The organism is Donghicola sp. (assembly GCF_025210255.1).
Taxonomy (GTDB): Bacteria; Pseudomonadota; Alphaproteobacteria; order Rhodobacterales; family Rhodobacteraceae; genus Donghicola; species Donghicola eburneus.
This window is the reverse complement of record NZ_JAOARZ010000006.1, coordinates 1-52,747: the sequence shown is the minus strand read 5'-3', so window position 1 is coordinate 52,747 and position 52,747 is coordinate 1. Positions and strand designations below refer to the sequence as shown.

Below are 52,747 nucleotides of genomic sequence, written 5' to 3'. Positions count from 1 at the left end.
TGAAGGTCGTAGGTTCAAATCCTACTCCCGCAACCAACGCTTTCGACTGAGATGACACAACACTCCGCTGTTTACGGGTCGAAGCATCTAAATCACCAGAACACTGTGATAAAATCCCTGCTAGCGCGCCATGAAATTCAACGGCGTGGTTCTTAGGGTAGTCCGCGTCAGCACGAAGAACCAAAAGAGCCCGAGCAAGCGAGGGCCGAGAAGATCACCCGACCCCTGAGGCAGCCTAGGCTGCAGCTGCTTTTTGTGCATCAATCATCACGCCAGCGAGGACGCCATAGGTTTCGGCCCATGCCTCCTTTACTTCGGGTGTGAAATCGTCCCCGAGCCCTTTTCCAAGGGTGAAGAGCAGGGCCTCGCCAACGTAACCGTAGTGTTCGGGCGTGACATCGTAGCCGTTATGACGACGGCCAAGGTCCTGAACGGCGGGCAGGATCTCGTCCAGCTTGGTCAGTCCGTTAACGGCGATAGCCAGCATCTGCATCAGCTTCTTCTTCTGCTCCGACATGTCTTCGGGGAAGAGGGGGCGCACTTGGGGCGCGAGTTCGAAGAGCTTGTCGTAGAAGATATCGGCTGCGGGACCAGCGATGGGCGCCACTTTTTTAAAGCTGTCTTGCACGAGGGCGATTTTCTCGGGGGTCATGTCTCTCATTCCTTGTTTTTTTCGATAAAGGTTTGGGCCTCGGCCTCGCCGCCGCTCGCCCAAACCATAAAGGTCACGGCTGCAGCGATCTCTGCGTCGCTCAGGTCGCGATTGCCGCCACGGGCCGGCATTTCGGTGTAGGTTTTGCCCACAAAGCCTTGGGTGGCGTGGTCAATCAGAGTGGGCAGCCCCTGCGCGATGCGGGGCTGCCATGTCTTAGTTGCGGTGATCTTGGGCGCTCCGGTGGCTTTGTTGCCGCCGTGGCAGGCCATGCAGGTGCCCTCCCAGACACCTTTGCCCTGAGCCAGTGTTGGGGCCACTGGTTCGGGCAGCCGGTCGGCAGTGACGAAGCCGTCAAGCCCACGGGTGGACAAAACGTCAGAAAGTGTCACTTCTGCCGCTGCAGGTGCACCCGCAAGGAGCGCCGCGCAGATCACCGCACGCTGCATCAGATCACTCCACAGGGATGCGGATAACCACACCGCCCATCACGTCACCGCCTTCGAAGTCGGTTTTGGGCGAGTCCTTGTGATCGTTGTGGCAAGAGGTGCATGCCTCGGCCACAGCAACGTCGGCGTAGAACGCGGTGAAGTAGTTCTGACCACCCAGCTCTTCTTCGCCGTAGAAGTTCTCACCGGGGTTATCGACCAGATACTGCAAACCCTCTTTTTCGAGGTCGGTGGCAGGGGCGTTCTGTTTGTTGATCGGCCAGAGCGACAGCAGCGAGTACGAGAAGGCGTCGGTTTCTTCGGCCACCATTTCCGCGCCAAAGCGGAACATCTGTGCGGGCAGAACCAGCGCTTTTTCATCTTCGAAGTGTTCGGACGCGGTGATCACTTTCTCTTTGACCGCCAGACGGTTGACGATCATGCGGGTGTAGACGGTGCGGTCCGAAGACATCACCAGGTGTAGCAGATCCGCGACTTCTTGCTCTTCCATTTCCGCGTGGACGGCGGTGCCGCCACCGAACGCCATTGCGCCGCAGAGAAGGACTGCTTTGATTTTTGTTCCGTAGCTGGTCATATGTATCTCTCCTGTTGGATTATGATTGGCAGGGGGTGCGTAGGACCGTGCGTTCATTGGTTGGCGCCTTGGTCGGACGGTTCTACGCGGCTTGTCGCCCAATCGATGCTTTCGATGTGGCGGGATGGTTGGCCCTTGAAGTTGTTCGCGATCAGCGCAGGGTCGGCGAGCGCATCAATCGCAAAGCCCAGTCCATGACAGTCTAGACAGACAGAGCGGATCATCTTCTCGTTCGGGCGGAGGTTGTCGTTCTGGTTGTGGTTCGTGACGGCAAAGCCCTTTTTCTCGGACTGCGGCATATGGCAGGTCGCGCAGGTGACGCCGGTGCCCGCGGGGGCATTGCCGGTGGTCTCGGCCTGCCACAGGGCAAAGTGCGGGCTTTGCTCGTAGCTTTGGCTGTGATCGTCGTTGTGGCAGCTAAGGCAGGCCGTGACAGCGGTTTGCTGCGGCTCTTCCTTGTGCGGCGAATGGCATGAAGTGCAGGTCATCCCTTGACCATGAGCGTCATCCGACAAATCGACGAGGGCTTCGTCCGTGCTCATCATTGGCGGCGGGGCAGGGTCGTTCAGATAGGCGTTGAGCGCGGCCACCAACTCTTCGGGGGCGTCCTTCCAGCCAAGGGCTTTCAGCTGCTTGCCCGCGTCCCGAGGTTTCGAGATTTTCGAGTGCTGGCGCATCCCGTGCCGGCCCAAAGAGAAGCTCTTGGCGGCGGGCTTGTGACAGTCCGAACAAATGCCTTCGTCGGGGTGGTCGGTCCACGCTTGCTCTTCGGGGGCGTGACAGCTGGTGCAGGTCACATCCGCCGCAGCGTGCGCGGTGCCCGCCCAATCGTGGGCGATTTCGTCGTCCTGAACCGGCGCGTCGAGCGAGGCCAAATAGGTCTCAATCTCTTCCGTGCTGCTGGCGCGGGGCAGTTGGGGCAGGGCGGCAGCGGCAACGACAGGTTCGTCCATCAGCCAAGGCGCGTCTGCATGCTTCACGAGGAAATCCTCATACAGCGCGCGGTTGTCATGATAGTTGTGGCAGCCCGACGAGGCACAGGTGTCAAAGGTCAGGTTCGCGTGGCTCTCGCGGTCCTTGCGGATGTCCTGATCCCCTTCGGAGTGGCAGGCGACGCAGTAATCGCCCTGCAGCGTGACCATCATCGGCAGCGTAATTTCCGGCTGGTGCTCGGAATGGCAGGATGTACAGAACCGCCCGTCGATTTTCTCCCAGTAGCTCGCCATCCGCGGGTTGGTGAACTTCTTCTTCGGGTGGCTGTCGTCGGCTTCTTTCAACTCGTCCTTGTGGCAGGTCGTGCAAGTCTTGTTGATGTCTTTCTTGATCGTGGCCTGACTGTCGAAAGGGTCCGAGGTGTGGCAGGTTTCGCAGGCGATCTCGAGTTGGTGGTGGGCCCCAGCCGTTTGACCCGGCAGCAGGACCGTCCGGTCGCCGCCGATATAGAGCGCCGCGAAAACCGCGCCTGCGCCGACAAAGGTCAGCAGACTCCAGAGCATCCAAAGAAGGGCGTTGCGTGACATCTGTTGCCCTCCTTAGAACGCGTAACTTGTTAAAACATGGGCGAGGACCAGCAGCGGCAGCGGCCAGATCATCACGATATGGGCCCAAGTGGGCCAGCGGCGGGCGGGTTTGCGAGCGGTGCCGATGCGGCGCGCGCGCAACTCGTGATCGCCTCCCGTTGCCAGACCGGCTGCCGCGCCAAACACCAGCGTTGCAGCAAAGCTGACAAAGAGCATGAGGTTCAGGTTGTCCCCCGGTCGCAGGCCGGTGTGCACGATCAGCCCGATCGCGGCCAAGGCACCGATCCCCAGATGGATCAGCCGCCAACCGTCATAGGCCCCCAGCTTGTCCATAAACCGCAGACGCTTGCGTAGGCCGATCACCATCGCGGCCAAGGTGAACCCAAGCAGGATGAAGCCTGTCCACTGCCGCACGATATTGTCGCGCCACAACCAAACGCGTAGGCTCTCAGCGTCGAAACTGCTGGGGCAAGGAATGCGCGGTACAAGCGCGACGGTCAAAGCAGCTAGTGCGGCTAGTGCGGACAAAACCAGAATGGGGCGATACCAGCGAACGGGCTTGGGGGCTGCGCCGCTGTTCGCCATCTCGTCCAGCAGCGGAACACACGTGCCGCAGACTGTGCCTGCGCCGGTCGCCGCGCTCAGCGCTTCGGGGGTCTTGGCCCCGCCCGCCATCGCGTCTCTTAGCCGTCCGCAGGTCACACCGGTGCAGTTGCACACAGTGGCGGCATTCGGCATTTGCGAGATGTCGCCGTCCTCTTCAACCCAGAGCGACCCGCCGCGCAGGAAACGGCCCACCATCCACGGGAAAATCAACGCCTCGTTCTGAATGGCACTTTGAACGCGACTGGCCTGAGGCCAACTGCCCACGGCAATGGCCCCGACCAAACGTCCCCCGCGTAGGAAAATTCGGCGATATCCAGTGTCGTTTCGCCAAGTATGGCTGCGGACGTCCGGCGCGACTTCTAGTTGCTCGACCTGACCGAGAGAAAATACGTCTGCGCCGATGACTTTTAGCTTGGTGGTGGGTGTTGAGCCTTGATAGCGACCATGCTCCCCCAGAATGTCAGCAACTGCCGCATCAGCTTGTTCATAGCCCGGTCCGACCAGACCATGCACGACGCCGTTGTGTTCGGCACATTCACCAATCGCGTAGATGTCCGGATCCGAGGTCCGCATTGCATCATCAACGGTGATGCCACGGCTAAAGCTCAGCTCGGCGGTGCGCGCCAGATCAGTTCGGGCGCGGACGCCAGTGCAGATGATAACCGTATCACATGGCAGGACTGTTCCATCCGCAAGGCGCACCGACTCGACCCGATGCTCGCCTTCGATCGCTTTGACAGCAACGCTGGCTCGCAGCGTGACGCCAAGCTCTAGAATTTTCTCGGCCAACAGCGCGCCGCCCTCTTCATCAAGCTGACGGGGCATAAGCCGGTTTTCGTGCTCGACTACGGTGACTTGGGCCTGCCGCTGCTGCATACCGCGTGCGGCCTCTAGGCCCAAGAGACCACCACCAATCACCACGACGCGCCGGGCGCTGATACTCCGCGCCATCAGGGCCGACGCGTCCTCGGCCGAACGGAATGTGAATACACCGGGTAGATCGCGTCCCGGGACTCCGGGGATAAAAGCCCGCGAGCCCGTCGCGATAATCAGTTTTTCATACGGCCAGATTTGCCCGTCGGCGGTCGTCACAAAGCGTTGCGCACGGTCGATGGATTTCGCACGCATTCCGGTGAGGAGACGCAAATCCTGTTCGGGGTCATCAAATCCGGGAGTGACAATCTCACCGAACTGCACCGCGCCCGCAAGAAGAGGCGTCAGCTTGACGCGATTGTAAGGCTCGAACCGTTCTGTCGATAGAACCGTCACTGCGAGACCGCGTTTCGCCAAAAGCGTCGCGGCGCGCGCACCCACTGGGCCGCCTCCGATCACCACAATACGGGAGCGAGCGGACTCAATTAGAGGGTGTTCTTCGGTGAGGGCTGGCTGTGCTGGCATTTCACTCGCAAGGGTTTGGTCGTGGAAGGCCCACGCCGCTTCGTGCGCCCATAAGGCGCAGGGAAATCAACATAAATTCGGGACGAACGTTGTCTCGGAAGCGGCCAACCTCGTTGTCAGCACATTCTTGATGCTACATCAGGTTGAACAAACGAGAACCTTTTTCTGCACTGCAGCTGAATAAGAGGCATCGCACGGGGGCCTCCGGGCCGCCTTGGTGAATTTATATACATTCATTTTGGGTGAATGATTAAATCTGGTGCGGAGTGTGAATGGTGGCCGGCTGCTGAAGTGCGAGTACGGCCCGAATCCAGATGGCTCCGCGGATCACTCGCCGCCTGTCAGCGACAATATATCGATCGCTTTGGGGTTCCGAGCGATCACTTGCTCAAACGTGTAGTTGTCCAGCACTCGAAAGAAGGCTTGCTTCGCCTCTGACATGATGCAGATCAGCCCGCATTCCGGCGCAAGAATACAGGACGAGCAATCGACCAAAGCCTGGCTGCCCTCCGTATGGCGTACAATTTGCCCCACGGTCAGCTCCGATGGCGAAATGGCAAGCCTGATGCCGCCAGTGCGTCCTCGCACAGACTCAAAGAAGCCTGCGCCAACCAGGTCAGTGGTGAGCTTCATGATATTTCCTTGGGGCAGGCCGTAAACTTTGACGATCTCCGAAATCTGCACCAAGCGCGCTTGATTGATCGCAAGGTAGAGGCTGACCCTCAGGGCATAATCCGAATAGCGCGTAAGTTTCATCGACTTTACATCCTGAGCCGTCTGCTAACCGGTCTCTTCGGCTATGTTGTGAAAGCCAGAAGGGACTCTGTCGCTTGCTTGGCACAGAACAGATTTGGAAACAAAGGTGTATGCGTTCAGGTTAGTGGTACGCTGCGATATCCACTGAAGACGGCTAAACTTTTCGCTAGGGTATGAGGTGTTGGAACGCCACGACGGCACTAACGGCGCGCTGACTGACCTAAGCAGGTAAACCAGAATAACCTGTTTTCGGGTAAATGTGGCTGGGGTGGTAGGATTCGAACCTACGGTGCGCGGTACCAAAAACCGGTGCCTTACCACTTGGCTACACCCCACCAGCAGTGTGAGGCGGTGTTTACTCAAAGCGTTTGGGGGCCGCAAGGGGGGTGAAGTAAAAAAATCACCCCAATTTCGATTTTTCTCAGTCGAAGACTTCGTCTGCTTTGACGCCCCAGATTCCGGCCTTTGGAGTCCAGCCGCGGTAGTCGGCGACGCGTAGCTCGCACCACGTGGGAATGCACTCGACGATTTGGGCAATCACACCCTTCTCCAGTCGCGCAATTTCTGTCGAGCGCAGGTCGGGGCTGGCGTAGAGGCTGACCATCTCTTCGTCCACGAGCGCCGTACGCCGACCAGAGAGCAGGGCATAGTGAATCCAGCCGCCAGCGCCGTCATGGTCGCGGATGCGGCGCCAGTGGCCATATTCGGCGGTGACTTCGACGGGCAAGTCCTTGCGTTTGAACTCCCAATCAACGCGGTGTGTTTGACTGGGGCCGCGACGCACATTGGCTTTGGACGATTTAATCGAGACAAAGCGGGGGAGGGGCAGGTTCGTGACGGGGCCTCTTGTCTCTTCTTCCGGCGCGGGTTGCGCGTCTTGGGCGAAGAGGGGGGTATTGGTCAGGAGAGCGGCGATTAGAGCCGCGCCAAGGATGGGAAATCCGCGAAAGGTCATCTGCTCTTTGTCTTTTTTCAGTGGGGTTCTTGTGCTGGCCCGTGTCATGGGACACTCTGCCAGCAACAGCGCGATATGGAAAGATGCGGAGGTTCCGAATGCCATCAGAGCGTTTGAAAGTTGTTGTGACGCGACGCCTGCCAGAAGCAGTCGAAACGCGGATGAAAGAACTTTTCAATGTAACTTTGCGTGAGAACGATCAGCAGATGAGTCGCGAGGAATTGGTCGCGGCCATGAAGGATGCGGATGTTCTGGTGCCGACTCTGACCGATACCTTGGATTCGTCGGTCATCTCGTCAGCGGGCGATCGGTTGAAGCTGATTGCAAACTACGGGGCGGGGATTGACCATATCGACGTTCATACCGCGCGTCAGCGGGGCATTCTGGTGTCGAACACCCCCGGCGTGGTGACCGAGGATACGGCGGACATGACGATCGCGCTGATCTTGGCGGTCACGCGCCGCATACCCGAAGGTCTGGCCACCATGCAGTCCGGCGATTGGGCCGGATGGGCGCCGACGGCTCTGCTCGGGGGCCGCGTAGGTGGCCGCCGTTTGGGTATTCTGGGCATGGGCCGGATCGGTCAGGCGGTTGCGCGGCGGGCCAAGGCATTTGGCATGCAAGTGCACTACCACAATCGTCGCCGCCTGCGTCCCGAGATCGAGGACGAGCTGGAGGCGACCTACTGGGAGAGCCTCGATCAGATGGTGGCACGGATGGACATCATCTCGATCAACTGTCCTCACACGCCCGCGACATTCCACCTGATGAATGCGCGGCGCTTGAAGTTGATGAAACCGAATGCGGTGATCGTGAACACCTCGCGGGGCGAGGTCATCGACGAGAATGCTCTGACACGGATGCTGCGCGCGGGCGAGATTTCAGGGGCTGGCCTCGATGTGTTCGAACACGGGCATCAGATCAACCCGCGTTTGCGTCAGCTGAACAACGTGGTTCTTCTGCCGCACATGGGCTCGGCGACGATCGAGGGGCGTTTGGAAATGGGCGAGAAGGTCTTGCTGAACGTCAAAACCTTTGCCGATGGACATCGTCCACCGGATCTGGTGGTGCCGGCTATGCTCTGATCTGCGCGCCTGCGTGTGGCGGATGACTGCGCAATGGGTATTTTGACCAAGAAAGAGGGGGCCGCGGTGGCCCCCTTGCTCGTTCTTAGCGGTAGACTTCGTCTTCGGTCGGGAAGGCGCGGGATTTGACGTCCGCGGCGTAGTCGCTGACCGCCTGTTCGATCATCGGGCCGAGCTGGCCGTAGACCTTGACGAATTTCGGAGTCCACGGGTTCAGGCCCAGCATATCTTCCAGAACCAGAATCTGGCCGTCACAGTCGGCGCTGGCGCCGATGCCGATGGTGGGGATGTCGATCTGTTTGGTGATCCTGGCGGCGAGGGGTTCGACCATGCCTTCGAGGACCACAGCAAAGGCACCTGCTTCGGACACCGCTTTGGCATCCGCCTCGTGGAGCGGCCAGCTGTCTTCGTCACGGCCCTGGGTTTTGAAGCCGCCCATGACGTGGCTCGATTGTGGGGTCAGGCCGATGTGGGCCATGACAGGGATGCCCCGTTCGGTTAGAAACTGGATGGTTTCGGCCATGCGGGCACCGCCCTCGAGTTTCACTGCGCCGCAGCCGGTTTCCTTCATGATCTTGGCGGCATTGCGGAAGGCAACCTGCGGGCTTTCCTCATAGGTGCCAAAGGGCATGTCTACGACGATGAGTGCCTGCTTGGTGCCGCGCACCACAGCTTTGCCGTGCATGATCATCAGGTCGAGCGGGACGCCCACGGTGGATTCCATGCCGTGCATGACCATCCCGAGGCTGTCGCCCACCAGAATGAAGTCCGCGTGTTTGTCGACGATTGCGGCGGTGTGCGCATGATAGCTGGTCAGCGAGACGATAGGCTCGCCCCCTTTGCGCTGTGCAATCTGGGGGACAGTGGTACGGCGGACCTGTTTCTGTGCGCTCATGGCGTAACTTCCTTCTGATCGATCAGCATGACGCCCCCGACCTCGACCGAGATCATGATGGCTGTCAGGCCGGTCAAGGGACCGGAGATATCGGCAAGTGTCTCGGCGGCGACGATATCACAGCCGACAAGTTTTGCACGGGGCTCGGCGCCGATGGTGTCTGCGATGATCTGATGCAGGTCAGCGACAGCTGCACCGGTTTTGGCAGCGGCCTCGGCGGCGGCCAGAGATTGGCTCAGGATCACGGCGGCGGCGCGGTCTTCGGGGGCAAGGCGGACGTTGCGGCTGGACATGGCCAGACCGTCGGATTCGCGAACGGTGGCTTGGCCGACGATCTGAATCGGCATGTGTAGGTCGCGGACCATGCGGCGGATCACCTGCAGCTGCTGGTAGTCCTTTTCGCCGAAAATCGCGACATCGGGCTGGATGATGTTAAAGAACTTGGTGACCACTGTGGTCACGCCGCGGAAATGGCCCGGACGAACGGCACCGTGAAGCATGTTCGCCAGTTTCGTCGTCTCGACAATGGTTTCCGCGCCTTCGGGATAAATCTCGCTGGCGTCGGGCAGGAATACGGCATCGACACCCTCTGCCTGCAGCATCGCCAGATCACGGTCTGTGTCGCGGGGGTATTTCGCCAGATCATCGGGATTCTCGAACTGGGTCGGGTTCACGAAAATCCAAACGATGACGCGCTCGCCCTCGGCCCGCGCGCGGCGCACCAGAGTCATATGCCCCTCGTGCAGATAGCCCATGGTCGGCACAAGAGCGACCCGTTCACCCGCCTGCTTATAGGCGGCCACGGTCCCGCGAATCTGGGCGATGGTGGTGCATATTTCCAATTTGGCCCCCTCCGATTGGCTTCAGTAGGCTTCTATCTTTCTGCGGGGGCAAGAACAACGGCTGTATCCTGCGACGTTACGGTCGGTTTTATGCCGCAAAATGTCGGCTGGACCCTGCGGCAATCGCCGTGTTCTGGATAGAAAAGACTCAAAGAATTCTGCCCGCAGGGAGTCCCTTGATGAAAACCCAAGTCAAAGCGCTGGTTGTCGGTGGTGGTGCCATCGGTGCGTCGGTCGCCTATCACCTCGCCAAAGCCGGTTGGGACGATGTCGTCCTGATGGAACGTGACGAACTGACCGCCGGCTCGACCTGGCACGCGGCCGGTTTGCTGCCCCTGTTCAACATGAGCTACGCGGTCAGCCACATCCACCAGTACTCGGTGGAATTCTACAAAACGCTCGAGGAAGAAACCGGCCTGAACGCAGGCTTCTCGATCGTGGGCAACCTGCGTATGGCCCGCACCCAAGAGCGCATGGACGAATATATGCTCTATGCCTCGACCGCCGAGACTGTGGGCGTTCCCTACGAATTCCTGACCCCCGAACAGATCAAAGAACGTTGGCCGCTGGTAAATGTCGAAGGTCTGGTTGGCGCGATCTACCACCCGACCGACGGCTATATTAACCCTGCGGACGTGACGCAGGCGATGGCCAAGGGCGCCCGTCAGCGCGGTGTCGACATCTACCGCAAGTGTCAGGTGGACGATTACGAGTGGACCGGCACCGAGTGGATCGTGCGCGGCACCATCATGGTCGAAAAGGGCGGCAACCTTGTCCCCGGCGAAGAGAAATTCGAAATCCGCGCCGAGCATGTGGTCACCTGTACCGGCAACCACGCACAGCGCACCGCCAAGATGCTGGGTATCAAGATGCCCGCCATCCCCGTTGAGCACCAGTTCATCGTGACCGAGCCCGATCCCGCGCTGGTTGAATACCGCAAGGATCACCCCGAGCACCCCGTTCTGCGTGACGCCGATGCAAAGTGGTACGTCCGCGAAGAGCGTGGCGGCTGGATCCTTGGCCCGTACGAGCGCGGCGCGCCCGCATGCTTCGAATACGGTGTGCCCGACAGCTTTCGCGCGGACCTGTTCCCGCTGGATCTCGAGCGGATCGAAGAAGAATACATGTCGATGATCGAGCGTATTCCTTCGACCGAAGAAGTGGGTCTGAAAGACGACTTCAACGGCCCGATCTGCTATACCCCCGATGGCAACCCGCTGGTTGGCCCCGCACCTGGTCTGCGCAACATGTGGCTGGCCGAAGGCTTCAGCTTTGGCATCACCGCAGCAGGCGGCACCGGCTACTATCTGGCGCAGATGATGGTTGCTGGCGAAGCCGAGATCGATATGGCGTCGCTGGACCCCAAGCGTTTCGGCCAGAAGTGGATGACCACCGAATACGGCGCGCGCAAGAACGAAGAGGCGTACGAACACGTCTACATTCTGCACCAGCCCGATGAAGAACGCGAAGCGTGCCGTCCTCTGCGCACTGGTCCCGCATACGAGCGTCAGAAGGCCCGCGGCGCACAGTTCGGCTGCGTGAACGGCTTCGAGCGTCCCAACTACTACGGCCCGCTGGATGCGCCTGATAACTTCGATCACGAGGCCCGCAGCTTCCGCCGTGGCGGCTGGTGGCAGTACGCCGTCGAAGAAGCCAAAGCGATCCGCGAAGGTGTGGGTGTCGTCGACGCGACCGCGTTCACCAAGCACCTTGTCAAAGGCCCCGGCGCGACCGCGTTCCTTGACTGGTTCACCTGTAACAAGCTGCCCAAGACCGGCCGTATCAACCTGACCTATGCGCTGACCAAATTGGGCACGGTGCGCACCGAATACACCATCGTCCGTCTCAAGGATGACGAGTACTATCTGGTGTCCGCAGGCGCTTGGCACGAGTACGATCAGGACTTCCTGATGAAGGCTGCCGAAGACATGGAAGCCGAGTTCGGCCGCATCGACATTCAGGATGTGACCACCCAGTGGGGCGTTTTCGCCATCGCCGGCCCCAAGTCGCGTGATCTTCTGAAAAACATCATCAAGGACGCAGACCCCGAGACTGCTCTGTCGAACAAGCGCTTCCCGTGGTTGTCGGCGCGCCAGATCGAATTGGGCATGTGCCCCGTGAATGCGATCCGCGTGGCTTACACCGGTGAGCTGGGCTGGGAACTTCACCACCCGATCGAAATGCAGAACTACCTGTTCGACCTGCTGGAAAAAGCAGGTGCAGAGTTCGACATGAAGTGGGTTGGTGCCCGTGCACAGAACTGGCTGCGTCAGGAGAAATCCTACCGCGCGTTCGGCAACGAACTGGGCCGCGACGCGACCCCGCTCGAAGCAGACCTGCCGCGCTTTGTGGACATGTCCAAAGAGTTCCACGGCAAAGCCCCGATGGAAGCGACCGGCATCCGCAGCAAGTGCGTGACGGTTCTGATCGACGGACCCGAAGATGCCGATCCGTGGGGCCGCGAGGCGCTGTACATCAATGGTACCAAGATCGGTCGTCTGACTTCGGGTGGTTACTCAGTGGCGTTCGGCAAGTCGATCGGCATGGGCTACGTGAAGCCTGAGTATGCTGTGCCCGGCACCAAGGTGCAGGTGAAGATGTTCAACCAGCTGTTCGACGGCGAGATTGTGGTCGACAGCCCCTACGACAGCAAAAACGAAACTATCCGCAAGGACGGTTAATTTCTCTACTCCCCCAGAGAAAAAGAAGCGCCGTGCAGGTCCCCCTTGCACGGCGCTTCGCAGTTCCGAGCGGCTTAATTATTTGCGGCCAAAGTCTGCGGTGGTTACCACGTCATCGCCATTTCGGTCCATTTGGCCGATCCATACCTCGGTGCGGCCCAAAAACTCTGCCTGGCTGACGCGGCCATCGCTATCGGCATCGTTATACGCCAAGTGCATGCCTCCCTCGGCATTCTTCATCGCGCCGTTGCCATGACCGCCTTGGCCTTCCATGTCGTTTCTGCGGGCCTCGTCAAAGGTTTTGTATTCTTCGCCGTCGATGTAGCCGTCTTCGTCCGCATCAAAGCTATAGAAGACATCGCCCCGACGCTCTTGGGCTTCGGCCAGCGTAACTTGACCGTCACCGTCGAGATCCCAGTTCTCGATGAAATGCGAGCCGGGGACGCCGTTTTCGGCCAGCACTACGGAGGCAACGAACATCAGGGGCAGGGCCAGCTGGATGGGTTTCATAGAATGTCCTTTCTTGCTTTGCTGCATCTTATACGTAGGAAAAGATACATTCCGTCTGTGGAATGTTAATTTTTCTCGGTAAATGCGTCAAAACACTCCAGTGCCTTGGCGGCGTACATCATCGAAGGGCCCCCGCCCATCTGGATGGTCATCCCCAGACAGTCTGCGACCTCTTCTCGGGTCGCGCCACATTTAATCAGCGCGTCTACGTGCAAGGTGATGCAGGCCTCGCAGCGGGTTGCGACGGCAATCCCCAAAGCTACGAATTCTTTGGTTTTGAAATCCAGCGCACCATCTTGTTTGACGGCTTTGCTCAAGGTGCCAAAGCCTTTGGTGACGTCAGGGATGGCTTTGTTCAGGTTGCGTAGTTGGTCCTTGGTCGAGTCGATCTTGTCTTGCCAGCTCATGTATTCTGCCTTTCGCATATTTCAGCGACAGAAAAATCATTTGGCAAGGCTAAGTGCTTTGATCGATATCAACCGCGCAGACGATCCGGCGATATGGCAAACACTGTTTCGGTCGGCAGGCTAGAGGCCCGACCGCTGATCAAATCCGCAAGCAGATCGCTTAGGGCTGGGGCGGTTTGGAAACCGGTGCCCCCTTGGCCAGCAAGCCAAATGAACGAAGGGTTTAGCGGATCGGCCCCGACCACTGGCGAGCGGTCGGCGGCAAAAGTGCGTAATCCGGACCATGTGTTGTTCACGCGGGTCACGGACAGGGTCGTCATATCCTCGAACCGGGCAAGGCCGTGGGCCAGAACGCTCTCGTCAGGGGCTGAGTCGGTCGGCATGACCGGCTCCTCTTCGCCGCAGGACAGCAGCATTCCGTTCCCGGTCGGCTTTGCGTACCAGCGCCCGCCCGCCGCGCGGACATAGGGCCAGCGGCGGACATCGTGTCCCGCGGGGCTGGGCAAGTCGATCATCGACTGCCGTAGACAGGCCAGCCCAAGAGGCGGAAGTCCCGCCAATCCCGCGATCACATCAGCCCACGCCCCCGCCGCATTAATCACGAACCGAGAGCGGACCACGCTGTCCGCGCTGGCAATCTCCCACCCCTCAGAGGTTTGGGTCATCCCCAGAACCTGCGTGTTCGGTCGCAACTCAGCGCCATCTGCGCGGGCTTGATCTGCGTACCCTTTGATCAGGCTGTGTACGTCCATATCCAATGCATCGTTGGACCACGCGGCCCGCGATACCGTGCCTTGGTTCATCAGCGGAAAATAGACACCTGCATCCTCGATCGGGATAGGGGACAGATTACCTGCGCGCATCTCGTAGTCGAAATATTGTTCTTCGCCTGCGCGGCCAAGGAGCAGCATCCCCCGTTTGCGCAGAACGCCCCCGTTGGCGAAGTGCAAATGGGTTGTGCTGGCTTCGGTCAGAACGCGCACGGCCTTGCTTCCATGATGGGGCAGGAACATTTCTGACGATCGGCCAGAGGCGTGATAGGCTAACTGGCGCTCTGCCTCTAGGATCACGACAGACCCCAGCGGCGCCAACGCAGCCGCAGCCGACAGCCCTGCAATCCCGCCACCGACGATCGCAAAGTCATAAATTGCCGGTTTCCGGCTGTTCCGCCGGAAGAGGTTAGAGAGAATGCCTGCCATGGTGCACCGCGAGTGCTCGATTTTATATTTGTACTCCGATTCACGCGGCAAGACGCAAATTGCAATAAAAAACCGCGCCCGAACGCTCGGACGCGGTCTCATTTTGCAATTTTTATCGGCTTATTGCGGGATTTCGCCGGTGATGCCTTCGACGTAGAAGTTCATGCCCGCCAGAGTGCCATCGTCTGCGGTCTCACCTTCGGCCAGCCATGCGCTGCCGTCCTGCTTGTTCAGCGGGCCGGTAAAGGGGTGAACTTCGCCAGATGCAATCGCGTCTTTCAGAGCCAGAGCCGCTTCTTTGACGTCTGCGGGGACCGCATCGGTGATTTCGCCGATGCCAACCATGCCAGCGCCGATGCCATCCCAAGTGTTCGCGGTTTCCCAAGTGCCGTCAATGACAGCCTGAGTGCGTTCGATGTAGTAGGGCGCCCAGTTGTCGATGATCGACGAGACGCGCGGCATGGGTGCGTACTCGATCATGTCGGACGCTTGGCCAAAGGTGTAGACGTTGCCAGCTTCCTGAGCGGCTGCCTGAGGGGCGGTCGAGTCGGTGTGCTGCAAGATCACGTCTGCGCCTTGTTCGATCAGAACCTTGGCGGCGTCAGCTTCCTTGGCGGGGTCAAACCAAGTGTAGGCCCAGACGATTTTGAATTCGACGTCGGGGTTCACTTTCTTGGCCTGAATGTAGGCGCTGTTGATGCCGCGGATCACTTCGGGGATCGGATACGAACCGATGTAGCCGATAATATTCGACTCAGTCAGGTTGCCAGCGATCAGACCCTGTACCGCGCGGCCTTCGTAGAAACGGGCAGAGTAGACCGACACGTTGTCAGCGGTTTTGTAGCCGGTGGCGTGTTCGAATTTCACATCGGGGAACTTCGACGCGACATTGATGGTCGGGTCCATGTAGCCGAACGAGGTGGTAAAGATCAGGTCTGCACCCTCAAGTGCCATCTGGGTCATCACACGCTCGGAGTCGGGACCTTCGGGGACCGATTCCACGAACACGGTTTCGACCTGATCGCCAAAGTGCTCTTCGACGGCCAGACGGCCTTCGTTGTGTTCATAGGTCCAGCCGCCGTCGCCCACCGGACCGACATAGACAAAGCCGACTTTGGTTTTCTCGCCATGGCCTGCTGCCATTGCGCCGGTTGCAACGCCGAGCGCCATAGTGGCGGTGGCCAGATGCTTGATGAGTTTCATTCTCTTCAACTCCTGTTGGTGGTCTTTTTATTGCCTCAGTTCGAGGCGTGGAATGGGCGGCCCAAAGAGGCCGGAGCGCGGGAACGATCCGCGGACATGATAACCAACACAAGAATGGTTACCAGATAGGGGGACATTGCCAAATACTCGACGGGGATCGCGGCACCTGCAGCCTGCAGGTTTAGCTGGAGCACATTGACCCCGCCAAACAGATAGGCGCCAAGGATCACGCGGCCCGGCTTCCAGCTGGCAAAAACGACAAGCGCGAGAGCGATCCAGCCGATGCCTGCGGTCATGCCCTCGGTCCACTGGGGGACACGGACGAGGCTCAGGTAGGCACCGCCGACACCCGCACAGGCCCCGCCAAACGCGATAGCGGCAAAGCGGATCAGGACGACCTTGTACCCCAAGGCATGGGCGGCATCGTGGTTTTCGCCCACAGCACGCAGGATCAGACCCGCCCGTGTACGGTGTAGGAAGAACCAAATCGCAATGGCCAAAACCAGCGCGAGGTAGACCATCATGTCATGGGTAAAGAGCACGCGCCCGACAAATGGGATATCGGCCAGCATTCCAAGATCCAGCTTGGGTGTCGAGGGCGGCTTGATGCCCACGTAGTCGCGGCCCAACAGCGCCGAGAGCCCGAGCCCAAAGAGCGTTAACGCGAGGCCTGATGCAACTTGGTTCGCCAGAAAGACCTGCGTGAGCAGGGCGAATAGCAGCGACAGCAGCGCGCCCGCAATGGCAGCACACAGGAAGCCGAGGGCAGGGGAGCCTGACTCAACCGCGATGATGAAGCCCGCGACAGCGCCAGTGATCATCATCCCCTCGACCCCGAGGTTCAGAACGCCCGCACGCTCCACAATCAGTTCCCCCAAGGCGGCGAAGAGCAGCGGCGTCGCGGCGACCATCAGACTGGCCAGCAGAAGGACAGGATTGATCGAAGACAGGTCCATCACGCGGCCTCCTTGGCTGTGGGGCGGAAGCGGTAGTTGGTCAACAAATCCATAGCGAGTAGGAAGAACAGCAGCATCCCTTGGAAAACCTGAATAGCTGCAAGCGGCAGGCCCATCTGGCTCTGGGTGATTTCACCGCCGATATAGGTCAGTGCCATCAGAACGCCCGCCAGCAAGATGCCAATCGGATTCAATCGGCCAAGAAAGGCCACGATGATCGCGGTAAAGCCGTAGCCAACATTGAAGTCGATGCTGACCTGGCCTGCGGGGCCTGCGATTTCAAACAGGCCCGCCATACCGGCCAGACCGCCCGAGATACCCATGCAGATCAGAACCATGCGCGTCGGGTTCACGCCCGCGAATTTGGCTGCACGCGGTGCCATACCCGACATGCGCAGACTGAAGCCGAACATGTGACGGCTGAGGACGATATAGGCGAAAATCACTGCGATCAGCGCGGCAACCACACCCCAGTGCATGCCTGTGCCAGAGATGATCTCGGCATTGTGGGCGCTAGGATATTGCTGCAGATTGCGCGATCCGGGGAAGCCCATGCCCTCGGGGTTTTTCATCAGGCCCAAGGCCATCGAGGCCAGCAACTGCTCGGCCACGTAGACCAGCATCAGGGACACCAGAATTTCATTGGTGCCAAAGCGGACCTTGAGGAATGCGGGGATCAACCCCCAAAGCGCGCCGCCAATCGCCCCTGCGATCACCATCAAGGGCAGCAGAATGAACAGTTCCATCGGGTACAGCGCCAGCGCCAACCCCGCGCCGCAAAGCGCGCCAATGATATATTGCCCTTCGGCTCCGATGTTCCAAATGCCTGCGCGAAAGCCTAGGCTTAGGCCGATGGCGATCAGGATCAGGGGTGCGGCTTTGACCATCAGTTGGGGGCGGTAGTAAAACGCATATTCGCCAAACAGCGGTTCGTAGAAAATCTTTTCCAGCGCCAAGAATGGGTTCACCCCCAGCACCGCAAAGAGTGCGCCGCCAAATACCATGGTCAGCAGGACCGCCACGACGGGAGCCCCCCAGTTCCATTTGGCCGAGGGGATCGGGCGTTTTTCAATCTTAAACATGGGCGGCCTCCATGCCATGCGCGCCACCCATCATCAGACCGATTTCCTCGATCGTCAGGCCTGCGGCGGGGCGGGCTTGGGTCAGGCGCCCTTCGTTCAGGGCGGCAAAGCGGTCGCTGATTTCCATAAGTTCGTCAAGGTCTTGGCTGATGCATACGATTGCGGCACCTTCGGCAGCCAAGTCTAGCAGGGCTTGACGGATCGCAGCGGCTGCACTCGCATCAACACCCCAAGTGGGCTGGTTCACGACCAGAACGTGGGGCGCTTGCAGGACCTCTCGGCCAATGACGAATTTCTGCAGGTTCCCGCCCGATAGCGCCCGCGCAGCCACATGCGGGCCTGGGGTGCGTACGTCGAATTGATGAATAATCCGCTCGGCATACCCTTTGGCGGCGGCCCAGTTGATCCAGCCTCCTTTGGCGAGCGCTTGACGGGTCACACCGGTCAGCAGGGCATTCTCGGTCAGGCTCATGTCCGGCACGGCAGCGTGTCCTAAACGCTCTTCGGGGGCGGCCAGCAGGCCGAGACGCCGACGCGCTGTCGGTCCAAGATTGCCGACCGGCTTGCCATTCAAACGAACCTGCTCCGCAGCGCAAAGCCGTTCGCCAGACAGGGCTGCTAGGAGTTCATCCTGACCGTTGCCTGCGACGCCGCCAATTCCAAGAACCTCGCCCTTGTGAAGGGTCAGGGTAATGTCCCGAAGACTGGTGCCAAAGGCTTGGGCCGGCGGCAGGTTCAGTCCGCTGACATGAAGAGCCACTTCGCTAGAGGACACATCAGCCGCCCGCTTTGGCGGCTTCAGGCTAGTGCCGACCATCATCTCAGCCAATTCGGCGGCAGTTTTCTGGGCCGGAATGCAGGTCGCTACCTTCTTGCCCAAGCGCAGAATGGTCGCGTTGTCACAAAGCGAGCGGATTTCTTCGAGCTTGTGCGAAATATAGAGGATCGCTGTCCCTTCGGCTGATAGCTTGCGCAGGGTCTTGAACAGGATCTCGACCTCTTGGGGGGTTAGAACGCTGGTCGGTTCGTCCATGATCAAGAGTTTGGGGTCCTGCAGCAGGCAGCGAATAATCTCGACGCGCTGCCTTTCGCCTGCGGACAGATCGCCCACGGTTCTGTGCGGATCCAGAGGCAAGCCGTAGGCGTCCGAAACGGTTCGGATTTTCGTGGCCAGCTCGCCCTGGGGCGGCGGGTTATCCATGCCCAACGCCACATTTTCGGCCACAGACAGCGCGTCGAACAGCGAGAAATGCTGGAACACCATCGCAACGCCTGCTGCACGGGCTGCATTCGGGCTGGCAGGCACAAAAGGAGCACCATTCAAGGTCATCTTACCGCTGTCCGGAGAGACCAACCCATAAATCATTTTGACCAGAGTGGACTTGCCCGCCCCGTTTTCGCCAAGCAAGGCGTGAACTTCGCCCTGCTGGATATCGAAGCTCACGTCGTCATTCGCGACGACTCCAGGATAGGCCTTGGTCAGCCCAGAGAGTGTTAAGAGTGGCGTGCCCACTGCGTCCCATCCCCGCTTGTTATTTCATCATTTGGTGAATTCAGTAGCGCAGCAGCCACCCCAACGGCAATGGCTTGCGGGTGTTTGCCCAACGCAGGATTTCCAATTGGGCAGGTGATGCGCGAAATCTGGTCCTGCGGGTGCCCCAAGGTCATCAGCCGCTTCTGGAACCGAGCCCATTTGGTGTCCGACCCGATCAGCCCGCAGAACCCGAATCCCCGCGTGAGCAGCGCGTGACACAGCGCGAAGTCGATCTCGTGGCTGTAGGTCAGGATCAGGTGCATGGCCTCTGTGGGGGCATGCATGGCTAACCGGTCAGGCTGGGCCGCGATGGCAGTCTCAGTACCAGCGGGGCAGGTCTCGGGGAAACGGTCCGCGGCTGTGTCGATCCACGTGATCGCAAAGTCCGGCAGTGGGGACATCGTGTGCACGATCGCGCGCCCCACATGGCCCGCGCCCCAGATCCACAATGGTGCGCGCGCAGGAGCGAGCGTCTCGGCAAACCAGCCCGAGTGCAGGCCTTCGCGGCTGGGCGGTGTACCGTCTGAAACACCGGGCAAAGGGCGTGCCCACAGTCCGTCGCTCGGCACTGTCGCCAATCGCGTTGCGTCAAAGATTTCCGTCAGGACCCGCACCGATCCGCCACAGCATTGGCCCAAGGCCGGTCCCAACGGGTACAGGCGTGCAATATCCCGACCGTCGGTCAAGCTTTGGCGGGCGGCGGCAGCGGCGTCGAACTCAAGCCGACCGCCCCCGATCGTGCCGCTTTGTCCCTCTGGCCAGACCAGCATTTCTGTGCCCGCCCCGCGCGGGACAGAGCCGCGCGCCTCTAGAATGACAACGCGCGCCACGGTGCCATGTGCTGCGACAGCGGCTTCGAGTGCTGCCCGATCAAGCATGACCGCGCACCCTTTGCACTGCGGCCAAGACTCGTTCTGGCGTCGCAGGAGCATCCAGCGCAGGGTAGGCCGTGCCGCAGGACGCTACGGCATCAGACAGGGCTATCAATACAGAGACCCCAAGGCAGAAGGGCGGTTCGCCCACGGCCTTGGATCGATGAATGGTAGCCTCGGGGTTGTCGCTCTCGTACAAGGCGACATTGAACACCTGCGGTCGATCGGAGGCAGCAGGAATTTTGTAGGTCGATGGGGCATGGGTGCGTAGACGCCCTTGATCATCCCACACCAGTTCTTCGGTGGTCAGCCAGCCCGCCCCTTGGACAAATCCGCCTTCGATCTGGCCGATGTCCAGCGCAGGGTTCAGGCTGCGCCCTGCATCGTGCAGAATGTCGGTCCGCAAAATGCGATACTCGCCGGTCAGCGTGTCTACCACCACTTCGGAGCAAGCCGCCCCATAGGCAAAGTAATAGAAGGGGCGTCCTTCGCCCTTGATCCGGTCCCATTGTATGTCGGGTGTCTTGTAAAAGCCTGTCGCCGACAGGCTGACGCGCCCCTCGTAACATTCCTTGGCTGCGGCTGGGAACGTTAATGTGTCGCCAGCCACATTCACCACGCCGCCTTCAAATTGAACTGCACTGGCCGTGGTCTGACGAACAGAAGCCAAGTGTTCAGCCATCCGGTCCCGTACCGCCTGGCAGGCAGCAAGGACAGCCATACCATTCAGATCCGACCCCGATGATGCCGCCGTGGCCGAAGTGTTCGGCACCTTGGACGTGTCCGTCGCGGTCAATCGGACTTGGTCGAGCGAAATACCAAAAGTGCTGGCGGCCACTTGCGCGACCTTCTGGTAGAGCCCTTGCCCCATCTCGGTCCCGCCGTGGTTCAAGGCGACGGAGCCATCTTGGTAGACATGCACCAAGGCACCTGCTTGGTTCAGATGGGTCAGCGTGAACGAGATTCCGAATTTCACCGGCGTCATCGCGAGCCCGCGCTTTAAAACAGGGTTCTCTGCGTTCCACGCCGCAACCGCCGCGCGCCGCTCGGCGTAGTCACATCCCGTCGCCAGATCAGAAGTCAGCCCATGTAGGATGAAGTCGTTGACCTCTTGTCCATAAGGTGTCTTCTGTTTCGTCTTGGCAGATGGCCCCCCGTCTGGGCTCTCCATCTCGGCGTAGTAGTTGACCTTGCGCACCTCTAGCGGGTCCAATCCCAACTGGTGTGCGATCTGATCCATTACCCGCTCGACACCCACCAGACCTTGCGGGCCACCAAAGCCTCGGAACGCGGTCGCGCTTTGGGTGTTGGTGCGCAGGCGGTGGCTCTCGATCCGGACATTTTCGAGCAGGTAAGCATTGTCCGCATGCAGCATCGCGCGGTCTGCCACCGGTAGGCTCAAATCCTGCGCCCATCCGCACCGCGTGTAGTGAATGAAATCGATCCCAAGCACGCGGCCATCATCGTCAAACCCGACCTCGTAAGAGATGCGGAAGTCATGACGCTTGCCCGTGATCACCATGTCATCGTCACGGTCATAGCGCATTTTGCAGGGCTTACCGGTCATCGACGCGGCAATCGCGCAAGAGACGGCCAGCGCGTTGCCTTGGCTCTCTTTGCCCCCAAAGCCGCCGCCCATGCGGCGCACTTCGACTTTGACCCCATGCATTGGCAGGCCCAAGGCGTCCGCAACCTTGTGCTGGATTTCACTGGGATGCTGGGTCGAGGAATGCACGACCACATCGCCATCATCTTGGGGCAGGGCAAGCGCGGCCTGACCCTCTAGATAAAAGTGTTCTTGCCCACCCATGTCGATGACGCCTTCGGCCCGATGGGGACTGTTGCCAATCGCGCTCTGGGCATCGCCGCGGCTGTAGATGCGCGGACCTTCTTCGAAACGGCTGTCGGCGGCCATCGCCTCTTCGATCGTAAAGATCGGGGGCAGGGGGCTGTAGTCAACCTTCGCCAGCGTTGCGGCCTTGCGCGCTGCTGTGTGGCTCGTGGCGACGACCAGAAAGATGGGCTGCCCGACGTAGTGCACCGTGTCTGTGGCCAGAAGCGGCTCGTCATGGATCGAAGGCGAGACGTCATTCTCGAACGGGAGGTCTGCGGCGGTGAGAACAGCGATGACGCCGTCTGCCGAACGTACAGTGCTCAGGTCCATCTCGGTGATTGTGCCGTGCGCCTCGGTCGATTGACCGAAGGCCAGATGCAAACAGCCAGCAGGTGTCGGAATGTCGTCTACGTAGCGTGCCGCGCCCGTGACGTGCAGCCGCGCGCTGTCGTGCGGAGAGGGACGGTTCACGCTCATGGCTGGACCTCCAGCACGCTGGTCAGGGTGCCTTGGCTCTCGGCGAAATAACGGGTCAGCAAGTTGCGCGCCACGGTCAGGCGGTAGTCCGCACTGGCCCGCATATCGCTGAGCGGAGAGAAATCCTGCACCCACGCGTCATGGGCGGCGGTGATCGTCTTTGTCGTCCATGGCTGCCCAATCAGGGCGGTTTCCACGTGGCTTGCCCGCTTTGGCGTGCCGGCTATGCCACCAAAGGCGATACGCGCGGTGGTGACCGCGCCATCCGAAACGCTGATGTTGAACGCGCCACACAGCGCTGAGATGTCCTGATCAAACCGCTTGGAAATTTTGTAGACCTTCAGCCCCCTGGCATTCAGCGGGATGGTGACGCCCTCGACAAATTCGCCTTGGGCGCAATCTTGTTGCCCATATTCGATAAAGAAATCTTCGAGCGGTAGGGTGCGCCGTGTATCGCCATGCCTCAGATGCAGGGTCGCGCCAAGGGCGATCAAGACAGGCGGGCTGTCCCCGATCGGCGATCCATTGGCGATGTTTCCGCCAAGCGTGGCGGCAGAGCGGACTTGGGTCGACCCGTAGCGCCGCAGCATCTCTGCAAAGGATGGATAATGCGGGGCAATGGCCTCGCGCAGTATCTCGATCGTGACACCTGCACCGACATACATCTGGTCGTCGTTGATGCTTATCTGCTTGAGGTCCTCGCAGGCGTGCAAGAACACGACGGGTCCAAGGTCTCTCATCTGTTTGGTCACCCAAAGCCCTACATCGGTTCCGCCCGCAATGATGCGGGTGTTCGGCTGCGCGGTGAGGATGGCGGCGAGCTCATCACCGGATGTGGGCAGCGCCGCATTGGGGAGGGTAGCCAGAGCCGCTTTGTCTGCAGCGACCCACGCGGGGACGGGAGCGGAGGCGGCCGCTTCGGCGGCGCGGACGATCGGCGCATAGCCTGTGCAGCGGCAGAGGTTGCCTGCCAGCCGGTCATTGAAATCGGTTGCGCCTGTCGCGTGGGCTGTGGCCATCGACGCAATAAAGCCTGGGGTGCAGAAACCGCACTGGCTGCCGTGTTTTTCGACCATTTCCTGTTGCACAGGATGCAGCGCGCCGTCGTCGGCGCGGATGCCTTCGACCGTGCGAATGGCTTTGCCCGCAATCTGGGGCATAAACAGAATGCAGGCATTCAAAGCGCGAATGCCTTGATCGTCTTGCACCATAACGGTGCATGCGCCGCAGTCGCCTTCGTTGCAGCCTTCTTTGGTGCCAGTCAGGTGTTGTGTCAGTCGTAGCCAGTCGAGCAGAGTCTCGGTCTCCGAGGTCTCTGCGGTCACGGTCTCTCCGTTCAGAAGAAACGTGGTTTTCATAGTGATACTAAATGCCGCTTTACCATGGCTGGCCGTGCTGGCGAGACTTCGATGCGGCGTAGAAGTCACGCGGGCTTTCAGTCAGGAAACCCCAAAGAGCTACGGTTTGACAAGGGCGTTGGTGCGAAACTGCGCTTTTTTCCTGCATTTGCCGTGGAAATGGGCGGAGAGGTCAGCGGGGCTCTGCCCCGCCTGCCGCTGGCAGGCCCTCCGGGGTTTTTGAACCAAGATGAAGAGGGGTTTTCGCGGTGCGGGGGCGGGGGTAGTGTCGCAGCATGAGTACTGATCCCCGATTCATTCACCTGCGCGTCCACACCGAATATTCGCTTCTTGAGGGGGCGGTTACGGTCAAGAAACTGCCTGGCCTCTGTGCCGATGCGGGGATGCCCGCTGTGGCGGTCACGGACACCAATAACAACTTCTGCGCTTTGGAGTTTTCCGAATACGCCAAGGGCGCTGGAATCCAGCCGATTTTGGGCTGTCAGGTGTCTTTACGCTATGTGGAGCCTGCGGTGGGCGAGCGTCCGAGGATGCCTGCGCCGGTGGTTCTGTTGGCCCAGAACGAGTCCGGCTACATGAACATGATGAAGCTGAACTCGGCGCTATATTTCAAGCGTGACGGGGAGCCGCCTCAGGTCACGTTGGAAGAGTTGGAGCGGTATTCGGGCGATCTGATTTGTTTGACCGGCGGGCCGGATGGACCTGTGGGGATGCTGTTGCAGCAGGGGCAGCGGCCAGCGGCCGAGGCGTTGATGCAGCGGCTTGCGGGCATGTTCGGCGATCGGCTCTATGTGGAGTTGCAGCGCCATCCGGCTGAGGATGGATTGCCTCAGAACGAGCGGCTGAGCGAGCGCGGATTGGTCGAGATGGCCTATGCGATGGACCTGCCGCTGGTGGCGACCAATGATGTCTATTTCCCCAAGCCCGAGATTTACGAGGCCCATGACGCCCTGATCTGTATCGCCGAAGGGTCTTATGTGGATCAGGCCGAGGCGCGGCGGCGGTTGACGCGTGAGCATTACTTCAAGTCGCCACAGGAAATGGCGACCCTGTTTGCCGATCTGCCCGAGGCGTTGGAGAACACGGTCGAGATTGCCAAACGCTGCGCCTACAAGGCCGAGAAGCGCGCGCCCATTCTGCCCAAGTTCGCCGATGACGAGGTTGAGGAACTGCGCCGTCAGGCGTGGGAGGGCTTGGACAAGCGTCTGGCGGTGATCGAGGCTGTCGCGGACCGGTCCGAATACGAAGCGCGTCTGAAATTCGAGCTGGATATCATCGAGGGGATGGGCTTCCCTGGTTACTTCCTGATCGTTGCGGACTTCATCAAATGGGCCAAGGAGCATGACATTCCTGTCGGTCCGGGCCGTGGTTCGGGTGCGGGTTCGCTGGTGGCTTATGTTCTGACGATCACCGACCTTGATCCCCTGCGCTATAGCTTGCTGTTCGAACGCTTTTTGAACCCGGAACGTGTATCGATGCCGGACTTCGACATCGACTTCTGCATGGATCGCCGCGAAGAAGTCATCCAGTACGTGCAAGAGAAGTACGGACGGGACAAGGTCGCGCAAATCATTACGTTTGGTGCGCTCCTGTCCAAAGCGGCGGTGCGCGACGTGGGCCGTGTTTTGCAAATGCCTTATGGGCAGGTGGACCGCCTGTCCAAGATGATCCCTGTTGAGGGGGTCAAGCCTGTGTCGATCAAGCAGGCCCTGATGGACGAACCCCGCCTGCGCGAGGAGGCGCGGAGCGAACCTGTTGTGGACCGCTTGCTTACCTACGGCCAGCAGATTGAGGGGCTGCTTAGGAACGCATCGACCCACGCGGCGGGTGTTGTGATTGGCGACCGTCCGCTGGACGAGTTGGTGCCTCTCTATCAGGACCCACGGTCAGACATGCCTGCGACACAATTCAACATGAAGTGGGTGGAACAGGCGGGTCTGGTCAAATTCGACTTCTTGGGTCTGAAAACGCTGACCGTGATTCAGAACGCCATCAACCTGATCCACAAATGCGGACGCGATCTGCATGTGGGGCCGGACGGCAAGCAGCTGTATGTCCCCGCAGAAGGGGCCGAGAACCAGATCAACGCGATCCCCTTGGATGACGAGCGGACCTACAAGCTTTATGCCGATGCGAAGACGGTCGCCGTGTTCCAGGTGGAAAGCTCGGGCATGATGGATGCGCTCAAGCGCATGAAGCCCACCTGTATTGAAGACATCGTTGCGCTTGTGGCCCTGTATCGCCCCGGCCCGATGGAGAACATCCCTGTCTACTGTGAGGTGAAGCACGGCCTGCGACCTCTGGAATCCATCCACCCGACGATCGACCATATCCTCGCCGAAACGCAGGGCATCATCGTTTATCAGGAACAGGTGATGCAGATCGCGCAGGTCATGGCGGGCTACAGCCTTGGCGGCGCGGACTTGCTCCGCCGCGCGATGGGTAAAAAGATCAAAGAGGCGATGGACGCCGAACGCCCAAAGTTCACTGAAGGGGCCAAGAAGAACGGCGTCGACGACAAGAAAGCAGGCGAGGTTTTCGACCTGCTGGAGAAATTCGCGAACTACGGCTTCAACAAATCCCACGCGGCGGCTTATGCGGTGGTGTCCTATCAGACCGCTTGGCTCAAGGCGAACCATCCGGTCGAGTTCATGGCCGGCGTCATGAACTGCGATTCCCACCTGACCGAAAAGCTGGCTGTTTACGCCGACGAGGTCCGCAAGGCCAAGGAAAAGGGCGGTCTGGGGATCGAGATCGTGCCGCCTTGTGTGAACCGGTCGCTGGCGACATTCGATGTGGCGGATGGCAAGCTGGTTTACGCTTTGGGCGCGCTGAAAAACGTGGGCGAAGACGCGATGCGTATGATCGAGCGGGCGCGGGATGGGCAGCCGTTCAAGACGCTGTTCGATTTCGCGCGCCGGGTGGATCTGAAGCGTGTGGGCAAGCGGCCCTTGGAGATGCTGGCGCGCGCAGGGGCCTTTGATCAGCTGGATTCAAATCGCGCACGGGTGTTCGACAGCCTTGATAGCTTGGTGCAGTATTCGGCGGCGATCCATGAACAACGGGCGTCCAATCAGGTGTCACTGTTCGGCGATGCGGGCGATGACCTGCCCGAACCGCGCCTATCGAAACGCAACGACTGGCTGCCTGCTGAACGCTTGGCCGAAGAATTCCGCGCCATCGGTTTCTATCTGTCGGGCCACCCGCTGGACGACTACCGCGGGGTCCTGAAGCGCAAAAAGGTGATGACCTTTGACGAACTCAGTCGCAAGGTCCAAGAAGGCCCGCAGATCGCCAAACTGGCGGGCGTTGTCGCCTCGCGTCAGGAGCGTAAATCGGCCAAGGGCAACCGTTTTGCCTTTGTCCAGATGAGCGACCCAACTGGCCAATTCGAAGTCACGCTCTTTTCCGAAGCTTTGGAGAAGTCACGCGAGTTTTTGGACAGCGGCTCAAATGTGGTCTGCACGGTCGAGGCCACCTACGAATCGGAGCAGGTGAAACTGCTGGGCCGTAGCATCGCGCCCTTGGATACGATGGTGGCGGACGCCGGATCGTCTGGCCTGCGCATTTATTTGGACACGCCAGAGGCGCTGCCCATGATGGCGGCCTTGCTGGAGGACGCGGTCAAAGCCGCCCCCCGCGCCGCCAAAGGGCCAATCTATTGCTGCCTGCTTTCGGACGATCTGCCCGGCGAGGTCGAAATCGATCTGGGCGCGCAGTTTCCCGTCAGCCCCCAGATAAAGGGCGCGCTCAAAAGCATGAACGGTATTCTGGAAGTCGAAGAGATCTGATCGCGCGGCCCGCTCCTTGCGGCCAGCCAACAGTGAGTATTTGAGCAAAAAGGAACTGCGCTTTCTGCTTTGTCCAAATACTCACGGCGCAACGGCAGCCGTTAGTAGTGCGGTGGCCGTTCATCGCCGACGATCTCGGCGGCGCCGTCTGCATATTCCCGCGCAGCCTCGCGCTCCATGAGCAATTGCACGCGCCGTGTCAGAATTGCGATTTCCGTGTCTTGCCGTGCGACGATGTCTGACATGTCGTCCACGGATTTCAGCAGATGCGCTACGCGCTCTTCAAGTTGGTTGATCCGGTTTTCCATGCTGTTTTCCTTGCGCGTCGTTTTGGCTTTGTCACGTGCCGCCGCTTGCCCCCGCGGCGTTCAAACGCTACACCCCGCCGCGAAAAGACCCCTATCTGGAGTGTTCCCATGGCCAAAGTCAAGAAACAGCCCCGGCCCAAGGCCGAAACCCCCAAAGGCTTTCGTGACTATTTCGGCCATGAAGTCACCGAGCGTCAGGAAATGCTGCGCCAGATCGCCGAGGTCTACAGCCACTATGGCTTTGATGCTCTGGAGACCAGTGCAGTCGAAACCGTAGAGGCGCTGGGGAAATTTCTGCCTGACGTGGATCGCCCGAACGAAGGCGTGTTTGGTTGGGAAGAGGATGACAGCGGCTGGGTTGCCCTGCGCTATGACATGACTGCGCCTTTGGCCCGGGTCTATGCGCAGTTCCGCAACGACCTGCCGACCCCCTATCGCCGCTATGCGATGGGCCCCGTCTGGCGCAACGAAAAACCCGGCCCCGGCCGGTTCCGCCAGTTCTACCAGTGCGATGCAGATACCGTGGGCGCGCCCTCGGTTGCGGCAGATGCCGAGATTTGCGCGATGCTGTCGGACACTCTTGAGCGTGTGGGCATTCCCCGCGGCGACTACATTGTGCGCATCAATAACCGCAAGGTTCTGAATGGCGTCATGGAAGTGGCGGGCGTTCTGGACCCCAGCGACGAAACCAAATTCGAAACCGAGCGCGGCATCGTGCTGCGCGCGATCGACAAGCTGGACCGCTTGGGCGAGGACGGCGTGCGTGCCTTGCTGGGTGAGGGCCGCAAGGACGAAAGCGGTGACTTTACCAAGGGTGCTGGACTGGCTGACGCGCAGGCCGACGTTGTCATGGGTTTCATGGATGCCCGCCGAGACACCGGCGCCGCAACACTGGCCCGTTTGCGCGAACTGGTTGGCGAGAGCAAGATCGGCTCCGAAGGGGTGGACGAGCTCGAAGAGATCGCGACCCTTCTGGATGCCCAAGGCTACGGCCCTGATCGTATCATTATCGACCCCTCGGTCGTGCGCGGTTTGGGGTATTACACCGGGCCCGTCTACGAGGCCGAGCTGACCTTTGAGATTTTCGACGAAAAAGGCCGCAAGCGCCAGTTCGGCTCGGTGGCCGGTGGTGGCCGCTATGATGATCTGGTCAAGCGCTTCACTGGTCAGACTGTGCCCGCGACCGGTGTGTCGATCGGTGTGGACCGTCTGCTGGCCGCTTTGCGCGCCAAGGGCCGCATCGGTCAGGACAGCGCCCGTGGCCCCGTGGTCGTGACCGTGATGGATAAGGCCCGTATGGCCGACTACCAGCTGATGGTGCGCGAGTTGCGCGAGGCTGGCATCCGTGCCGAGGTCTATCTGGGTAACCCCAAGAATTTTGGCAACCAGCTGAAGTATGCGGACAAGCGCAACAGCCCCGTGGCCGTTATCGAGGGCGGAGACGAGGCCGAGCGCGGCGTCATCCAGATCAAGGACCTGATCCTTGGCGCCAAGATCGCCGAAGAGGCGACCCTTGAGGAATGGAAGGACCGTCCGTCGCAGTACGAAGTGGCACGCGGTGACCTAGTTACCAAGGTGCGCGAAATTCTGGATCTGTACAAATGATCGACCGTAGCGCCCCCCGCAAACTGGCGGCCGAACTGCGTGCGCAGTTCGAAGCCCAAGGCGCGGTGTCTGTAGAGCCGCCGTTCCTGTTGCCCGCGGAGAAATTGCTCGACCTCTATGGCGAAGATATTCGCGGCCGTGCCTATGTGACCTCGGACCCCGCTCGGGGCGAGATGTTCATGCGTCCCGACTTCACCGTGCCTGTGGTCGAAATGCACATGGCCCAAGGCGCAGAACCTGCGCGCTATACCTATGCAGGCGAGGTTTTCCGCCGTCAGGAAGAGAACCCTGACCGTGCCATCGAATACCTGCAGGTCGGTTACGAAGTGTTTGACCGCGCCGATCCTGTCGGGGCCGAGGCCGAGGTGTTCGCCCGTATCGCCGAAGCTTTGAAGCCGATGGGGCTGAAGTCTGTGACTGGTGATATCGGTCTGCTGCGTGCGGCGATCGAAGGGTTGGAGACCACCGAGCGTCGCAAGGCTGCCTTGCTGCGCCACATCTGGCATCCCCGGCGGTTCCGCGCTCTGCTCGACCGTTTTTCGGGCCGTGCACCTGTGCCCGCCGCCCGTACTGCTCTGCTGAACGCTGTTGATCCGATGGCGAACGCGGGCCCAATGATCGGTCTGCGCTCTGCTGCTGAGATTGAGGAACGCATCACCGCGCTGAAAGAAGACGCCGCAACCGCGCCGATCTCTGAACGCGAACTCGAACTGATCGAGGCTCTATTAGATGTGCGCGAAACCGTGCCTTTTGCGCTAGAGCAGCTCCGTGATCTGGCAGTTGATCTGCCCGCGATCAATGACGCTGTGGACCGGATGGCGGCCCGTAGCGCGGCGCTTGAGAAACTGGGTGTCTCTCTCCAATCACTGGAGTTCGAGGCGACCTACGGCCGGACTTCGATGGAATATTACGACGGTTTCGTCTTTGGCCTAATCGCCGAGGATCGCCCTGATCTGCCCCCCGTGGCGACGGGCGGGCGCTATGATGCGCTGACCTCGAAACTGGGGCAGGGGCGTGAAATTCCGGCGGTTGGTGGCGTGATCCGTCCTGGGCTGGTTCTGGACCTCGGAGGTCTGTCATGACGATCAAAATCGGTGTGCCCTCGAAGGGCCGTTTGATGGAAAAGACCTTTGACTGGTTCGCAGAGCGGGGCGTGTCCCTGTCGCGCGCGGGCTCTGAACGTGAATACGCGGGCAAGGTCGAAGGGATCGAGGGTGTCGAACTTGTCCTGCTGTCGGCGGGCGAGATCCCGCGTGAACTGGCGGCGGGCCGCATCCATCTGGGTGTGACTGGTCAGGATCTGATCCGAGAGAAGCTGTCCCAGTGGGATCAGCGGGTCGAGGAACTGGCGGAATTGGGTTTTGGTCAGGCGGACCTGATCATTGCAGTGCCGCAGGTCTGGGTCGATGTTGATACACTGGAAGACCTGGACGCTGTGTCTGCGGCCTTCCGTGCCGAGCATGGCTTCCGCCTGCGAATTGCCACGAAATACCACCGTCTGGTGCGCGAGTACCTGAAAGAGCATGGAGTGGCCGACTACCAGTTGGTCGATAGCCAAGGCGCGACCGAGGGCACGATCAAGAACCTGACCGCCGAGGCCGTGGCAGATATTACAAGCTCGGGGGAGACGCTGCGCGCGAACCACCTGAAGATCCTGTCGGATGCCTTGGTCCTGCGCTCTCAGGCGACGCTGTTCAAGGCGCGCGGTTTGAAGCTAAGCGATGAGGATCGCGCCACACGCACCGAGTTGCTGAAGCAACTCGGCGTCTGGAACTGATCTGACATGGGGCGCTGCGGCGCCCCTTTGCTTTTAGATGACCCCGATATCCGCGAGGGCGGCTGACAGCTCTGGCGGAAGATTGTCTTCGCTCTCGCGCCCTTTGCGCAGATCACGGGGGCTGTCTTCGGGCTTGAGGTAGCGCCAGCCTTGGAACGGGCGGCGCGGAGCAGGTTCGGTGCGCTGCACCTCGTCGTCCAGTACGATCCCGCAGCGGCGGATGCCGTCGCCTGTGTCGACCTCGTCCAGACCGATGATCCGCTGGCGCGCCAGAATCACACCCTTGAACACCCAGTAGAGTGATCCGCCGTTCAGAATTTCGGCTTCGCGTTTCGGCCACATGCGGGTGACGTGGCGAATCCGCCCGTCCGGCCCTTTGGCCCGCGGGTTCTGTTGCCAGTTTAGCAGATCTTCGACCTGTTCCGCGCCGACGCAGAGCTTCAGCAGATTGATGTATTCAGACATTGTTAACCACCTTGGATCGGTACTTAGCCGATTGTCAGGGGGGGACAAGACGCTTGCTGTGACTTTCCAGCAGAGAGTTTTCCACAGGCACTTGTGAATACCGCGCAACCTTAGGGGGAAATCCCTAATGGCCCGAATTAAAGGTGCAAGCAGAGGATGCCTTAACCCTCAGAAGGGAAGGCGTTTTTTCAATGTCTGCCAGATCACGTACCACACAGTCGAAAAAGGCATCCCCCTAAATGTAGGGATGTGGATAATTATTTATCCTATATATGGTGACAAAAAGGCTGTTTTCGGCGATAAACGCGTTGACCAAACATGGCGTCTGCACTAGCTAGCGCCTCCGGACCATCACAAAAATTCGAGGCTGAAATGACCCGCTTTGCTGCCCCCATTGCCGAACAAATCTGGGATATGAAGTACCGTTTGAAACAGGCAGACGGGCAGCCGATTGATGGCACGGTCGAGGACACTTGGCGCCGAATCGCGACCAGCCTCGCGTCGGTCGAGAAAGACCCCGAGACTTGGGAAAAGAAATTCTACGGCGCGCTCGAGGATTTCAAATTCCTGCCCGCAGGTCGCATCACTGCAGGTGCCGGCACCGGCCGCACCGTGACCCTGTTCAACTGCTTTGTCATGGGCACGATCCCCGACAGCATGGCAGGTATCTTTGACATGCTGAAAGAGGCCGCGCTGACCATGCAGCAGGGCGGCGGCATCGGCTACGACTTCAGCACCATTCGCCCCCGTGGCGCGGACGTCAAAGGCGTGGCCGCAGACGCGTCGGGCCCGTTGTCGTTCATGGACGTCTGGGATGCGATGTGCCGCACCATCATGTCCGCAGGCAGCCGCCGCGGTGCGATGATGGCCACCATGCGCTGTGACCACCCCGACATTGAGGATTTCATCACCGCAAAGTCCGACGCAGCCCGCCTGCGGATGTTCAACGTGTCCGTTCTGGTCACTGACGCGTTCATGGAAGCGGTCAAGAACGATGGCAGCTGGGAGCTGAAGTTCGGCGACAAGGTTTACAAGACCGTCGAGGCGCGTGATCTGTGGAACAAGATCATGAAGTCGACCTACGACTACGCCGAGCCGGGCGTAATCTTTATCGACCGCATCAACACGATGAACAACCTCGGCTATTGCGAGAGCATTGCTGCGACCAACCCTTGCGGCGAACAGCCCTTGCCGCCCTATGGCGCGTGCTTGCTGGGCTCGATCAACATGGCCCGTCTGGTGGACAACGCGTTCGAGGACGGCGCTGTTCTAAATGAGGACAAGCTCGAAGAACTGGTCGCTCTGGCTGTGCGCATGATGGACAACGTTGTTGATGCCAGCCGCTTCCCGCTAGAGGCGCAGGCCCGCGAGGCCGAACAGAAGCGCCGCATCGGTCTGGGTGTCACTGGTTTGGCGGACGCACTTCTGATGGTTGGCCTGAAATACGGCTCTGACGAAGCTGCAGCGCAGACTGAAAAGTGGATGAAGCTGATCGCTCGTGCGTCCTATCTGGCGTCGGTCGAGCTGGCCAAAGAAAAGGGCGCTTTCCCGCTGTTCGACGCCGAGGGCTACCTGTCCTCGGGCAACATGAAGCAGATGGACGAGGATGTCCGCGCCGAGATCGCAGAGCACGGCATCCGCAACGCGCTGCTGACCTCGATCGCGCCCACAGGCACCATCTCGCTGTATGCGGGCAACGTCAGCTCAGGCATCGAGCCGGTCTTTGCATACGCCTACAAGCGCAAGGTTCTGCAAAAAGACGGCAGCCGCACCGAAGAGGAAGTGGTTGATTACGCTGTGCAGATGTGGCGCGAAAAGAAAGGCGACGCAGAACTGCCCGACTACTTCGTGAACGCTCAGACGCTGGAGCCTTCCGCCCACGTGAAAATGCAGGCGGCGGCGCAGAAGTGGATCGACAGCTCGATCTCTAAAACCATCAACTGCCCTGAAGACATCAGCTTTGATGATTTCAAAGACGTTTACATGGCGGCGTGGGATCAGGGCTGTAAGGGCTGCACCACCTACCGTCCGAACGACGTGACCGGGTCGGTCCTGTCCGTCAGCGAAGAGAGCGAGAAGGCCCCCGAGCAGGACGAAGGCGCAGATGTCGTCTACCTGTCCGAGCCTCTGGACCGTCCGCAGGCGCTGGAAGGCAACACCTACAAGCTAAAGTGGCCTGATAGCGAGCACGCGATCTACCTGACCATCAACGACGTGATCGTCGGCGGCCGCCGCCGTCCGTTCGAGGTGTTCATCAACTCCAAGAACATGGAGCACTTTGCCTGGACCGTCGCGCTGACCCGCATGATCTCGGCCGTGTTCCGTCGTGGCGGGGACATCACCTTTGTCGCCGAAGAGCTGAAGGCCGTGTTCGATCCTCGTGGCGGTGCGTGGATCCAAGGTAAGTACATCCCCTCGATCCTCGCGGCGATTGGCAGCGTGATCGAGCAGCATCTTGTGTCCATTGGCTTCATGGAAGGCGAAGGCATGGGGCTGAAGACCGACCCCCAAGCGCAGGTGGTTAACCTCGACCAGCCCAAAGGCAAATCCTGCCCCAGCTGCGGCCAGTATTCGATGATGATGGTCGAAGGTTGCATGACCTGTTCGTCTTGTGGTCACAGCAAGTGCGGATGATCTAAGTAATTGATTTTAAATAGAAAATACGCCCTCTGCATTGCGGGCGTATTTTTTATGTGCTATACTGATTGAAGTGACGCTAACCAGCGTCGTAATCGATCACCTTTTGGGCGAGGGTGCGAAAGAGCTCTTTTTCGGGGTCGTCTAGGCCGGCCAGCACATCGTTCTGCAATGCTTCGACGATCGGTAGAATTGCGTCGAATTCTTTTTGGCCGAGCTTGGTGGCGCGGACCTCCCTGGCGCGGCGGTCACGGCGGCTTATTGTGCGCTCCACATAGCCCTTTTGCTCCAGCCGATCGATGACTCCCCCGATCGTCGCGCGATCATAGGCGATTCTCGCTGCGACGCTGGCTTGGTCGATCCCCGGATTGGCAATGATTGCATCCAGCGCGGCGAACTGCACTGGCGTCAGGTCGCGGCCCTCTGCCTGCATTCGCTGCGAGAATACATGAGTCGAAATCTGATTCATGCGCCGAATCAAATGTCCGGCCATCTTGGAAGCGTGCATGGCAGATCCTTTTCGCGCGAGATTTATATAGAAAAACAATATATTAAGAGAAAAGAGATGTATACTTACTTTTTTCTTGGAATTTAATAAGTATAGATACTAAATAGGGGCGAAGATCGCGGACGCTAAGGGGAGAGGCAAATGCAATTCTATGAGAACGGTTTTCGGGGTGGGGATCCGGACATCCGCAATGCAGCGTCATCACGCCGTGATCGGGGGCCCTTTGCGCCGCTGCCCGAGAAGGTTGATGTGCTGATCTCTGGGTGTGGACCGGCTGGGCTGTGTTTGGCGGCACAACTGGCGCGGTTTCCGGACATTGAAACGATGATTGTCGAGCGCAAGCCGGGGCCCTTGGAAAAGGGACAAGCCGATGGCGTGAATACCCGCACGATGGAGATGTTTCAGGCCTTTGGTTTCGGCGAAAAGGTCAAGCGCGAGAGCTACTGGGTCAACCAGACCACGTTCTGGACGCCGGACCCAGCACAGCCCGCACACATCAAGAGGGTGGGACGCGTGCAGGACGTGCCTGACGACTCCTCTGAGATGCCGCATACGCTGATCAATCAGGCCCGTATTCACGAGCTATTTTTGGATGTGATGCGAAATTCGGCGTCTCGGTTGGAGCCAGACTATAGCTGGCAGGTTTTGGACGTCACCGTTGATCCCAATGCCGAGGATTATCCGGTCACTGTCACGCTCGAGAATACCGGTGTGAATGCTGGTGACACGCGAAAAGTACGAGCGCGTTACGTTGTTGGCTGCGATGGCGCGCGCTCCAAGGTGCGCGAAGCCATCGGCGGCACCCTGCACGGAGACGCGGCCCATCAGGCTTGGGGCGTTATGGACATCCTTGCGAATACCGATTTTCCGGATGTTCGCCAGAAGTGCCTGATTGCCTCGCAATCTGAAGGCAATATTCTGATCTTGCCGCGCGAAGGGGGCTATCTGTTCCGCATGTATGTGGAGTTGGACAAGCTGAACCCCGACGAGCGTGTGTCGAGCCGCAATTTCACGGCAGATGATATGATTGCTGCCGCAAACCGGATCATGGCGCCCTACACCATCGACGTAAAGGAGATCGCGTGGTGGTCAATCTACGAAATCGGCCATCGCCTGACAGATCGTTTCGATGATGTTCCCGCAGGAGAAGACCGCGATCCACGCGTGTTTACCGCTGGTGATGCATGTCACACCCACAGCCCCAAGGCGGGGCAGGGGATGAATGTATCGATGCAAGATACGTTCAATCTGGGCTGGAAGCTGGTTCATGTGCTGCAGGGGCGCGCCGATCCCAGTCTATTGCGGACCTATTCTGCCGAACGCTGGGTCGAGGCAAAGCGCCTGATCGATACAGACCACCAATGGGCGCGCATCATGTCCGCGCCTCCAGGGCAGTCGGAACTTGATGGCGCTGGAATGCCGCGCTTTCAAAAGCAGTTCATCGAAAACCTAGAGTTCACCGGTGGTTTGGCCGTGAAATACGATCAGTCGTCTCTCGTCGGGGCGCCGGATCATCAGGACTTGGCAAAGGGCCTGATCGTGGGCAAACGCTTTCATTCGGCACCTGTGGTTCGTCTGGCAGATGCGATGCAAATGCAGTTGGGGCATGTGGCTGACGCGGACACCCGCTGGCGGATCTATGCGTTTGCCGGAGAGGATGCGGCGAAGCTATATGGCCTTGCCGACTGGCTTGAGCAGGACCCGCAGTCGCCGATCGTGCGGCATACGCGCGATGGAGAGGATATCGATAGCATCATTGATGTGCGCGCAATCCTTCCAGCGACGTTTGACACATTGGCCTATGAGGAGATGCCGTCGCTTTTGAAGCCAAAGAAAGGGCGTTACGGTCTGCAGGACTACGAAAAGGTGTTCTGCCTCGACCACAAAGACCAAGGTGACATCTACGAGATGCGCGGGATTGATCGGGCGCAGGGGTGCATTGTCATCGTTCGCCCCGACCAGTACGTGGCGCAGGTCCTGCCGCTTGATGCGCGTGCAGAGTTGACGGATTTCTTTGCGGGTGTACTGCGTTCGGCTTAGGCACCTGCCGTTTCCGCCCCTTCCGCTGAAACTGGCGTCTCGGGGTAGACGTCGGGAAAGTCGGGAAGAACCACTTCGATCTGCAACAGGCCATCCGAGGTCATCGCAGCTGTCGCGTTTCCATGAAGTGCGGCGGCTGTGATTTTAACTTGAAAGACGACTGGATCACGGACATCGGAAAAGTCACCCTGATCAAACTTCATCGGCATAAAAAAGCGGTCAACATTGGTTGCGCGCACTGCGGTTGATGGCGTCGTGCCTACGATACGCAGATACCGGCGACCTTCTTCGCGAACCGTTCTGATCGTACAGGCTTCCGGTTCGGAACTGACCATGTGGAGTGATTTGTCCAGCGCCAGATAAATTTCTTCGAGTTTGACCGGATCAGTGAAGGGATCTTGTGACACGTCGAATGACAGTGCAGACGAGAGCTCTAGCCTGCCGACGATTTCCTCGAGCTTGGTGATGCGCTCTGGGTTGTTCGTAGCCAAAGCGCGGCGCATGCATTGGGTGAGCAGCTGAAGGATTGTTTGCCCCTTCTGAGAGGCATTGATGATCTGCTCGGTCCAGTTTTCCAGAGCGTCTGGATCTGTCTTCGCGTCCTCTTTTAAGAGCGTTGCAAAGCCGTTGCTGTGACGCAAAGAGGCGGACACGTCATGATGCAGGGCACTGATGTAAAGGTTAAAGCTCTCGAATACTGCATCGTAAGAGAGCCGGTCGTTCTGCCGATCTTTTACCATAGATGCCTCTTCATTCTGTGGCCGGTTTTGGGGGCAACCGGACGATGCTCAGCCAAAAGAACTCGATGTCTTGGACCACTTTAACAAAGGACGACGCCTTGAGCGGCTTGGAGACAAAACAATTTGCATGAAGGTTGTAACTCTTGATCCGGTCCGCATCGGACTCTGACGTAGTTAACACAACGACTGGAATGCGTCGCAAATCCTCTTGGGCCTTCATCGACGCCAAAACCTCGTGGCCATCGGTCTTGGGCAGGTTCAAATCTAGTAGGATCAAATCCGGCGTCGGCGCATCTTCGTACCCGTTGCGCTTGAATAGGATGTCCAATGCCTCGTCCCCGTCGCGGGCGATCAGCAAGTGGTTCGCCAACTTTGCCTCGCGCATAGCAACTTGGGTTAGAACGATGTCGCCCTCGTTGTCTTCGACCAGCAGGATAACGACTTTATCCGCGTGACTCATGCTGTGTGTTCCCCTTGTTTTGGTAGGGTGAAATAGAATGTAGACCCCTCGCCAAACGTGGACTCGACCGAGATGGTGCCGCCGTGGCGTTCGACGATCTTGCGGCAAATCGCGAGTCCGATCCCCGTTCCGGGGATTTGGTCACGACGATGGAGGCGTTTGAAAATCTCGAAAATCTTACTCAGGTTCTTTTCGGCAATACCGATGCCGTTATCCTGAACCTCAAAGCGCCAAACATCACCTTGGTCGCGGCAGCGCACGTGCACGCGGATGGGGCCTTCGGCTTTGGCATATTTGATCGCGTTCCCGATCAGGTTCTGGAACAACTGCATTAACTGCACTCTGCTGAATGGCACAGAGGGCAAGTCTTCCTGAGTTAACTCCAGCTTGCGCTCCGAGGTTCCGCGGAAGTTGGCAAAAATCTCGTGCACGACGACGCGGCTGTCGACCAGAGTGAGCTGATCGCTGCCGTGTTCAACACGGCTGTAGTCCAAGATATCTCGGATCAGGCACATCCCGCGGTCAGACGCATCAGTCAGGAATTTCAGATAGAGCGTGGTTTGCTCGTCGTCTTGACCTTGGCTGTTTAAATGGGTTTCCAGCAATTCAGAGAACGCACCGATCATACGGAAGGGCTCTTGCAAGTCGTGCGAACAGATGTGGGCGAATTGCGTCAGTTCTTCGTTCGACCTTTCCAACGACTCCAGTAGGGCAATTTGCGACTGCTCTAGGTGGCGACGGTCTGTTATGTCGTAAAACACGATGACATAGCCCTCTTCTCGTCCTGAGTCCGAGGCAATTGGCGTTGCCGACAAAGACAGGCTGAGTGGGTGGTCGCCATAGTTCGCTGGATGCAGCTCGATATCTTCGATCCGGCCAAATTCAATCAATTGGTCAATCGTCGGCTTGCTCTTGGATTGGGCATAAAAGAAAGGCAGAGCTGAAAAGTGGCGTCCGACAAGCAGACAGCGTTCGGTCTTTAGAAGCCTAGCTGCGGCGTCGTTGGCGAGGCGTACATTTTTATGCCGATCTAGGTAAATCAACGCCTCTGAAGTGTTCGAGATTACCAACTCGCGCTCTTGGGCCATGTACTCCAAGCGCGCTTCGCGGTTCTGCAGATCATGGGTTGTGATTTTGAGCAGATCATTCTGATGAGAGACGGCCATGCTCCGGTTGATTGCAATCGCCAAGAGCAAGGTCACGATCATACCCATGGGCAGGACGGCTTGCGATAGCGTCTGAACTTCTGCGCGCACAAAGCCTTTGTCGGGGACCATGCGCAGTGACCATGTTCTGTTCAGAACGCTGATTTCTCGCTGATCCGCAAAGGATGGTGCGGTTTCGAATTGCGATGGGATGGACAGTATCGTGGCATCTTCGTCCCAAATCTCGACCGAGAAGTTTACGAAGTCTTCCCGTAGCCAAGCGGTGATCATCGGTTTGAGTTCGATGGATGCGGCGATCAATCCGCGGAATTCGGTGTCGCGGATGATTGGTGAGAATAGAACGATGCTCTGGCGACCCGTCGACAGGACAAAGGGCTTTGTTAGTACGCTGGAGCCGCGCAGAACAGCCTCGTACATGGCCTCGGTGCGATCTGGGTTGAAATTCGGCCCAACTCCCATGGCCGGCTGAAGTTCTTTGAACGGAGCAACCCCGATGATCTTGTAGTCGGTGTCCACGAGGCCGATCCCAGGGATTTGCTGGAAATCTGCGGCATATTTTTCCGCGTCCGCTTGCCAGCCCTCAGCGGTGATCACATCTCGCGCTGCTTGCCGATCCGCCATGCGTTCAAGCGCCTCTTGCAGATTTTCGAATTCGACGCTGATCAACTCTTGGATAAAACTCAATTCGTGGTGGACGCCATCGACCGTGTTTTGCCGGTCGCTCTCCAGCAAATGACGCCAGATCCCGCAGGTGATGAAGACGGCGACCAGTACCACCGCAGAGGTGACAAAAATTTCCTTGCGCTGATTGGGGACGGTCGTTTGCAAGCCGCGACTGGCCAGTCCGATCGCTAGGCCAAGGACTACGAAATTCATGGCTGTATGCAGGGCCATTCCCGTCAACGCGACCCACATATAAGAGGCCATAATGTTGACCCCATACGTCGCAAGGCCGGTCAGCCCTAACCCCAGAATGGCCAGCCCCAACGCCGCGATCGTCGCACTGACCCAAGGCTTGTCACCCATAAGCGACCTGAGGACTCCCGTCACCGCAGCGACGAACAAACCAACCGCTGTGTTTGCCGCCATAAAGCCACCGGATGATGTCGTGTCGAACAGCAGGTCGTCGACGGGCAAGGTCAGCAAGCCAGCATATTTCAAGAGGCTGAGCGTCGGGAGTACACCTGTCAGTACGCCAAAGCCGAAGCTGAATTTCTCGTTCTCGGCGTTCAGAGCAAAGACCATCAACGACGCAAAGACAAAGCTGAGCGCCGTGTTGAAAGACATCAAGGAAAAGCCTGGCCAAATATCCAGGAGGCGGGCGATTCCGAAATACCAACCTGAGAGAGCCGAGATTGATGTAATCAGTACAATTAGTGGCAGAGCATAGAATGCTAAGGTGCGCAGACCTACTTTGCCTCGGACTCGTTCAAAACCTCTCGGCAGTTGAGAGGCATGAGACATGAAGTAACTTTCCTTGGGATATAACTTATCCACCTAATAAGTTGTATCTGCCAACAAAACGTATAACCCGTCAAGACTACAAGCCTTTAGTCAAAATTGACAGTAGGGAAGCTCATACTATCCGATATGGTAGGTTTTACATTCTATCGGCGGTTGTTGGACATGCCGTCGCGTTACGCCTTTGTGGCACTTCCACGGGTGCCTTCGATGCGCAGTACCTGTTGGGCCTGCATGCGGCGGCGTAGCGCTCTTGATGCGGTATCGATCAACGCCGTAAGCACAATTGTAACAGAGAGCAAGAGTAGCGCACGATCTATCCGTAACTGCTGTAAGTTGGCCTGCACATAAAAGCCAAGCGTTGTAATGCCGAGCAGGCCCATGATTGCGCTTTCACGAAGGATGATTTCCCAGCGGTAGAGACACAGGGCCCAGAAGTTTCCGGTTAAGCGGGGGAAAAGCTCCCAAGCCCAGAAATTCAAACCTCGCGGCGCGTCGGGTCGGATTGTTAGGTCACCGGATTGGCGCCCCAGCAGATGAGCAATGATTGCGCCATTGTGCAGCGCGAGAGCGATGATCGCGGGCAGCATGGACGGGCCCAGAATTTGCAAGAGGACAAAGGCGAGCATGTACTCCGGCGTAGAGCGGAGAATGACCAAGATACCATGTCCCAGCATTGCCCCGATGTGGCCGGCCACGCGCGGCACAATGATTGGGAAGCTGAGTGCTGCCATCACCGTCGCACCACCCAAGGCGATCTGCGACAGGCTGAGGGTCGCGATGGCGCCGGGTAGCGCTTGGTCAATAAGAACCTTTTCAAGCCATGGCAGCCAATCCGCTTCGATCCGCGCGGGGGCGGGCACGAGATCGGCTAGAAAGCGCCACGCAGCGCCTTGTCCTATGGGGGGAAAGGGCACTTGTGCCAGAGCCCAAATCGACATTCCGATAAATAACGGGACCAGCCGCCAGCGCACCCAGTGGCGTAGCGGCAGGATCAGTGCGAGGAATATCAGGAACACCGCTGCGGCTTCGGCGTAGTAGGCTTGCTTGAAGTAGCTTTCGAGGTGGAAGCCAAGAGTCGGCAAACCGATGAAACCGAGCACAGCGCTGGACCGAAGCCCACATTCCAGTCGATAGAGGCTATAGGTCCTGATCTGTGGCAAGCTCGCGGGCAGGCGCACCCAAAGCAGGCGGAGCAAGGGAGATGCGACCTGAGGAAGTGCAGCCTCGGCGCGAGCGTCGGCTTCGTCCAGATATTCGGAAAAGACTTTGGCGAAGATACCAGTGTAGGGCAGGCCGATCGCCAAAACGCCCGTCAGTGGCGACAGCCCCGTGATATTCAGCAGCAGCAAGGCCCAGAAGATCTCGTGAAGCGCGCGGATTGCAATACAGGGCCACCTGACACGGCGGAGGCGGTAGAACGGGGCTAGAACAAGTCCGATTGTCGCGCCAAAGGCGACGCCACAAAAGGCAAAGGCAAGCGTGAGGCCTGCTGCGCGCAGCAACTCACCGGGGTTATGAAAACTTGGGGTGAGCAGGCCTTGGGCGATGCGGCTTAGGGTCAGCCACGGATCGGGTCCGCCTGCATTCAGGTCGACAAAGAAAAGCGCCAGCAAACACGACCCAACCAGTCCCAGAAGTAGATGACGGCCGCTCAGGCTCATGAATAAAGGCTCATGATATCAGCTTGTGACAGCGCGTCGGCTGCGCAATCAATGGCGACTTTGCCGGCCCTCAGGCCGATAATCCGTGTCGCATAGTCTTGCGCGAGGGCCACATCGTGTAGGGCGAGCACACTTGTTTGAAACGTTTGGGTGACGGTGCGCAGCAAATCGCGCGCTTGGGCCGGATCAACAGCAGAAACAGGTTCATCAGCGATCACCACCGCCCCGCGACGCAGGAGGGCGCGCGACAAGGCAACCCGCTGTTTTTGTCCACCAGAGAGCGCGCTGACCTTGCGCCGAGCAAGGCCGCCAAGGCCCGTCTGTGAGAGGACGTCTTCGACTTTGGCGCGTTCAGTCGCTGAGGGCCAGAGAAGCGTGCGCAAATTGCGGGGTGTGCTGAAGTCGTCCAGACAGCCCATCCACACGTTGTGAAAGACGCTGAGTTGCGCAACAAGCCCAGCCTCTTGGGGCGCCAAGGCGACCCGCTGGTCCGCAAGTCGCGAAAACATTGTATGAAGCAAAGTGCTTTTGCCGACGCCGCTGGGGCCAAGCAAGGCGATCCGCTCGCCTTGCTGGACCGAAAGCGAGACACCAGTGAGCACGGGCTTCTCGCCCCATCCCAGCGTCTCGTTTTGCAGCGTGAGCAGAGTCGTCATCAGTCGATGATGTCGAGGGCGCGGGCCGTGTCCTCGATTGGCTGGTACATGTTGTTGTCCGCCGCGATGAATTCAGAGCGCGGGAAGCTGGCGAGCAGGTCCGCGTCATCCATGCCGAGCAGGGCATCTTGGACTTTTTGGGTGAAGCCCTCGCCAAAGCGTGCATCCACGTCGCCGCGGATGGTCCAGTTGTAATCGGGGTAGGGCGGGGTTTTCCAGATGACGGTGGCCTGATCCGCTTCTGCTGCGGCAGTGTCATAAACGGTGTAGTTGAGCGCGCCGACGTCATAGGCGCCAGAGGCCACCAAACGCAGGGTCTGGCCGTGGTCGCCGCTGAAGCCCACAGTGCTGAACAGGTCTTCTGGCGCTTTGCCGGTCAGCTCGCGGATGTAGAATTCGGGCATCAAACGGCCCGAGGTCGAGGTCTGCGCGCCAAAGGTAAAGCTGAGCCCCGACAGGTCGGGCAGGGCATCTGCTTCGGTCAGGCCGGTGTCAGTGTTCGCGATGAAGTAGGTGACGAAGCTTTCGTCCTCGGCGCCTTGGGCGATGGCTTGCGAGCCGGGAACCGCCAGACGCGCCTGAACGCCGGACAAGCCGCCGAACCAACCCAGCTGAATCTGGTCGTTGCGGAACGCCATGACCGCCGCGCCATAATCTTTAACAGGAACGTATTCGACAGCGACGCCAAGCTCGGCCTCAAGGTAGTCGGCGACCGCGCCAAAGCGTTCGATCAGGCGGGTTTCGTCGTCGTCAGGGATTGCCGAAAAATAGAGAGTGTCCGACAGGGCCGGCGAGGCGGTGCAGAGCAGCGCGAGAAGAAGCTTTTTCATAACAATTCCTTTGGCTTTCGCTGAGTCTATACCGACCCGAGAAACAAGGTTCCAGTACGAAGCCGCCCCGGACTGAAGGTCAGCCGGGGCGGTGTGTTCTGGTCAATTATGGGCGCTTGCTGTAGGCGCCGCCGGGTTTGCCCGGTTTGCCGCCTTTGGCCGGTTTTCGGAAGGGCGTCGCGTCGCCGCCTTTGCCCGCGGGGCGGCCCGGTTTCGCGCCAAAGCCGCGTTTCGCACCGTCAGGTTTCCCGCCTTTGCGGTCGTCCTTGCCAAAGCCGCTTTTGCCGTCCTTGTTGAACGGGCGCTTGCCCGAAGGCTTCCCACCGCGGTCATCGCCAAACTTGCGGCCTGCTGGTTTCCCGCCGGGCTTGCCGGGGCGATCGTCAGAGCGCGGTGCGCGGGGACGGTCATCGCGATCTTCACGTTTGGTTTTGTCCCAGCGCGGCTTGTCCGACTTGGGCTTGTCGCCAGCGGGTTTGTCACCCCAGACCGGTTTGGTCTTGCGGGCAACGGGGCCGTGGGCTTCGGCGGGACGGGGCGCGGGGCGTTCGCTACGCTCTGGACGATCACCTGCAGGGCGAGGCGCACGTTCCTCAGAGGCGGGACGCGGACGGTCCTCATCCTCGCGCTTGCGCTTGAAGGGACGGTCGTTCTTTTCCGCGAATTTTCGGTTCGACTTGCTGCGCGGCTGGGGCTTGGACAGCTTGGGGGCCTCGTCCAGTTGTTTCAGAACGTAGCCACGATCAGTGGTCATCGACGCACCGATTTCGTCCAAGAATCCGGCAACAGCATCGGCACGCAACTCAATGTAGCTGACGGTGTCCAGGATGCGCATCGCGCCGATTTCGTCCTTGGTGATGTCGCCGGCACGGCAGATCATCGGCAGCATCCAGCGCGGGGTGACGTTCTGGTTGTGACCGGCGTCCATCTGGAACCAGACCGACTCGGTGAACTCTTCGCGCTGTTTTCTCGGCGCGGGCGCGTCCACGGACATCTGGTCAATCTCTTCGGGGGCCGAACGGCCCGTGTTCAGGGCGCGCAAGTAAGCCAGAGCCAGTTGCTCGACGCTGAAGGTCTGGGTCAGCAGGTCCACAGTGGGCTGTTCTGTCGAGGTAGGCGTATCCTGCCACGACTCGTCTGCCAGCATGCGCTCCGAATCCTTGGCAGCCACTTCTTCGGCGGACGGGGCAGAGCCCCAGGTCGCATTCAGCTTGGCCCATTTCAGCAGGCGCTCTGCTTTCTTGCGGTTCTTCGGGGTCACCATCAACGAGCTAACGCCCTTGCGGCCCGCGCGGCCGGTCCGGCCCGAACGGTGCAGCAGGGTTTCATGGTTGCTGGGCAGTTCTGCGTGAATCACCAGTTCCAGATTGGGCAGGTCGATGCCGCGCGCCGCTACGTCGGTCGCCACACAAACACGGGCACGGCCATCGCGCATCGCTTGCAGCGCGTGGGTGCGTTCGGTCTGAGTCAACTCGCCCGACAGAGCCACGACCGAGAAACCACGGTTCGACAGGCGCGATGTCATGCGGGCCACCATTGCACGGGTGTTCGCAAAGATGATCGCGTTAGGTGCCTCGTAATACCGCAGAACGTTGATGATCGCGTTTTCCGAGTCGCGGTCATTGACGACCATGGCGCGGTATTCGATGTCGGAGTGCTGCTTTTGCTCGGAGACCGTGCTGATGCGCAGGGCATCGCGCTGGTACTTCTTGGCCATGCGCTCGATTTCTTTGGGCACGGTGGCCGAAAACAGCAGGGTCTGACGCTCTTCGGGGCAGGAGCCCAGAATGAACTCCAGATCTTCGGAGAAGCCAAGGTCCAGCATCTCGTCTGCTTCGTCCAGCACCACGGCGCGGACGTTGCTCAGGTCGATGGTGTCGCGCTGGATGTGGTCACGCAGACGGCCGGGGGTGGCGACAACAATGTGCGCGCCGCGAGCGAGCGCACGCTTTTCATCGCGGAAGTCCATGCCGCCAACGCAGGACGCAAGAAAGGCGCCAGCATCTTCGTACAGCCATACCAGCTCGCGTTTGACCTGCAGGGCCAGTTCGCGGGTAGGGGCGATGATTAGGGCCAAGGGCGCTTCTGCGGCGCCGAATGTGTCGGCATCGCCGAGAATCGCGTTTGCGATGGCCAGACCGAAGCCAACAGTTTTACCAGAGCCGGTTTGGGCCGACACCAGCATGTCTTGGGTGCCGAGTTCAGGATTGCTCACAGCTTCTTGAACGGGAGTAAGGCTGGAATATCCACGGCGCTCCAGCGCCTGTGCGAGGGTGTTTTTCACGTGCTTGTCTGCTTTCAAGTCAGAGGATTTGGCCGCAAATCCGCAGTTTTCGCGGAAGGGGCGGCGCATCCATACAGCACTAGTCCCGGCGGCAATCGCGCCCGCCTATAGCAATTGATGTGTTCTGTACAGGGTCTTTGCTGAAAAGACTCGTGATTTTCATCTTTGGGGGCACGGTTGTTGGCGCTGACATGCTTGCAATGTGTGTCGTGATAGATAAAACCAACGGGGATAGGGGAGACCCGCAAAAATTATCTATAAAATGGAGGGCGGCATGGCTGGCCAGCAAAATTGGACTGTCGAAGAGGCGCGCGAGATTTACAACAAGCCGCTCATGCACCTGCTCTATGAGGCTCAGACCGTTCACCGCGCCCACTTCGATCCCAATCAAGTTCAGCGCTCCAAACTTTTGTCGATCAAGACCGGTGGCTGCGCCGAAGATTGCGCCTATTGTTCGCAGTCGGCCCGCAATGGCTCAAAACTGCCCGCATCCAAGCTGATAGAGGTCGAGCGCGTGATCGCGCAGGCCAAGAAAGCCAAAGAGGGCGGCGCGACCCGCTACTGCATGGGGGCCGCATGGAGCAGCCCCAAGGACCGCGACATGGATGTGCTGACCGCCATGGTCGAAGGCGTCAAAGAGCTGGGTATGGAAACCTGTATGACCCTCGGCATGCTCGAGGATAATCAGGTTGCCCGCCTGAAGGATGCCGGTCTCGATTACTACAACCACAACATCGACACGTCCGAGCGCTATTATAAAGAGATCATCACCACCCGCAGCTTTGACGAGCGTTTGGCGACCCTGACCCGCGTACGCGAGGCGGGGATCAAGGTGTGCTCTGGCGGGATCGTTGGCATGGGCGAGCAGATGATGGACCGTGTGGAAATGCTGGTCACTTTGGCGAACCTGCCCGAAGCGCCCGACTCGGTGCCTGTGAACATGCTGATGCCCCAGCCCGATACGCCTTTGGCCAATGTCGAGAAGCTGGACCCGATCGAATTTGTCCGCACCGTCGCGCTGGCGCGTATCCTGATGCCGACCAGCCACGTGCGTCTGTCCGCGGGCCGCACCGATATGAGCGACGAACTGCAGGCGATGTGCTTCTTTGCCGGTGCGAACTCGATCTTTGTGGGCGACACCCTGCTGACCGCCGACAACCCCGAAGAGGACAAGGACGCGATCCTGTTCGCCAAGCTGGGGCTGGAAACCATGGAAGCCTTTACCGAAGGTCGCGTCTGCAAGAACGAAGCGGCGGATGCTGCGGCAGCTACGGCGGCCGAATAAGCCAGACCGATGAAGGCTCTGACCCGACACGAAACCGGCTTGCAGTCGCTCGCATCGCGCGGACGGCTGCGCCGCCTTGCGCCCCGCGCCGGTCTAGACTTTGCGTCCAACGACTACTTGGGGCTGGCTGGCTCTGACGTGTTGAAGCGCGCAGCGTTAGATGCGCTAGAGCGTGGCGTCCCGCTCGGGTCAGGTGGGTCGCGCCTATTGCGCGGCAACCATCTAGAGCACGAAGCATTGGAGGCCGAGGCTGCCGCGTTCTTTGGGTCCGAAGCGACACTCTATATGGGTGGCGGTTTTCAGGGGAATGTGGCGCTGTTCTCGACACTGCCAGCCGTAGGCGATCTGGTTCTATATGATGAACTGGTCCACGCGAGCGCACACGACGGGATGCGGTTGGGCCGCGCCGATCTGGTCAGCTTTGCCCATAATAATGCCGCAGATGCGCGTCTGAAACTGTCGGACTGGCAGGCAAAGGGCGGCGATGGCCAAATCTGGATCGCGGTTGAGAGCGTCTATTCCATGGAGGGCGACATTGCGCCATTGGCCGATTTCGCCGCGCTGGCCCGCGATGTCGGCGCGATCCTTGTGGTGGACGAAGCCCATGCAACCGGCGTGTTTGGATCGGTGGGACAGGGCATGGGCCATGGCTATGATGGCGTCGAGGTGCTGACCCTGCATACCTGCGGCAAGGGCCTTGGGGTGTCGGGTGCGTTGATCTGTGGAGCGCGGGTGCTGATCGATACACTGATCAATCGTGCGCGGCCCTTTATCTTTGCGACGGCACCGTCACCTTTCGATGCGGCTCTGGTGCGTGCCGCGATCGGTGCTTTGCAGTCCCAGCCGCAGTACAAGGACGCGGCGGAAGCGCGTATCGCTCACGCCCACCAAGAGGCCGCGCGCCTCTGTGGCCTGAACGACCTGCAAAGCCAGATCATTCCCGTGATCATCGGGGCGGATAAACCGACCATGGCCCGCGCCGAGGCGTTGCAGCACGCTGGTTTTGATGTGCGCGGTATCCGCCCGCCGACCGTGCCGCGCAATACGTCGCGCTTGCGCGTTTCGATCACTGGCAACGTGACCCACGCGGACATCACATCCCTCTTTGAACACATTTCCCGCCAACAGGAGGCCGCATGAGCGCGATCATCGTCACCGGAACCGACACCGGCATCGGCAAAACGATCTTTAGCGCGGGACTGACCGCAGCCCTTGGCGCGACTTATTGGAAGCCCGTCCAGTCGGGACTGGAAGAAGAAACCGACACCGAAATCGTCACGCGGCTGTCTGGCCGTCCCGCGTTGCCCGAGGCGTACCGTCTGGACATGCCCGCCTCGCCGCACCTGTCAGCCGAAGCAGAGAGCGTTGAAATCGACACCGATCTAGAGATTCCCGAAGTTGAGGGGCCCTTGGTTGTCGAGGGGGCAGGGGGTCTAATGGTTCCTCTCAACCGGCAGGTTACCTATCTGGATGTGTTTGCTCGTTGGCAAAAGCCGGTGATTCTTTGTGCCCGCACGCAGCTTGGAACGATCAACCACACTCTCTTGTCCCTGCGCGCGTTGCGGGCCGAGGGCTGTCTTGTCGTCGGTGTCGCATTCATTGGCGAGCCTGAGCCAGAGGTCGAAGAGACTATTTGCCAGATGGGTCTCGTTGCGTCGCTGGGGCGACTGGATGTTATGCCCGAAGTGACGACCGCAGCTCTCGCTAAAGCTTTCGAGGGTATCGACATGGACCGGATCAAGGATCACCTATGACCCCGCTTGAGTTCGACCGCGACCATCTGTGGCACCCCTACACCAACGTCGCCAAGCCTGGCCCCGTACATCTGGTCAAAGAGGCCGAGGGCATCTGGCTGACTCTGGATGATGGCTCCCGTGTGATCGATGCGATGTCGTCTTGGTGGTGCACGATCCACGGTCACCGTCACCCACAGATCGTGCAGGCGATGCATGATCAGTTGGACAGCTTGCCCCACGTGATGTTCGGCGGCCTGACCCATGATCCGGCGGTGGAACTGGGAAAGCGTTTGATAGGCATGCTGCCCGATGCCTTGGATCGCGTGTTCTATTGCGACAGTGGATCTGTGTCGGTCGAGGTCGCCATGAAGATGGCGGTTCAGTACCAAATGGCGATGGGGCGCACGGGTCGGACAGGCTTTGCCACTATTCGCGGGGGCTATCACGGCGACACGTGGAAAGCGATGAGCGTTTGTGATCCCGTGAACGGGATGCACGGGCTCTTCCGTGGCGCGCTCGGGATCGAACACTTTCTGCCGCGCCCGTCGGTGCAGATGGGGCAGGAGTGGCCTGATAATCCCGCGCTGAATGGTGTTGCCGAGATGGAGGCGCTGCTGACCGAGCAAGCCGACAATTTGGCTGCTGTTATTCTAGAGCCCGTCGTGCAGGGCGCTGGCGGGATGTACTTTTACCATCCGCAGTTTCTTGTTGAACTGCGCAAAAGTTGTGATGCGCACGGCATCCTGCTGATCTTTGATGAGATCGCCACAGGATTTGGCCGCACCGGGAAAGCCTTTGCCCTACAGCACGCTGGCGTTGTCCCTGACATCATCTGTCTGGGAAAAGCGTTAACAGGTGGACACATCAGCTTTGCGGCGACCGTCGCGACCAAGGATGTGGCCTACGGCATCGGCGAGTCCGAGGCGGGCGTGTTCATGCATGGGCCGACCTTTATGGGCAATCCGCTGGCCTGCGCAGCGGCCTGCGCGAGCCTTGACCTGATGGCAGATGGCACGTGGCAAAACCGCGTGGCTCAGATCGAAGCGCAGATGCGCGAGGAATTAGAGCCTGCGCGCGCCTATGACGGGGTGGTGGATGTGCGCGTGCTGGGGGCGATTGGCGTGATCCAGATGGCGGAATGGCAAGACACCTCGATCGCGCACGGCAAGGCGCGCGAGTCCGGCGTCTATTTGCGCCCTTTCGCGCACAATATTTACACCATGCCGCCCTTCATCACCGAGCCTGAGGATTTGAGCCGCATCACCGCTGCTATGCTGGATTTGGCCAAGGGGGCATAATGCGTTCGGAGTGGCTTCAGCGCACCGGATCACAAGAGGTGATTGTGGTTTTCGGCGGGTGGGCCCTAGGGTCCGCACCCTTTGCTGCACTGAAGGGGGACTCTGACCTTCTTTTCGTCGAAGACTGGCGGAGCCTTAACGGGGCATTGCCTAATCTCGGGGGTTATGAAACCCGATTGCTGGTTGCGTTCTCTTTTGGTGTCGCTGCGGCTGGGCACTGGATAGCGGCGCACGGAGATCAGTTTGATCGGAAGGTCGCCGTGAATGGCACTCTAGATCCGGTGAGCGCCTCACATGGAATTTCGGCCGAGATGGTCGAAGCGACTGCTTCTGGACTGAGTGTGGCGAGCTTTTCCAGCTTCTGCCGTCGCGCCGGTGTAAAGCCTGCTCCTGCCATTGATCTCGAAGCACGCCGCGCAGAATTGCGCGCCGTAGCGCAGCGCGGGCAGGCTTCAGCGCTGCGGTTTGACCGTATTTGGCTGTCGCGCAAGGACCGTATTTTTCCACCAGCGGCCCTGCAGGCGGCTTGGGCGGATCAGGCTGACGATGTGCGCTGGTTGGACTCTGCGCCTCATTCTCCGTTTGCAGTTGGGCAGACGTGGGGGGATTGGCGGGCATGACCCCGATACGCGATCACAAAGTCCACGACAGCTTCCGACGGAGCTTGTCGAGCTACAGCGCCGAAGCGAGTCCCCAGCGGCGGATTGCCCGATTGCTCGTGCGGCGTCTGCTGCGTGTTTGCCCGACCACGCATTTCCGAAGCCTTTTCGAGTTTGGCTGTGGGACGGGCCACCTGACCGAGCCGCTTCATCAAGCGCTGCAGATTGAACGAACAATCCTGAATGATCTGGTCGCCGATGTGGCGCGGGATATCGCCGTTCCGTTCGAGGCTTTTATTGGGGGGGCGGTTGAAGCCGTCGCTTGGCCTGCGGATGTCGATCTGATCGCGTCGGCCTCTGCGCTCCAATGGCTTGATGACCCCGATGCGCTGCTGCGAAGACTTGCCGAGCATTTGGCGCCGCAGGGCTGGCTTGCGCTGTCGACCTTCGGGCCGCAGCAATTTGTCGAGTTGCAGGCTCTGGGATCTGATGCGGGTGCGCCTGGGTACATCACGACGGACAGGATAGAGGCTGCACTGTGCTGTAACCTGAGGGTTATTGACCTAGAGGGGGGCACTTTTAAACTTTGGTTTGACAGCCCGACCGATGTGCTTCGCCATTTGCGTCGTACTGGGGTAAACGGCCGTGCATCGGGGCGATGGACCCGGCGGGATCTAGAGCAGTTCTCGCAGGCCTATGTCGACCGATTTGCTGTCGCGGGGCGGGTGCCGCTGACCTACCACCCTGTTTGGGTTATCGCGACCAAACCTTGATTACCCGAACCGGCTGATGTGGCGTTGCAGCACCATGACCGCGCCCTCGATGTCGCGTTTTCGCACTGCCGTCATGATGGCACGATGCTCCAAATCTTCGCGACGGCGCCACCGGTCCGCGCCATGTTGCAGGAAATGGCGCGCTGACAGAAGCTGCAGGTCGTCAATCTCTCCGATCAGTCGGGGCATGTCGCAGGCCGCAATAGTCGCCAGATGGAAACCGCGATTGGCAGCTTCCCATGTTTTGACGTTTTCGGCTTGATCGCAAATTCTTTGCAACTCTTCGGCGCGGCGAATTTGGGCTTCGGAAAGGCGGGGAATAGAGTGACGCAGAGCCACAGGTTCCAGAGCGAGTCGCATGACCTTGAGTTCTTTGACTGCGTCAGGGTCCAGCGGTGCGACGCGTACACCTTGGCGGGGCAGGGCGACCGCGAGCCCGCGGCCAACAAGATGCAAGAGCGCCTCACGAACTGGCACGTGGCTTGCGCCGAACTCTTTGGCGATATGGTCCTGTCGCAGCTTGTCACCGGGTTTCAGCTCTCCCTGCACGATACGCTTGGTTAATGCGGCACTGATAACGTCAGAGCTTTTTTGGCGAACCGTGCTGTCCATTGCGCTGGTGTCTTCCCGTGGTTGTGTGGGGCGGAGTTAACCCCAAAACAAAGGGGGGTGACAGACCCCTCCCTCCATCTTTGCGCTGATTGGTTGGTTTTGCTTTTTGTTGTTTGATTTTGTGTATTTTTGATTTTTTTGAGTTTTTTGAATTTTGTCTTGTTTTGGGGGTTGCGACTCTCCACAGCTATCCGTAGAAGGCCCCTC

44 protein-coding genes and 1 tRNA gene are annotated in these 52,747 nt (G+C 59.4%); 14 read left to right on the top strand and 31 right to left on the bottom strand.

Annotated elements, in window-relative coordinates:
• Positions 1-235 precede the first annotated feature (235 nt).
• The 8 genes from N4A58_RS00550 to N4A58_RS00515 form a co-directional block, all read right to left on the bottom strand.
• Complete coding sequence (locus N4A58_RS00550) at positions 236-652, bottom strand: globin family protein (protein ID WP_293706981.1); 417 nt, start codon at positions 650-652, stop codon at positions 236-238.
• A gap of 5 nt (positions 653-657) precedes the next feature.
• Positions 658-1,101, bottom strand: coding sequence for a c-type cytochrome (locus N4A58_RS00545; protein ID WP_293706979.1), 444 nt, complete (start codon positions 1,099-1,101; stop codon positions 658-660).
• A gap of 4 nt (positions 1,102-1,105) precedes the next feature.
• Complete coding sequence (locus tag N4A58_RS00540; RefSeq protein ID WP_293706978.1) at positions 1,106-1,675, bottom strand: DUF3365 domain-containing protein; 570 nt, start codon at positions 1,673-1,675, stop codon at positions 1,106-1,108.
• A 53-nt stretch (positions 1,676-1,728) separates the two neighbouring features.
• Positions 1,729-3,195, bottom strand: coding sequence for an ammonia-forming cytochrome c nitrite reductase subunit c552 (locus N4A58_RS00535; protein ID WP_293706977.1), 1,467 nt, complete (start codon positions 3,193-3,195; stop codon positions 1,729-1,731).
• Positions 3,196-3,207: 12 nt separating this feature from the next.
• Positions 3,208-5,199, bottom strand: coding sequence for an FAD-dependent oxidoreductase (locus tag N4A58_RS00530; protein WP_293706976.1), 1,992 nt, complete (start codon positions 5,197-5,199; stop codon positions 3,208-3,210).
• Positions 5,200-5,526: 327 nt separating this feature from the next.
• Positions 5,527-5,955: an Rrf2 family transcriptional regulator gene (locus N4A58_RS00525; protein ID WP_293706975.1), complete on the bottom strand. Its 429-nt coding sequence runs from the start codon at positions 5,953-5,955 to the stop codon at positions 5,527-5,529.
• 260 nt (positions 5,956-6,215) lie between these two features.
• Positions 6,216-6,290 (bottom strand) — tRNA-Gln (locus N4A58_RS00520).
• A gap of 86 nt (positions 6,291-6,376) precedes the next feature.
• A complete protein-coding gene (locus tag N4A58_RS00515) occupies positions 6,377-6,910 on the bottom strand; it encodes an SH3 domain-containing protein (protein WP_293706973.1) in 534 nt (177 codons plus the stop codon).
• Between the two features lie 98 nt (positions 6,911-7,008).
• Here N4A58_RS00515 and N4A58_RS00510 point away from each other — a divergent pair, with 98 nt between their 5' ends.
• The gene (locus N4A58_RS00510) at positions 7,009-7,995 is read left to right on the top strand and encodes a D-glycerate dehydrogenase (RefSeq protein WP_293706972.1); all 987 of its coding nucleotides are present in this window, start codon (positions 7,009-7,011) and stop codon (positions 7,993-7,995) included.
• Between the two features lie 85 nt (positions 7,996-8,080).
• Here N4A58_RS00510 and panB read toward each other — a convergent pair whose 3' ends face one another.
• Together panB and panC are read right to left on the bottom strand one after the other, a co-directional pair.
• A complete protein-coding gene (panB, locus tag N4A58_RS00505) occupies positions 8,081-8,890 on the bottom strand; it encodes a 3-methyl-2-oxobutanoate hydroxymethyltransferase (RefSeq protein ID WP_293706970.1) in 810 nt (269 codons plus the stop codon).
• Entirely contained in the window at positions 8,887-9,732 is an 846-nt protein-coding gene (panC, locus tag N4A58_RS00500; RefSeq protein WP_293706969.1) for a pantoate--beta-alanine ligase, read from the bottom strand. Before panC ends, panB begins: the two co-directional genes overlap by 4 nt.
• Before the next feature lie 179 nt (positions 9,733-9,911).
• On the opposite strand from panC, the gene N4A58_RS00495 reads away from it, so the two are divergent.
• Positions 9,912-12,413 carry an FAD-dependent oxidoreductase gene (locus N4A58_RS00495; protein ID WP_293706967.1) on the top strand — a complete coding sequence of 834 codons (2,502 nt, stop codon included), beginning with the start codon at positions 9,912-9,914 and terminating at the stop codon, positions 12,411-12,413.
• A 78-nt stretch (positions 12,414-12,491) separates the two neighbouring features.
• Here N4A58_RS00495 and N4A58_RS00490 read toward each other — a convergent pair whose 3' ends face one another.
• The 10 genes from N4A58_RS00490 to xdhA all read right to left on the bottom strand — a co-directional run bounded on the left by N4A58_RS00490 (position 12,492) and on the right by xdhA (position 23,845).
• Positions 12,492-12,923, bottom strand: coding sequence for an EF-hand domain-containing protein (locus N4A58_RS00490; protein WP_293706965.1), 432 nt, complete (start codon positions 12,921-12,923; stop codon positions 12,492-12,494).
• A gap of 65 nt (positions 12,924-12,988) precedes the next feature.
• Entirely contained in the window at positions 12,989-13,330 is a 342-nt protein-coding gene (locus N4A58_RS00485) for a carboxymuconolactone decarboxylase family protein (RefSeq protein ID WP_072707643.1), read from the bottom strand.
• Between the two features lie 68 nt (positions 13,331-13,398).
• Positions 13,399-14,529, bottom strand: coding sequence for an FAD-binding oxidoreductase (locus tag N4A58_RS00480; protein WP_293706963.1), 1,131 nt, complete (start codon positions 14,527-14,529; stop codon positions 13,399-13,401).
• 120 nt (positions 14,530-14,649) lie between these two features.
• Positions 14,650-15,732 carry a BMP family ABC transporter substrate-binding protein gene (locus N4A58_RS00475; protein ID WP_072707639.1) on the bottom strand — a complete coding sequence of 361 codons (1,083 nt, stop codon included), beginning with the start codon at positions 15,730-15,732 and terminating at the stop codon, positions 14,650-14,652.
• Positions 15,733-15,767: 35 nt separating this feature from the next.
• On the bottom strand, positions 15,768-16,688 hold the full coding sequence (locus N4A58_RS00470; protein WP_293706960.1) for an ABC transporter permease: 921 nt from the start codon (positions 16,686-16,688) through the stop codon (positions 15,768-15,770).
• Positions 16,688-17,770, bottom strand: a complete 1,083-nt coding sequence (locus N4A58_RS00465; RefSeq protein WP_293706958.1) for an ABC transporter permease — start codon at positions 17,768-17,770, stop codon at positions 16,688-16,690. The genes N4A58_RS00470 and N4A58_RS00465 overlap by 1 nt, the downstream gene beginning before the upstream one ends.
• Positions 17,763-19,283, bottom strand: coding sequence for an ABC transporter ATP-binding protein (locus N4A58_RS00460; protein WP_293706957.1), 1,521 nt, complete (start codon positions 19,281-19,283; stop codon positions 17,763-17,765). The genes N4A58_RS00465 and N4A58_RS00460 overlap by 8 nt, the downstream gene beginning before the upstream one ends.
• Positions 19,265-20,182 carry a xanthine dehydrogenase accessory protein XdhC gene (gene xdhC, locus N4A58_RS00455; protein ID WP_293706956.1) on the bottom strand — a complete coding sequence of 306 codons (918 nt, stop codon included), beginning with the start codon at positions 20,180-20,182 and terminating at the stop codon, positions 19,265-19,267. Before xdhC ends, N4A58_RS00460 begins: the two co-directional genes overlap by 19 nt.
• A complete protein-coding gene (xdhB, locus tag N4A58_RS00450) occupies positions 20,175-22,487 on the bottom strand; it encodes a xanthine dehydrogenase molybdopterin binding subunit (protein ID WP_293706955.1) in 2,313 nt (770 codons plus the stop codon). Before xdhB ends, xdhC begins: the two co-directional genes overlap by 8 nt.
• Positions 22,484-23,845 carry a xanthine dehydrogenase small subunit gene (gene xdhA, locus N4A58_RS00445; RefSeq protein ID WP_293706953.1) on the bottom strand — a complete coding sequence of 454 codons (1,362 nt, stop codon included), beginning with the start codon at positions 23,843-23,845 and terminating at the stop codon, positions 22,484-22,486. The genes xdhB and xdhA overlap by 4 nt, the downstream gene beginning before the upstream one ends.
• 275 nt (positions 23,846-24,120) lie before the next feature.
• On the opposite strand from xdhA, the gene dnaE reads away from it, so the two are divergent.
• Positions 24,121-27,636 (top strand): DNA polymerase III subunit alpha, encoded by a 3,516-nt coding sequence (gene dnaE / locus N4A58_RS00440; RefSeq protein ID WP_293706952.1) that lies wholly within the window; start codon positions 24,121-24,123, stop codon positions 27,634-27,636.
• A gap of 101 nt (positions 27,637-27,737) precedes the next feature.
• On the opposite strand, the gene N4A58_RS00435 is transcribed toward dnaE, so the two are convergent.
• Positions 27,738-27,944 (bottom strand): SlyX family protein, encoded by a 207-nt coding sequence (locus N4A58_RS00435; protein ID WP_245780554.1) that lies wholly within the window; start codon positions 27,942-27,944, stop codon positions 27,738-27,740.
• Positions 27,945-28,052: 108 nt separating this feature from the next.
• Between N4A58_RS00435 and hisS the strand changes: the two genes are divergently transcribed.
• The 3 genes from hisS to hisG are packed head-to-tail and all read left to right on the top strand — an operon-like array spanning position 28,053 to position 31,326.
• Positions 28,053-29,549, top strand: a complete 1,497-nt coding sequence (hisS, locus tag N4A58_RS00430) for a histidine--tRNA ligase (RefSeq protein WP_293706948.1) — start codon at positions 28,053-28,055, stop codon at positions 29,547-29,549.
• Positions 29,546-30,631: an ATP phosphoribosyltransferase regulatory subunit gene (locus N4A58_RS00425; RefSeq protein ID WP_293706947.1), complete on the top strand. Its 1,086-nt coding sequence runs from the start codon at positions 29,546-29,548 to the stop codon at positions 30,629-30,631. Before hisS ends, N4A58_RS00425 begins: the two co-directional genes overlap by 4 nt.
• Positions 30,628-31,326, top strand: coding sequence for an ATP phosphoribosyltransferase (gene hisG / locus N4A58_RS00420; protein ID WP_293706945.1), 699 nt, complete (start codon positions 30,628-30,630; stop codon positions 31,324-31,326). The genes N4A58_RS00425 and hisG overlap by 4 nt, the downstream gene beginning before the upstream one ends.
• A 33-nt stretch (positions 31,327-31,359) precedes the next feature.
• Here the strand turns inward: hisG and N4A58_RS00415 are convergent, their stop codons facing one another.
• On the bottom strand, positions 31,360-31,791 hold the full coding sequence (locus N4A58_RS00415) for a DUF1489 domain-containing protein (protein ID WP_293706944.1): 432 nt from the start codon (positions 31,789-31,791) through the stop codon (positions 31,360-31,362).
• 372 nt (positions 31,792-32,163) lie between these two features.
• On the opposite strand from N4A58_RS00415, the gene N4A58_RS00410 reads away from it, so the two are divergent.
• A complete protein-coding gene (locus tag N4A58_RS00410) occupies positions 32,164-34,425 on the top strand; it encodes an adenosylcobalamin-dependent ribonucleoside-diphosphate reductase (protein ID WP_293706942.1) in 2,262 nt (753 codons plus the stop codon).
• 82 nt (positions 34,426-34,507) lie between these two features.
• On the opposite strand, the gene N4A58_RS00405 is transcribed toward N4A58_RS00410, so the two are convergent.
• On the bottom strand, positions 34,508-34,936 hold the full coding sequence (locus tag N4A58_RS00405) for a MarR family transcriptional regulator (protein ID WP_293706941.1): 429 nt from the start codon (positions 34,934-34,936) through the stop codon (positions 34,508-34,510).
• Between the two features lie 141 nt (positions 34,937-35,077).
• On the opposite strand from N4A58_RS00405, the gene N4A58_RS00400 reads away from it, so the two are divergent.
• Positions 35,078-36,976 carry an FAD-dependent monooxygenase gene (locus N4A58_RS00400; protein WP_293706940.1) on the top strand — a complete coding sequence of 633 codons (1,899 nt, stop codon included), beginning with the start codon at positions 35,078-35,080 and terminating at the stop codon, positions 36,974-36,976.
• On the opposite strand, the gene N4A58_RS00395 is transcribed toward N4A58_RS00400, so the two are convergent.
• From N4A58_RS00395 to N4A58_RS00365, 7 genes are all read right to left on the bottom strand, one after another.
• Positions 36,973-37,716 carry a hypothetical protein gene (locus N4A58_RS00395; protein ID WP_293706938.1) on the bottom strand — a complete coding sequence of 248 codons (744 nt, stop codon included), beginning with the start codon at positions 37,714-37,716 and terminating at the stop codon, positions 36,973-36,975. The genes N4A58_RS00400 and N4A58_RS00395 overlap by 4 nt on opposite strands.
• Positions 37,717-37,726: 10 nt before the next feature.
• A complete protein-coding gene (locus N4A58_RS00390) occupies positions 37,727-38,176 on the bottom strand; it encodes a response regulator (protein WP_293706936.1) in 450 nt (149 codons plus the stop codon).
• Entirely contained in the window at positions 38,173-40,629 is a 2,457-nt protein-coding gene (locus N4A58_RS00385) for an ATP-binding protein (RefSeq protein ID WP_293706935.1), read from the bottom strand. Before N4A58_RS00385 ends, N4A58_RS00390 begins: the two co-directional genes overlap by 4 nt.
• A 350-nt stretch (positions 40,630-40,979) precedes the next feature.
• Positions 40,980-42,467, bottom strand: coding sequence for an ABC transporter permease (locus N4A58_RS00380; RefSeq protein WP_293706934.1), 1,488 nt, complete (start codon positions 42,465-42,467; stop codon positions 40,980-40,982).
• A complete protein-coding gene (locus N4A58_RS00375; protein WP_293706933.1) occupies positions 42,464-43,123 on the bottom strand; it encodes an ATP-binding cassette domain-containing protein in 660 nt (219 codons plus the stop codon). Before N4A58_RS00375 ends, N4A58_RS00380 begins: the two co-directional genes overlap by 4 nt.
• A complete protein-coding gene (locus N4A58_RS00370) occupies positions 43,123-43,953 on the bottom strand; it encodes a putative selenate ABC transporter substrate-binding protein (protein ID WP_293706932.1) in 831 nt (276 codons plus the stop codon). The genes N4A58_RS00375 and N4A58_RS00370 overlap by 1 nt, the downstream gene beginning before the upstream one ends.
• A gap of 106 nt (positions 43,954-44,059) precedes the next feature.
• Complete coding sequence (locus N4A58_RS00365; RefSeq protein ID WP_293706931.1) at positions 44,060-46,237, bottom strand: DEAD/DEAH box helicase; 2,178 nt, start codon at positions 46,235-46,237, stop codon at positions 44,060-44,062.
• 274 nt (positions 46,238-46,511) lie between these two features.
• On the opposite strand from N4A58_RS00365, the gene bioB reads away from it, so the two are divergent.
• Genes bioB through N4A58_RS00335 form a run of 6 tightly spaced genes read left to right on the top strand, consistent with a single transcriptional unit; the run spans position 46,512 to position 51,928 of the window.
• A complete protein-coding gene (gene bioB / locus N4A58_RS00360) occupies positions 46,512-47,522 on the top strand; it encodes a biotin synthase BioB (RefSeq protein WP_293706930.1) in 1,011 nt (336 codons plus the stop codon).
• 9 nt (positions 47,523-47,531) lie between these two features.
• On the top strand, positions 47,532-48,662 hold the full coding sequence (locus N4A58_RS00355; protein WP_293706929.1) for an 8-amino-7-oxononanoate synthase: 1,131 nt from the start codon (positions 47,532-47,534) through the stop codon (positions 48,660-48,662).
• Entirely contained in the window at positions 48,659-49,276 is a 618-nt protein-coding gene (gene bioD / locus N4A58_RS00350; RefSeq protein ID WP_072707549.1) for a dethiobiotin synthase, read from the top strand. The genes N4A58_RS00355 and bioD overlap by 4 nt, the downstream gene beginning before the upstream one ends.
• Complete coding sequence (gene bioA / locus N4A58_RS00345) at positions 49,273-50,556, top strand: adenosylmethionine--8-amino-7-oxononanoate transaminase (protein WP_293706925.1); 1,284 nt, start codon at positions 49,273-49,275, stop codon at positions 50,554-50,556. Before bioD ends, bioA begins: the two co-directional genes overlap by 4 nt.
• On the top strand, positions 50,556-51,176 hold the full coding sequence (locus N4A58_RS00340) for a pimeloyl-ACP methyl esterase BioG family protein (RefSeq protein WP_293706923.1): 621 nt from the start codon (positions 50,556-50,558) through the stop codon (positions 51,174-51,176). The genes bioA and N4A58_RS00340 overlap by 1 nt, the downstream gene beginning before the upstream one ends.
• Entirely contained in the window at positions 51,173-51,928 is a 756-nt protein-coding gene (locus tag N4A58_RS00335) for a methyltransferase domain-containing protein (RefSeq protein ID WP_293706921.1), read from the top strand. The genes N4A58_RS00340 and N4A58_RS00335 overlap by 4 nt, the downstream gene beginning before the upstream one ends.
• On the opposite strand, the gene N4A58_RS00330 is transcribed toward N4A58_RS00335, so the two are convergent.
• Positions 51,929-52,540, bottom strand: coding sequence for a GntR family transcriptional regulator (locus N4A58_RS00330; protein WP_293706919.1), 612 nt, complete (start codon positions 52,538-52,540; stop codon positions 51,929-51,931). It lies immediately after the preceding gene.
• Positions 52,541-52,747 lie beyond the last annotated feature (207 nt).

Bases quoted from the DNA above. Each gene is read 5' to 3' on its own strand.
- xdhB (WP_293706955.1), bottom strand. From the start codon at position 22,487: ATGAGCGTGAACCGTCCCTCTCCGCACGACAGCGCGCGGCTGCACGTC.
- N4A58_RS00490 (WP_293706965.1), bottom strand. From the start codon at position 12,923: ATGAAACCCATCCAGCTGGCCCTGCCCCTGATGTTCGTTGCCTCCGTA.
- N4A58_RS00545 (WP_293706979.1), bottom strand. From the start codon at position 1,101: ATGCAGCGTGCGGTGATCTGCGCGGCGCTCCTTGCGGGTGCACCTGCA.
- N4A58_RS00385 (WP_293706935.1), bottom strand. From the start codon at position 40,629: ATGTCTTTCAACACGGCGCTCAGCTTTGTCTTTGCGTCGTTGATGGTC.
- N4A58_RS00465 (WP_293706958.1), bottom strand. From the start codon at position 17,770: ATGTTTAAGATTGAAAAACGCCCGATCCCCTCGGCCAAATGGAACTGG.
- N4A58_RS00335 (WP_293706921.1), top strand. From the start codon at position 51,173: ATGACCCCGATACGCGATCACAAAGTCCACGACAGCTTCCGACGGAGC.
- N4A58_RS00550 (WP_293706981.1), bottom strand. From the start codon at position 652: ATGACCCCCGAGAAAATCGCCCTCGTGCAAGACAGCTTTAAAAAAGTG.
- bioA (WP_293706925.1), top strand. From the start codon at position 49,273: ATGACCCCGCTTGAGTTCGACCGCGACCATCTGTGGCACCCCTACACC.
- N4A58_RS00485 (WP_072707643.1), bottom strand. From the start codon at position 13,330: ATGAGCTGGCAAGACAAGATCGACTCGACCAAGGACCAACTACGCAAC.
- hisS (WP_293706948.1), top strand. From the start codon at position 28,053: ATGGCCAAAGTCAAGAAACAGCCCCGGCCCAAGGCCGAAACCCCCAAA.
- panB (WP_293706970.1), bottom strand. From the start codon at position 8,890: ATGAGCGCACAGAAACAGGTCCGCCGTACCACTGTCCCCCAGATTGCA.
- N4A58_RS00355 (WP_293706929.1), top strand. From the start codon at position 47,532: ATGAAGGCTCTGACCCGACACGAAACCGGCTTGCAGTCGCTCGCATCG.
- N4A58_RS00400 (WP_293706940.1), top strand. From the start codon at position 35,078: ATGCAATTCTATGAGAACGGTTTTCGGGGTGGGGATCCGGACATCCGC.
- N4A58_RS00405 (WP_293706941.1), bottom strand. From the start codon at position 34,936: ATGCACGCTTCCAAGATGGCCGGACATTTGATTCGGCGCATGAATCAG.
- N4A58_RS00510 (WP_293706972.1), top strand. From the start codon at position 7,009: ATGCCATCAGAGCGTTTGAAAGTTGTTGTGACGCGACGCCTGCCAGAA.
- dnaE (WP_293706952.1), top strand. From the start codon at position 24,121: ATGAGTACTGATCCCCGATTCATTCACCTGCGCGTCCACACCGAATAT.
- N4A58_RS00515 (WP_293706973.1), bottom strand. From the start codon at position 6,910: ATGACCTTTCGCGGATTTCCCATCCTTGGCGCGGCTCTAATCGCCGCT.
- N4A58_RS00415 (WP_293706944.1), bottom strand. From the start codon at position 31,791: ATGTCTGAATACATCAATCTGCTGAAGCTCTGCGTCGGCGCGGAACAG.
- xdhA (WP_293706953.1), bottom strand. From the start codon at position 23,845: ATGAAAACCACGTTTCTTCTGAACGGAGAGACCGTGACCGCAGAGACC.
- N4A58_RS00395 (WP_293706938.1), bottom strand. From the start codon at position 37,716: ATGGTAAAAGATCGGCAGAACGACCGGCTCTCTTACGATGCAGTATTC.
- N4A58_RS00330 (WP_293706919.1), bottom strand. From the start codon at position 52,540: ATGGACAGCACGGTTCGCCAAAAAAGCTCTGACGTTATCAGTGCCGCA.
- N4A58_RS00435 (WP_245780554.1), bottom strand. From the start codon at position 27,944: ATGGAAAACCGGATCAACCAACTTGAAGAGCGCGTAGCGCATCTGCTG.
- N4A58_RS00390 (WP_293706936.1), bottom strand. From the start codon at position 38,176: ATGAGTCACGCGGATAAAGTCGTTATCCTGCTGGTCGAAGACAACGAG.
- N4A58_RS00375 (WP_293706933.1), bottom strand. From the start codon at position 43,123: ATGACGACTCTGCTCACGCTGCAAAACGAGACGCTGGGATGGGGCGAG.
- N4A58_RS00410 (WP_293706942.1), top strand. From the start codon at position 32,164: ATGACCCGCTTTGCTGCCCCCATTGCCGAACAAATCTGGGATATGAAG.
- N4A58_RS00525 (WP_293706975.1), bottom strand. From the start codon at position 5,955: ATGAAACTTACGCGCTATTCGGATTATGCCCTGAGGGTCAGCCTCTAC.
- bioD (WP_072707549.1), top strand. From the start codon at position 48,659: ATGAGCGCGATCATCGTCACCGGAACCGACACCGGCATCGGCAAAACG.
- N4A58_RS00425 (WP_293706947.1), top strand. From the start codon at position 29,546: ATGATCGACCGTAGCGCCCCCCGCAAACTGGCGGCCGAACTGCGTGCG.
- N4A58_RS00495 (WP_293706967.1), top strand. From the start codon at position 9,912: ATGAAAACCCAAGTCAAAGCGCTGGTTGTCGGTGGTGGTGCCATCGGT.
- hisG (WP_293706945.1), top strand. From the start codon at position 30,628: ATGACGATCAAAATCGGTGTGCCCTCGAAGGGCCGTTTGATGGAAAAG.
- N4A58_RS00540 (WP_293706978.1), bottom strand. From the start codon at position 1,675: ATGACCAGCTACGGAACAAAAATCAAAGCAGTCCTTCTCTGCGGCGCA.
- N4A58_RS00340 (WP_293706923.1), top strand. From the start codon at position 50,556: ATGCGTTCGGAGTGGCTTCAGCGCACCGGATCACAAGAGGTGATTGTG.
- xdhC (WP_293706956.1), bottom strand. From the start codon at position 20,182: ATGCTTGATCGGGCAGCACTCGAAGCCGCTGTCGCAGCACATGGCACC.
- N4A58_RS00370 (WP_293706932.1), bottom strand. From the start codon at position 43,953: ATGAAAAAGCTTCTTCTCGCGCTGCTCTGCACCGCCTCGCCGGCCCTG.
- N4A58_RS00530 (WP_293706976.1), bottom strand. From the start codon at position 5,199: ATGCCAGCACAGCCAGCCCTCACCGAAGAACACCCTCTAATTGAGTCC.
- N4A58_RS00380 (WP_293706934.1), bottom strand. From the start codon at position 42,467: ATGAGCCTGAGCGGCCGTCATCTACTTCTGGGACTGGTTGGGTCGTGT.
- N4A58_RS00475 (WP_072707639.1), bottom strand. From the start codon at position 15,732: ATGAAACTCATCAAGCATCTGGCCACCGCCACTATGGCGCTCGGCGTT.
- N4A58_RS00470 (WP_293706960.1), bottom strand. From the start codon at position 16,688: ATGGACCTGTCTTCGATCAATCCTGTCCTTCTGCTGGCCAGTCTGATG.
- N4A58_RS00535 (WP_293706977.1), bottom strand. From the start codon at position 3,195: ATGTCACGCAACGCCCTTCTTTGGATGCTCTGGAGTCTGCTGACCTTT.
- N4A58_RS00480 (WP_293706963.1), bottom strand. From the start codon at position 14,529: ATGGCAGGCATTCTCTCTAACCTCTTCCGGCGGAACAGCCGGAAACCG.
- bioB (WP_293706930.1), top strand. From the start codon at position 46,512: ATGGCTGGCCAGCAAAATTGGACTGTCGAAGAGGCGCGCGAGATTTAC.